The sequence below is a fragment of the Brevibacillus parabrevis genome, assembly GCF_022701015.1.
GTDB classification, from domain to species: Bacteria; Bacillota; Bacilli; order Brevibacillales; family Brevibacillaceae; genus Brevibacillus; species Brevibacillus parabrevis.
The window spans coordinates 5,832,791-5,889,262 of the sequence record NZ_CP064090.1 but is presented as its reverse complement, the minus strand read 5'-3'; the positions used below and the strand labels follow the sequence as shown (position 1 = coordinate 5,889,262).

Genomic DNA, 56,472 nt, shown 5'->3' with positions numbered 1-56,472 from the left:
ATGGAGGTCCAAACGCTCTCCTTGATTTGGTGAAAACTCGCCAAAGACTCTACTGAATCAACCAGTTTGTACATAATACTCCACTCCATTTTTATCTCTCTTTTGATTTTTCATGTACAAGTTTACTGTTGATAGATGGACTGGCGCCTCCTTTCTATGAGATTGCACACAAAACGGCCATGACCGTTTTGTTGACCGCAAGCGGCCACATCCAATTTCCTGAAAAACGTCGAGACGTTTTTCACACAAAAAAGGCCATTCCACACACGGGAACAGCCTTCAGTCACCATCATCGCACAATTACGCACATGATGTATGGCAACCCGGCTGTCATGGTCGAAGACTTTAGACCCGTGGTTTTGCGTCGCCACCTTTCGATGACTTTGCCTTTGTCATTCAGTTTGCGAAAAATGTATAGTCATGTCGAATCATGCAAAATATAATCCAAAAGAAACAGTCTTGTCAAGTTTTGGTAGGGTAAAAATAACCAATTCTTTATAAAAATAGTCAGAATTAAGGTAACGGTAAGAGTAGCGTAACAAAATTTTACCATCCATCCGATAAAGATAGAGAGAAGAGGAGGGATGAGAGGATGGCAGAGACGAAAACAATCGAATTTCACTTTTCAGGGGGAGAAGTGATCCGCATTGAGACGACAGAACCGGAAGAGATCATCCAGATGGTCGCCAACCAGAAAGATGGATGGCTCCAGTACGACGATATCGTCATCAATGTGCGAAACGTTTCTTATATTAAAGTGAAAGAAATCGCTTAACAGCATGTGTGAAAAAAGCTCTCGAATGCCGAGGGCTTTTTTTGTTGCATGTTTGGCGGGAGAGGCATTATAGTGAGTATAAGACTAACGACTAAAGAGGACGATATGGACGACATTTACAAAGAGTTGCAAAAGCTCGGTTTTTCCCAATACGAGTGCAAGGCTTACATTGGCTTGTTGAAGCATTCCCCGATTACCGGATACGAAATCAGCAAGCGCTCCGGCGTACCGCGCTCGATGATTTACGAGGTCATAGGCAAGCTGCTGGAAAAAGGGGCGGTCTATACGGTGCCTTCAGAGCCTGTGACTTACGCGCCGCTTGCGGCCAGAGAGTTGATTCGCAGATTGCGTGGACAGTTCGAGCAGTCCTTCGACTATTTGGAAAAAAGCTTGTCCGCTTTGGAGTCTGAACAAGAAGTCGATGTGATTCGCCGGATCAGCGGCGACGAACTGGTGCTGACGGAGATGCGGCAAATGATCAAGCAGGCGACAGGAGAAGTATGGCTGTCGATCTGGGAGCCGCAGGTGCCGGCTATCCAGGAAAGTGTAGATGCGTGCACAGAGGCAGGCATTTCTGTTTTTACCGTGCTGTTTGGGCAAGCACAGACGCGGGTGGGAACGACGTATCACCATGACTACATGGCGCCAGATGTCGCAGAAGAGCGCATGGGCGGGCATCTCACGATCGTGGCGCGAGATTTGGAGGAAGTCCTGATCGCCAATTTTGCGCCAAATACGGCTGCCTGGGCCGTCAAAACGAAGGACCCGGCTCTCGTTTTGGTGGCTGTCGAGTACATTCGCCACGACATTATGTTTGCAGAAGTGACAAAGGTGCTGGGACCGGAAAAAGTCGAGACGCTTTGGCGAAACAAACCGGATCTTTACCAGGTGGTTACGGGAAAAAGCTTTCTTAACCAGCAGTGAAAAAGAGAGAGAGGGAGAACAGTGGGGCGAGAGCAACTGCACGTAGAAACGTTGTCGAACGCAAGAGATCAGGGAAGCTTCATGCAGGGGGTCAAAGATTGCATTCCGACCTTGCTCGGTTATTTGAGCATCGGATTTGCGGCAGGTGTCCTGGAAAAGACGGCTGGGCTGAGCATCATGGAAATTGCTTTGATGAGCATTTTGCTGTACGCAGGCTCTGCACAGTTCATCGCGGCAGGCATGATCGCGGCGGGCAGCTCGGCTACAGGAATTATCATTACGATTTTGTTTGTGAATTTGCGCCATATTTTGCTGAGTGCGGCTCTCTCTCCTTATTTTCGCCATCTGTCAGCGTTCAAGAACATGCTGGTAGGCTCGCTGTTGACGGACGAAACTTTCGGGGTTGCCATTAACGAAGCGGCGAAGAAAAAACAGATCGACGAAAAATGGATGCACGGTTTGAATGTGACGGCTTATTTGAACTGGATCGTCGCCAACCTGGCAGGCGCCTATTTTGGGCAATGGATTGCCAATCCGGAAGGGCTGGGGCTTGATTTCGCCTTGCCAGCCATGTTCATCGGGCTTTTGGTTCTGGCGATGATGAGCCGCTTGCAGATCAGGCGGGACGTTCTCGTGGCTGTGTGCGCCGTCGTGATCGCAGTCGGGGTATCAGTCGTGTATCCGGGCAACCTTGGCGTCATCGTTGCCACGCTTTGCGCATCGACAATCGGGATGGTGATCGAACGATGGAAGTGAGATGGGACGTCTTTCTCATTATTGCTGGCTGTGCTTTGGTCACGTTTTTGCCGCGGGTACTGCCGTTGATGGTGCTGTCTCGCATGCAGCTTCCCGAATGGGGTGTCCGCTGGCTGCATTATGTGCCGATTTCCGTCATGGCCGCGCTGGTCGGACAGGAGCTGTTTTTGCACGAAGGCAAGCTGGCTCCGCTGTTGACCAATGTCGAGCTGATGGCAGCAATCCCGACTTTTCTCGTGGCGATCTGGACGCGCAGCTTGCTGGGAACGGTGGTCGTGGGGATGGCTTCGATCATGGTCCTGCGCTACCTTTTTTCTATTCTATAAGGGCAAAAGCAATGCAGAAGTGGTTATGCTAGAGAAAAAGGGAGGGCGAAAGACATGACTGTGGAAGAAGTCTTGCAAAAGCTTGAAGCGCTGGGGAGCGAGCAGACAAAAAAGACTTTTTTGCGCCATGGCGCCAGAGAGCCGTTCTTCGGCGTACGCATTGGCGATATGAAAAAGCTGGTGAAAGAGGTCAAGCGCGATCAAAAGCTGGTGCAGGCTCTGTACGAGACGGGCAATCATGATGCGATGTATTTGGCAGGGCTGGCCATCAATCCAAAAACGGTGACGAAGGAGCAACTGCAAGGCTGGGTCAGACAGGCGTACTGGTATATGCTCGCGGAGTATACGGTAGCGGGAGTGGCGGCAGAAAGCCCTTTCGCACTGGAATTGGCCCGCGAGTGGATAGAAGCGGAAGAAGAAATGATCGCCGCATGCGGCTGGAGCACGTACGCGAACTACTTGTCAATCGCTCCTGACGAGCAGTTGGACTTGCCGGAGATCAGGGCATTGCTTGCGCGAGTCCAACAGACCGTGCACGAGGAGCGAAACCGGGTGCGGTACACGATGAATCATTTTGTCATCGCGGCAGGCGCCTATGTTCCTGCTCTGCATGCCGAAGCGGTGGAAGTTGCCGAGGCTATCGGGAAAGTACATGTCGACGTCGGCAATACGGCGTGCAAGGTGCCGCTTGCGACTGCGTATATCGAAAAAATCGTAGCGCGCGGAGCCATCGGCAAGAAGCGCAAGACGTGCATCTGCTAATTCGCATCCCGTGATTGAGCGGGAGAATCCGCATACAAACAAGCGCACGCTGGGAGAAATCCCGGCGTTATTTATTTGGAATCTTTTTCATATTCGCTTTTCTTTGCTAAAGTATCGACTCTTTTCTGATGATGTGCTATCATGATACCTTGTTAACGTATTACCACTTTATCATAGTAAAATATAGAGATAGTCGGACTAGGGGGAATCATCATGAAAAAATTTGCTTTGCTATCCTTGCTGGTAGGAGCCGTATTTTCATTGGTAGTCGGCTGCGGCAGTCAAAAAACAGGCGCTGACGCGAACAAGCTGATCATCGGGATCGACGACAAATTCGCGCCAATGGGTTTTCGCGATGAAAAAAATGAGCTGGTCGGTTTCGATATCGATTACGCCCGGGCTGCTGGCGAAAAAATGGGCAAGCAGGTGGAGTTTCAGCCAATCGACTGGGGTTCCAAAGAATCCGAATTGAACAGCGGCCGCATCGATTTGATCTGGAACGGATATACCATTACGGATGAGCGAAAAGAAAAAGTGCTGTTCACCAAGCCGTATTTGCAGAACGCACAAGTCGTCGTAACGCTGGCGAACTCGGACATGAAAAAGCTGGCGGATCTGAACGGCAAAGTGGTAGGGCTGCAAAAGATGTCGTCGGCAGCTGACGCGCTGAATGCAAGCGAATGGAAAGATCAAATCAAAACGATCACCGAGTTTCCTGACAACGTGCTGGCTCTCAGTGACTTGAAAATCGGCCGCATCGATGCCGTCGTGATTGACCAGGTGGTAGCGGACTATTACATGACCAAGGATCAAGGAACCTTCAAGTTCCTGGAGGAATCGCTGTCTCCCGAAGAGTACGGCGTCGGAGTCAAAAAAGGCAACGAAGCACTGCTGAACGAGCTGCAAAAGGCGCTTGACGCCATGAATCAGGATGGATCTGCCGCGAAAATCTCGGAAAAATGGTTTGGTGAGAATCGCGTCTTGAAATAGGAAAGAAACGTGGCTTCGCCAGGCAGATGGGCGAAGCCACGCTTTTGTCGCGATGAACAAGAGCAAACGCCTACCTTTTTCAAAATAGGAGCATGCACTATGAGTCTAGAATATATCGTTTCGATTACAAAGCCGATGCTGGAAGGGGCGCAAATGACGATCCTGCTGTTTTTGATCGCGATTGTGCTGTCTATTCCGCTCGGTTTTCTCCTAACGTTGCTGGCCAAAAGCAACGTCAGACCGCTGGCTTGGCTGGCACACACGTACATTTACGTCATGCGCGGGACGCCTTTGCTGTTGCAGTTGTTGTTCATCTGCTTTGGGCTGCCGCTTTTGCCCGGGATTGGCGAATATTTGGTAATGGATCGCTTTGTCGCTGCCTGCTTGGGTTTTGTCCTGAATTACGCGGCTTACTTTGCGGAAATTTTCCGCGGCGGGCTGCTGTCCATCGATCGCGGACAGTATGAAGCGGCGCAAGTTCTCGGCTTCAGCAAATGGCAGACGACAGTCAAAATCATTTTGCCGCAAATGTTTCGCGTGGCGCTTCCGGCTGTCTCCAACGAGTCGATTACGCTGGTAAAAGATACGGCTTTGCTCTACGCTGTCGCTGTACCTGAGCTGCTGCATTTTGCCCAAACTGCCGTAAACAGGGATTTTACGATCGTTCCCTTTTTCATCGCAGGCATCATCTATTTGTTGATGACGCTCCTGTTGACGCTGTTTTTTAAATGGCTGGAGAGAAGATTCAAATTCGAATAAAGGACTGGCGTGAAATGGCAATCATTCAAGTAACCAATCTGAAAAAATCGTTTGGCGAGCTGGCCGTCTTGAAGGATGTCTCGTTTGAGATCAACAAGAATGATGTTGTCGCCGTGATCGGCCCGTCCGGTTCTGGAAAAAGCACGATGCTGCGCAGTCTGGTCTATCTGGAGCAAGTGAACGGCGGGAGCATCCGTGTGACGGACGACTTTTTGGTGCAGGACGGCGTCTATAGCACCCAGCAGCAAATCAAGCGCATCACGGCGAAAATGGGGATGGTCTTCCAGCATTTCAATCTGTTTCCGCATCTGACTGTGCAAGAAAACTTGGAGATCGCCCCGAAGGTGGTCAAGGGAGAGGCAGACAGCGCCATTCGCGCACGCAGCGCGGAGCTGCTGGAGAAGGTCGGACTGGCGGACAAGGCGAAGGTGTACCCCGCCAAGCTGTCAGGCGGACAAAAGCAGCGTGTCGCCATCGCCAGGGCGCTGATGATGAACCCGGATATTTTGCTGTTCGACGAACCGACGTCAGCGCTCGATCCCGAGCTGACTGGCGAGGTACTTCAAGTCATCAAGCAGCTCGCTTCCGAGCATATGACGATGATGGTCGTCACGCACGAGATGGGGTTTGCCAGAGAAGTGGCGAATCGGATCATGTTTATGGACAACGGGGAAGTCGTAGAGTCGGGAACGCCGGAAGAGCTGTTCACGAATGCGCAATACGAGCGCACACGCGCCTTTTTGCAGCGTGCGCTAAAATAATAGCCTATGAAGATGATGACGCATAAAGCCCTCTGGAATGTATCCGGAGGGCTTTTTACAGTCCAGTTATCGCGCTTCTACATAACCTGGTAGTGCAAATAACGATGACTGATGAAGGCATGAAAATGATCAGTGAACGAATCAGCACTACATTTCGCTTAGATGTAACCCTTTTTTGTAGCAGATATTTTATATGCAAAATTTTCCTTATATGATTTAATTATCCTTGTAAAGGAGGGTGTATTATGAATAAAAGGAAAAATATAACTGCGTTGATGATTGCATTATCTATATCGCTGTGTTCTGTTGTCTCTGCATCGGGTACGCTCACTGGAGCAAAAGCATTCTACTCTGGCGGGGGATTTAAGAATTTGTCAGTTACTCAAAATTTAAGATATATGATAGCCCCTAGCGCTAAAAGTTTGTTTTCAGAGGAGATCGATTGGGCGATTTCCGAATATTCCTCTATAGACAATGTTAATTTTGGCTTTGAAAAGGTGTCCTGGATCAGTGACCGTCCAGACTTGATGATTTTTAATTCAGATGACAATCCTCATCTAGGAGATTTGCCTGGGATTATGTTACCTTGCAACTACAATAGTAACGGTGCTTGCAAAGACACAAGCTACAACAGTCGGTGGGACGCATCGGTGGTGCTTTTATCCTATGAAAATATGAGAAAACATAAATTTGACAATACGAACCGAAAAAAGACAGTAGTACATGAATTTGGGCACGTATACGCATTGGAGCATCAGCCAACGAATACTGACTCAGTTATGGTTAGCGGAAAAGGGACTCTTACTAGCCCCACAGATTTGGATGTCAGCAATCTACAATGGAAATATTAAGGGGTGTAAATCGAATATCATGAAAAAATGGATAATGACAGGATCGGTTGCTTTAGCCGCTGGGTTAGTACTATGGACATCGAATTATTTGACTGTCGATGCGAGAAAAAGCGAAAAAATCATTTCTTATCATGGGCAAGTTATGCCGTTCAGTAATTTGAGTGAGCTGGAAGAAGATGCACCGATAATCGTTCACGCCACGTTTACTGGAGAGCGAGAAACGATACCTTCTAACTTAGTCGAAGGCAAAGTATTCCGTTCAGATTCCGTTGTAGAAATTAAAAAGGTATTCGAAGGAGATCTCCAGAAAAACGACAATATTATCGTATACGAACCTGCTATCGTGGATGAAAACGGCGCCTATTTTACTATTAATGGGTATAGTCTTATGGTCGAAAACGAAACATACACCTTGTTTTTAAAACCGGTAAAAAATAAAAAAGGCTATGCAATTGCTGGTTTGTATCAAGGTAAATATAATAACAGAATCCATGAGAATGGAAAAAACATACGAAAAAACTTTGAATATAATGATTTGAGCGAAGTTGATTATTTTGGAGATCAGATTGAACATTATAACCAGTTAAAAGAACAGGTAGTCAAAAAATACAAGTTAGTTGAGTAATAACATTAGATCCGATTGGAGAACATCCATTCGGATTTTTAATACATCGCGGAAATACGTAACAAATTGGTAATGGATGCGTCTTGGAATTTAGATCAAGGTAATGGAGGGCGTGCAATGAATCTTGCGTTAATCCCCCTGACGATAATGCTATTGTTGAATGACACGACACATCTTTCCAGTAATCTCATGTCCACGCAAAAAAACATGAGCAATAGCGGTCAGCCGACTACGCAAAAATGCAAGATCATAGTAGATGAGTATGATGCCATTTTGATGTGGAACGACGTAAAGTATCTCCGCAATTACGAATCTGATACAAAAGGTTTGGAACGCGGCAAGAAAATAGGCGAAGTCTCTTTTAAGGTAAATGGAAACGTTTGTTTGGGCTATCGCATAAAAAATGGGGACGCAACCTGGGCCGAAATTGGAACGCCGATTTATCAAGTCAAAGGATATTCGGAGAAATTCCGGGTGTTCGTTGGAAATGTACTCTATGAAGCAAATGAAAATCCGGATGCGAAAAAAATAGAGGATTTTTTCGATATCTCAGGAAAAGTGAAGAAAGTCACCTTGGAATATACTGATAAAAACGATAAGGTGTATTCAGTTGATTTATCAGATGAGGATACTTCCCAATTTGCCGCCGAATTTTTATCACTGGACCATGTCCCATTCAAAAAAATTTACAAGAGTCTGCCACCCAGGTCCCAAGAATATATGGTAATCATCTATCTCCATGATGGCTCCAGTTCTCGCACTTTGTACTGGTCCAAAGAAAATGCGTTCATACATGGTTATGGAAATGACAAGATCAAAAAAATCATTGTGGATTATGTGGATCAATTAGCGAAAAAAGCACAAAGTCATAAATGAACAGTCCAGATATTGCGCTCCGTTAAAGAACGGTGAGTTGCAAGCAGCACTCTGGACATCCTCTCTCTGCGTTGTTCTTTCGGAACTATCATCTGGTTGTAGAGCACAGAGAAATTTTGCAAATGAATTTGTAGGCTATGCAAACCGCTGTACAAAATAGTCTATAGATGACGCGCGCAAAGCCCTCTGGAATGTATCCGGAGGGCTTTTTACAGTCCAGTTATCGCGCTTCTACATAACCTGGTAGTGCAAATAACGATGACTGATGAAGGCATGAAAATGATCAGTGAACGAATCAGCATTCAGGAAGGCATTATAGGCATACGGGGAGACCTTGCAGTAGACAAATTCGCGGCCATCGTGAAACTGGATATAGAGGTGATTGGCTTCCAGATCGTAGCGGGCTGCTTTGATCAAGTCAGAATCCAGTTGCTTGTACTTGGGCTCTTCTTCGGTCTTTGTTTGTCGGGAAAACATTTGGCGAAAAAATGATTTCACTGCGGTGCAAACTCCTTTTGCTTTTGCTTCTCTTGCTTCACATGCTTCTCATGTTGCATCTATGGCTTCTATTCCTTAGAGGCTTTTATTTTACTCAAAAACTTGTATTCGGCATATAGAAATAGCACACCGATAATAAAATGAGCCAAGAGAACCGTGTTAAGAGCGATGTTTGGAAGGGTAGCAAGCATGTTAATTCCTCCAGTTTGAGAGAATGAAGTCACAAAATGAACGTTGATCTGCAAGCAGTGCTCAGGACATCTTCCCTCCGCCCTGTTCTTTGGACCTATCATCTGGTTGTAGAGCAAGGAGGAATTTTCTGAATAAATCTGTCGACCTATGAAAAGCGTTGTCGAAAATAGTCTATATTACCTATTTTATTTTTGTCAATAATTACATAGAATCAAAAGTATTTTGTTTGGATTTTCCTTTTTCAAGTACCTTGTATTGCGATGTATATTGTGCTACTCTCTATTCATGCTCGCGAAGGAGTTGTTACTGTGAACAAGGAGTTGTTAAAAGGGAGCATCGATCTGTTGCTGCTCTCGCTGATTGCCCAGAAGGATCAGTATGGCTACGAGTTGGCCAAAAAAATCCGGGAGAAAAGTGACGAGATGTACGAGATTGGCGAAGGGACGCTTTATCCGGCCTTGAAGCGGCTGGAGACGCAAAAAGCGGTGGAGTCGTACTGGGGAGAATCCAAGGAAGGCGGCCGCCGCAAGTATTACCGGATCACCCGGGAAGGGCAGAAGCTGCTTGCTGCCAAAATGAAAGATTGGCAGAGTCTGACGAGACTGGTTGCACTCTGCAACGAGGGAAGTGAGTAAAAACGTGAAACTGGAAGAATACGTCGACCAGGTCGTTCGGGATTTGCCGTGCTCGCGCAAAGAAAAGCAAGATATGAAAGACGAGCTGTTGGACCATCTGACGAGCATGCAGCAGGAGCTGATCGAAGAGGCGGGACATACGGAGCGGGACGCTGCTTCCTTGACGATCCAGCGCTTCGGGCCTGTGGACATCCTGAAAAGGCAGCTTGCGATGTCTATGCCGCTCATCGACAAGTACGTGAGGAAGTGGGTTCTTGGCTTGTTTGGACTGTATGTGGCGGTGAGCTGCTATTTGCTGCTGCTCTCCCCGGACAGATGGCACCGCAGGGCGTTTACACTGGACTGGAAAGCGCGGATGCTGCAATACGGTGCGGCTGAATATACGCATATTTTTCAGAACACGCTGCCAATGCGGACGCTTTTTGATTATGTGCTCCACTTTGAACATTACAGCGTGTATACGATCGCTTACAATCTGCTGGGGAACATCGCGCTGTTTGTGCCGCTCGGATTGCTGTTGCCGCTGTTGTTTTTATCGTTCCAAAGCATTCATCGCGTGTTTTTTACCGCTTTGTTTGCCAGCTTGGGCGTCGAGTTTTTGCAGTTTTTGCTTGCTTTGGGCAGCTTTGATGTGGACGATCTGCTGCTGAATGTGCTTGGCGGGCTGTGCGGCTACGGATTGTTTCGCGCAGGCGCGGCTTTTGTGTACAAACAACGGGGCAAAGCAGGGACGGACAAGCCGTTTTCCACATTTTCCTGATGAAAAAGCAGGTGCGTCAGCGCAGGAAATAGCAGGGGGAAAGGTCGTTCTTTTTCTCCACGCTTCCTGCGGCCATAAACATCGCAATACGATGTATGTAGTCATTCGATAATGGAGAGAACCATGAAAAGACATATTCCGCGACTAATCGTTCTCGCCTTGCTGCTGCAAATGGCAAGCGGGTGTGAGAGTACCGCGCAAGTTCAGCAAACATCCGAGCAGACAGGCGCTGCAACAGCGGGGCAACCCGGAGGACAAAAACAGCTTGCCAAACAGCCGGAGCAAGCGCTGCCGTTTTCTTTTGAGGTGAAGCCGGAGACGTTTGAGCTTTTTGTCGAAAGCGGCGGTAGCCGGGAGCGGGCGTCAGAGCCTTTGCCAGCGCGCCGGGTCGAGAATTTGCACAAGAGTGAACAGGAAGTGAGCTGGAACTACCCGGACGACAAGCTGCAAGTCAAGATCGCGAAAGAGGCAGACCATCTGCAAATTTCCTTGACTTCGACGGGAGCGGAGAGCTTTTCCTGGCCGCAAGTAAAGGCTCAGAGCTATATGCTGCCGCTCGGGGAAGGCAAATGGATTCCGGCGGCAGACAAAGCCTGGCAGTCGTTTTTGCGGGAGGAGAGCCTGTCGTTTAGCGAGTCGTTTTCCATGCGCTTTTTCGCCTTGAACCAGGAAAAGTTCGCCATCTTTTACATGGTGGACAACATGTTCAACAACACGCTCGATTTTGCCGCCGACCCGGCTATCTCGATGCAGTTCACGCATGAGTTTCCTTCGATAAATCCTGACAAGTCGTACAGCTTCCGCCTGTACGTGACCGACAATGACCCGGTGCAGATTGCCGGACTGTACAAGCAAATCATCCAAAATCAGGGCGAGTTCACGACTCTCGCACAAAAGGCGGCCGCCAATCCGAACGTGGAAAAGCTGTACGGAGCACCGCATTTCTACATATGGAACAAAACGTTTTTGGCGGAGGACGACGTCAAGTGGGCGATGCTCGCTAAAAAGCTGGGCAAAGACTTCACGAACTGGCTCGTCAAGCTTTTGGCCGACAACAAGGAGGACGGGCAGGAGAGCATTGCGCAGCTAAGCGAGATCATGAAGCAAGATTACGTCGCTGCCTATCAAAGGAAGGCGATTTTGAACGGCTTCAACTACGCGCTGCGCTCCCGCGACTTTTACAATCCGCAGCTGTTTGCAGGTATCGCGGACAGCAAGGCAAAAGCGCTGATCGCAAAAGGCGTGGAGCAACTCGATGAAGTCGAGTTGTACGAACTGAACAAGCGATTGCTGAAAAGCGTCTTGCAGGATGCCGTTCCCGCTGTGGAGCAATGGGGGGATACCGATTCCCTCAAGCTGCTGCAAAAAATGCAACAGGCAGGCATTGCGCGCGCCTGGATCGGTCTGCCAGACTGGACGGCTGCCTACATGAAGCCTGCGTTCATCGGGCAAGCGAACGATGCCGGCTATTTGATCGCGACCTACGACTCCTACCATTCGATTCATAAAGAAGAGAATCCGGATTGGAACACAGCGATTTTCGCGGACAAAAGCTTGTATGAGAAGGCGACGATTGCGAAGAAAAACGGGGAGAAAAAAGGCGGGTTTTTGCAGCGGGGCAGATTGTTGAATCCGACTTTGTCGTTGCCCAGCGTGAAGCAGAGAATGAGTGAGATCATGGGGACTGGCGTGCGGTTTAACTCGTGGTTTATCGACGTGGACGCCGCCGGGGAGTTCCACGACGATTATTCCAAGGAGCATACGACTACACAGCAGCAGGATATGCAGGCGAAGCTTGCGCGGATGAACTACATCCGCGACGAATGGGACATGGTGATCGGATCGGAGACGGGCAATGACTTTGCCAGCGGCAGCATCGCTTACGCCCACGGGATTGAGACTCCGGTCATTCGCTGGTCAGACCCGGATATGCGCCAAAACAAGACCAGTCCGTACTATGTAGGCGGCTACTGGTCGCCAGCGGGCGAAATCCCTGAACGTTATGCCAAACAGGTTCCGCTCAAGGACGAATACCGGCATGTCTACCTTGATCCTGCGTACTCGCTGCCTTTGTTCAAACTCGTGTACAACGAGTCGGTCATTACCAGCCATCATTGGGAATGGGACAGCTTGAAAATCAAAGGCGAGGTCGGCACACGCATGCTTGGCGAGCTTTTGTACAACGTGCCGCCGCTCTACCATCTGGACAACCGCGTCTGGGAGTCCAACAAAGAGACGATCATGCGGCATTTGCAAGTCTGGACGCCGTTCCATCAAAAAGCCGTGCAACGCCCGATGACTGATTTTGCTGTATTGACCAAGGACCGACTGGTGCAAACGGCCGTCTACGGACAAGACCTGCAAGTCATCGCCAACTATTCCAGCAAGGATTTTACGTATGAGAACAAGCTGGTCAAGGCGAAATCTGCGCTGATCATCGACGGTTCCGTTACCCGGACTTTTCAGGCGGGAGTGGAATAGGAAGACGAGATGAAAGCAGGCGAAAAGGCTGTCCGTCCGTGTACGGCGGCCTTTTTCGCGCTGGACGGCACAGGCTGTCGTCTGTCTTCAGGACAGCGGCCCGAATTTTTTCTTTTTCAAATCTGCCAGAAGACGGTCTGTGAAGCCTTTTGCCAGGCGGGAAAAATGCCGTTCCGAGGATCGGACCCAGCTGAGGTGAACGGGTTGCTGCTCGGGAATGTCGAGATCGAGAGTGCGCATGTCCAGCGTTTGCAAATGCGGGTCGTGCATGAAGGAATAGTCCAGTCCGATCGTGACGGCGAGATTTTCCCGCACGGCATTGCGGATGGCATCCGTGTTGTTTGTCGTGAACAAAATATCGACAGGGCCGTATTTGGCGGCAAAGTCTGCGACAAACCATTTGACGTAGTCGTCGTTGTAGAGCACGAAAGCATGCCGCCGCAGCTCTTCGGGGCTGACAGACTCCTGGAAGGCGAGCGGCGAGCCTTTGCTGATGCCTACGACCATTTTGCCTTCCAGCACAGGCTCGAAGCTCAGCCTTTGCCCGGCGCTTTTTTTCAGCAAACCTTCGTACATAATAATCAGGCCGATATCGAGCTTGTCCTGCCCGATGTCCTCCAAAATTTCCTGCGAACCTTTTTCGGCGATCTCGATGCGGATTTGCGGGTAGTCCTTTTTAAAGCTGGACACGGCGTTCACCAACAAGTCCATCGGGCCGGGAATGGTCGCCAATCTCAGTTCGCCGCTGAGCGTATTGGCACTGCTTTGCGCTTCCTCCTGAATCTCCTCGATCTTGCTCAGCACCTCGAAAGCCTTTTTGATAATGACTCGACCTTCGGATGTAGGAACAGCTCCGAGACGGGAACGAGTGAACAGGGCGATGCCCAGCTCCGCTTCCAGACTGGAGAGGGATTGGCTGATGGCGGACAGCGTGACATGCTTGTTTTGCGCTGCTTTGGTCAAAGAGCCTGCCTTGGCGATTTCCACGATGTATTCAAGCTGTTCCAGATGCATGGGATTCCTCCATCCTTTAGCTATACTTAATCTGCACTAAGTATGTTTGCATATGATTGAATATAAAGCAGGTCTATAATAGAAGCAAGGCAAGCCAATATGGTGCTTTTCCTCGCTTCTGACGAGTCTGCCCACGTAACCGGGGCGGGATTCGTCAGCGATGGCGGAGGAACAGCGCGTTCATCTCCTGTGCGTTAGCATCCATTTGAAAACGGAGGGAAACAATCATGAAACTGGCAAATAAAGTGGCAATCGTGACAGGCGGAGCAAGCGGGATCGGGGAAACGACGGTGCGTCTTTTCGCGCAGGAAGGGGCAAAGGTCGTCATTGCCGACTTTTCCCCGCGTGGCGACGAGCTGGCGAAAGAGTTGAATGAAGCTGGCTTCGAAGCGTTGTTTGTGAAGACAGACGTGACGAAAGAAGCGGAAGTGAAGCACATGGTGGACGCTACCGTGGAGCGGTTCGGCCAGGTAGACATTTTGTTCGCCAACGCCGGGATCGCCAAGGACGCTCCTGCGCATCTGCTCAGCACCGACGATTGGCAAAGAACGATCGACATCAATCTGACGGGTGTGTTTCTGTGCGATAAATACGTCATCGAGCAAATGCTGGCGCAAGGAACGGGCGGAGCGATTGTCAACTGCGGCTCGATCCACAGCCATGCCGGAAAAGCGGGAGTTACCGCTTACTCTTCGGCAAAAGGCGGCGTGAAGCTGCTCAGCCAGACGTTGGGCATTACGTATGCGAAACAAGGCATCCGCGTGAATGCCGTGTGCCCAGGCTATATCGATACGCCGCTCATTGCCGGACGCAATGAAGCAATGAACGAGCATCTGGTTTCCTTGCATCCGATGGGACGGCTCGGCAAGCCGGAGGAAGTCGCGAAGGCAGTCTTGTTCCTCGCCAGTGACGATGCATCTTTTGTGACAGGGACAAGCCTTTTGGTAGACGGCGGATACACCGCGCAATAAAAGCAGAGCGAATAAAAGGGGAAAATTCGAGTCTTCCGTGTGGCAGTTGTCATGCGGGAGACTTTTTTTGTGGAACCTATCAACCATCGTCCAATCAGGCGAGTTTTGCCGAACATACTGTATAAGTAGTCCAAAAGCACAAGGGCAGGAGGGAGAGGAGTGCCGACATATGTGGGAAATGTACAGATTACCAACAATTCCGGTTCTGTCAATTTTGGCGATACGGCGAACAACTCTCCTAAAAGCGTCAGCAAATCCTTTTCCGGTTCAGGCGGCGGAAACAGCGGGAATGTTGTGAATGTCATCAACAAGCAGAGCGAGACGAATACATGGGGCGTGGGGGAGAGTCGGGGGAGTTTGCGGCTCAAGAGACGGAATAGACGGACGAGACAGGCGGGACGGGTTAGACCGACAAGACGGGCCAGGCGGGCGAAACGGCGGAAACGGAGCTAACGTTTTTGCAAGTTGCCTGCGGCTTTAAACCGGACAAGCTGCAAAACGTCAGTCTGGTTACGGAAGTTTGCAAAACTGTCGCTTCTAACGCATGCGTGGATGTTGATCTTTAAGCAATACATGGTAAAATGAAGCAAACTTGTCGCCAACATATTCAGATCCTTTGAAAGAGGGTCATTTTTTTTGAGAATCTAGGAATTTGTCAGTGCGAAAGTTACTCCTTTTGTTTTTGCTTTGACGGCAAACAAAATTTGGTAAAATTATCGGCGTCGTGCACGGTGCATGAGCGCAAGCAGGTGATAGGATGAGAAGCAAATTGATGGAAGCCTTGACCCCACAAGAATGGGAAGAATTGCTACAGGAAAAGGACGGGGAATTGAAAGTGGTCTTGCGAGAGCTTGCTGACGTAAAGTATGCACTAGATCAGTCGACGATCCTGGCGATCACAGACCATCGCGGGATTATTCTCCGGGCAAACGAGCAATTTTGCCGGATATCCAAATACAGTCGCAGTGAGCTGATCGGGCAAGATCATCGCCTGCTCAACTCCGGGCACCATCCCAAGTCATTTTTCAAGCAAATGTGGAAGTGCATTGGCTCGGGGCAAGTGTGGCGGGGAGAAATATGCAATCGGGCGAAAGACGGCAGTCTGTATTGGGTTGATACTACCATTGTGCCTTTTGTGGATACAAAGGGGAAAATCTATCAATACGTTTCCATTCGCAACGACATCACGGCGCGCAAACATATGGAAGAGGAAGTCAGAAAAAGCGAGGAATTGTACCGACTCATCGCTGAAAATACATCCGACATCATCAGTATCGTCAATGCCGAAGGAGATTTTTTGTACTTGTCTCCGGCTCACAAGGCCGTTTTTGACCACGATGTTCCGGACGAGCGTTTTCACAATCTGTTCGAGTGGATTGTCGAGGATGACCGGGATATTATGGCTTTTGCGATTCAACATACGTATTCCACGCGAAAAGAGTACACGGTGGAATGCCGCATTCAGACGAGCAGAAAAGAAACGATCTGGACCGAAAGCAAGATCAATCCGATTGTGGACGAGCTGGGCAATGTGAGCAAGCTGCTGTTTGTCACTCGCGATATTACAGACCGCAAACAGTCGGAGGAACTGATTCATCATCTGGCCTATCACGATGCCTTGACCGATCTCCCGAACAGGCGCATGTACACCCAGCACCTGAGCAGGGAAATCATGCAAGCCAAACGTTTTCAGTCCAATCTGGCCGTCTTGTTCCTCGATCTGGACCGCTTCAAGGACGTCAACGATTCGTTCGGTCACGATGTAGGGGATTTGTTGCTGGTGGAAGCAGCCAATCGCCTGAAGGCGTGTCTGCGGCCCACCGATGTGGTCGCGAGGCTGGGCGGAGATGAATTTACCGTATTGCTCAGCCAATTGGCGGATCGCGAAGAAGCGGCCGCGCTGGCCAATCAGATCATGGAAGCTTTGCAACGACCGTTTATCCTTCAAGACCACTCGTTCAACGTGTCGTGCAGCATCGGCATTGCGCTGTACCCGCAGGATGGAGATAACGCCGACGATTTGCTCAAACGGGCGGACACCGCACTGTACACCGTCAAATCGCGCGGGAAAAACGGATACGACTTTTTCGATCCGACGATGGAAGCCAAGTCGCTGGAGCGCATCCTGATGGAAAACGAGCTGCGCAAAGCGATCGAGCAAGAGCAGTTCCAAATTTACTACCAACCGAAAATAGACATCGCGACAGATACGCTGACGGGGATGGAAGCGCTCGTGCGCTGGGTTCATCCGGAGCTTGGGGTCATACCGCCGAATCGGTTTATCCCGATTGCCGAAGAGACGGGGATGATTATTGCTCTCGGGGAATGGATTTTGCGGCAAGCATGTCGCCAAAACAAAATTTGGCACGATCAAGGCTACTTGCTGAAAGTGTCGGTGAATTTGTCGGCGAGGCAAATTTATCAAAAAGACCTTGTCGAGATGATCAAGCAGATTTTAGCGGAGACAGAGCTGGCTGCGGAGTGGCTGGAGCTGGAAATTACAGAAAGCATCTTTGTGAAGATGGAGGAAGCTACGGCCGTTTTGCAGCAAATTCGCGATATCGGCATCCACATTTCCATCGATGACTTCGGGACAGGCTACAGCTCGTTTAGCTATATTAAAAGCTTGCCGGTGGACACGATCAAAATCGATGCCTCGTTCATCCGCGATATTCACCATAACCAGGAAAGCCAAGCGATCGTAAAAGCCATCGTGACCATAGCGCAAAGCTTGAACATGAACGTAATTGCCGAAGGCATCGAACTGAACGACCAGGCGGCCGCCCTGCAGCAAAACGGCTGTGATCACGGCCAAGGCTACTTGTTCAGCCGACCGTTGGCAACCGATGATTTCGAGCGTTATTTGCGCAAAGATCAAGTGTCGTGATGGTAGTTTGAAGAATACGAGATGAAGCAAAAGCAAGGGAAGTCCGGCGATTTAACGAATCGGGCTTCTCTTTTTTCTTTTTTGCCAAACGGCTGTTCAACCTGCTTCGGGAGTGCTTTATGCAAGAGAGTAATGGTGATAAGTAAAGTAAGAATGTTCATATTGAGTCTCGGAAATGGTAATATTTTACTTGTAAAACAGGAAGAGTGATTCTCGGGTTAGGTAAGTTTTTTCTAAAGACTTTTACTTTAAGAAATAGGAGAGATTGAATGAACAGAGTAAATATCGCTTCCAAAAGCTTGCTTGTTATTGCTTGCCTTGTTTTGGGTGTAACAGGTTGTGCTTCTAATAACACAATTGCCGATAATCAAGGCGTGGAAAAAAAGGAGTTTACTGCTAGTGCCAATGTCAACACGACTACACAAGAAAGCACGAAAGATATATTGACACAAGCAAACGCTGAGTTGCTTGTTTCTCTCCTGGAAGACTACGCTCCTTCTGAGTTGGATGACAGTGTATTAGCCTCAAAAGAACCAGTTTATATTTGGGACTGGTTTAGGAAACTGCAAGTCTGGACAGACGATTTGACTCGTCTAGCAAATGGAAAGCCGAAAGCAGAAGGCGCTGTAAAAGATGTTATTTCTTCAAGACTAAATAAATATTTTACACCAGAAGCATCTGAAAAAATATTTGACTCCTTCTTTAGAGCGGCTACTGATGGTTCGTATGAGACCTTTGAAAGAGAGCGATTTGAAAAAGGCCTGGAAGCGATTGACGAAAATTTAAAAGTGGACATTCAGAAAAACGATCAGAGCGTAATCGTCAAGTTTACCGGAATCGAGTATGACTATTTTCAGGCAGATGTTAAACAAAAGTATGACGTGAATGTACAATTCAAATTAGTGCAAAATGGAAACAAGTATTTGATTGACGATATTAAACATGACTAGGCTTTTAGAGGGCTGACAGGTGCTTTTGCTGTAATGAGCGTGACAGTATTCGCAGACGACAAAAAACGGAAATAGCTGACGTCAGGTGGATACCGACGTCAGCTTGTCGTTTGGCGTTTTCATTGTCTGTAAAATGAAAGATTTACCTTTCTTGCTCGCCCTGTCTTACACCCGCTGCTCACGGTAAATGCCTTGCTCGTAAATGTACGCGAGGCACGCATCTGGCAGCAGGAAGCTCGGGTCGCCGCCTTTGCGGATTTCATCGCGGATGTAAGTCGAGCTGATGCCCATGTTGATGCCTTTGCTCATGATCAGAAAATGCTCGTCGTGGTTGCGCAGAAGCGCGTCTTCGGCAATCAGGTCGGCGGTCGGGTACCCTTCCCGCGACATGACGATGAACTGAAACTGCGAGACCAGCTTTTCGGCATTGCCCCAGTTCGACAGCCCTACCAGCAGGTCCGAGCCCATGATGAAAAACAGCTCGTCGTTCGGATATTTCTTTTGCAGATGGACCATCGTGTCGTACGTGTATGTTTCGCCAGGCAGGGCATCCATCTCCACCGTGGAAATTTCAAACAGCGGCTGCCCGAATTGGTTCGTCTTATGCTCGCAGGTGGCCAGCGCCAACTTCAACATGTGCAGGCGATGGACATCCTCCGTCTGCATTTTTTTGTCATGGCGTTTGGAGGAGCAAGGGACAAAAATGACTTTGTCCAGACGTCTTCTGTGCGCGACAGTAGCTGCCGTAAACAGATGGCTGTAAGTAATCGGATCAAAGCTGCTTCCGTATATGCCGATTCGCATGATCGTAACCTCCCGTGTGCATCTGGGTGTCCATGCCTGCCAGATGTTATTTTTTCACAACGGCCATGCCCAGTTGATGTTGAAAATGTCCCAAAGCCCACTCGTGTCCTACCGGATTGAAGCTGGCGACGGCGTCCTCGTGAATGACGACGCGAAAACCGTGGTAGAAACCTTCGATTGCCGTGTGCAAGACACAAATGTCGGTACAGACGCCAACCAGATGAATTTCGCTAATGCCCCGCGCCCGCAGCTGCAAGGCCAGATCAGTGCCCTGGAAGGCGCTGTAGCGCGTTTTGTCCATCCAGTAGATGGTGTCCTCAAATTCCTCGTAGATGCCTTGAATGCTCCCGTACAAGTTCCTGCCGGACGTGCCGATGATGTTGTGCGGCGGATACAGCCCGGTTTCCGGATGGTACGGGTCCTGCTCCTTGTGAGCGTCCACCGCCATCACGACAAAATCACCTTCTGCGAGAAAATCGCGGATCAATTCGCCGATGCGTCCTTCAATAGCTTGCCCTGGTTCTTTGCAGGTCAGGGCACCGTCTGGCGCGACAAAGTCGTTGGTATAGTCGATCACAATCAAGGATTTCATGGCAAAAACCTCCTGAAGTGAATGTGGGTAAGCCTGTCAGTAAATCATGGCAGTCGGGATGAAGTCGGAAAAGCGGTACAGCTTGGCGGGAGAGTTGGAATACTCGGTCGAGTAAACAGGCTGGCCCGAATCATCTACTGCTGCTTCCAGAATGCCTTGCCTTCTCGTAGTGGCGAGCAGGCGGCGTTCAAAATTGCCCCGATCGTTCACTTTGAAGCTGGGCACGACTGTTTCGATGACCTGCAACAGCTCGCTCAGCGTAAACCGCTCAGGCAGGAACGCTTTGGCGATGTTCGTTTGCAGCATTTTTTCCCGCACGCGCTGCAAAGCGTCCGTCAAAATCTCGCGGTGATCGAATGCCAGGTTGAGAGCGAAAGCTTCTTCGATGGGAAATAATTGCGCATCGGAAGCGTCGTCGGCAGCCTGCGCATGTTTGAGCAAATCTTCGTGAACGAGGGAAACGTACGCGACGCTCGGAATCCAGCCGCGCGGGTCGCGACCTGGCTTGTAGTATGTTTTCAACTGCTCAATGTGGACGTCGCGGTCGATGTTCGTCTCTTCCTTCAACTCGCGGTAGGCGCATTCATCCAGCGTCTCGCTTTCCTTGGAAAAGCCGCCGGGCAAAGCCCACTGCTCCCCGTAGGTGTCGCTTTTGCGCTTGATCAAAAGAACAGCCAGCTGCTTGTGCGGCAACGATTTGGTTTTGGTTGCACGCGGAACGGACAGGATGGTAAAGAGACAAATATCGGTCGGAAGCCCGTCTGGCGAGCGATGCTTCTTGGTGCGAAAAAAGAGGCGTTTGGCTGACAGGCGATGCATGCTCACGATCGCATCCTTTCTGTAATGTGCTGGTCGATCCTGTTATGTTTATATTATAATGTCTTTTTAACAATGTCAATATGACAATATAATATTTTTCCAATAACTGACGCTGGAACGAACGCAAAAAACGCCTGAGCTGCTCATGCTCAGGCGCTTCGTTTATGAAAAAGGCGAGACGGTTTCCAACGGGGCGGTAATCGGTTTGAATCGCTGTTGAAGCGACGGAGCGGACTGGCACGGCTGGCTGGACTGAACAGCTTCTTCCCAGAAAAATAGCTGGCTGTTCAGAGGCGAGAGGTTTTTTGGCTGCACGCGCACATACGTGCCGTCTGGCATGAGCACGTTGGCCTTGGCGTCATCCTGCAACATCGTAGCCAGGACGTGCATGATCCGCTCCTTCAGATCACGCTGCACCACGGGAAACAAAATCTCGACGCGGGCGATCATATTGCGAGTCATCCAGTCCGCGCTGGACAGGAACACTTTTGGATCGCCGCCATTGCAAAAGGCGTAAATGCGACTATGCTCCAAATATCTGCCGACGATGCTCGTGACCCGGATGTTTTCGCTGACGCCGGGAATGCCTGGACGCAGGCAGCAAATGCCGCGGACGATCAGATTGATTTTCACCCCGGCGCACGAGGCGCGGTACAGCGCTTCGATGATTTCCTTGTCGGTCAAAGCATTCATCTTGGCGGTGATGTAAGCAGGCTTGTCCGCCAGGCAATTTTGAATTTCGCCTTCGATCAGATCGAGGAACGCTTCGCGCAATCCGACAGGAGCGGTGGCGATTTCCTCCCATTTTGGCGGGTGGGAATAGCCGGACAGATGGTTGAAAAAGTGGGTGGCATCTGCCCCGACCTGTTCACGCGAAGTAAACATGCCCATGTCCGTGTACACGCCTGCGGTTTTGTCGTTGTAATTGCCCGTGCCAAGGTGCACATATCGGCGCAGGCTATCGCCCTCGGAGCGGACGACCAGCGTGATTTTGCTGTGAGTCTTTAGCCCTGCCAAGCCGTAGATGACGTGGCATCCGGCGTTCTCCAGTTTTTTGGCCCAGACGATGTTGTTCTCCTCGTCAAAACGCGCTTTCAGCTCCAGCAGGACAGTGACTTGCTTGCCGTTGTCCGCAGCTTGGAGGAGAGCATTGACGATCGGGGAATCGCCGCTGACCCGGTACAGCGTCTGCTTGATTGCGAGCACCTTGGGGTCGTTCGCGGCCTGTTGGACAAATCGGATGACCGGCTCAAAAGATTCGTAAGGATGGTGCAGCAGCACGTCCCTTTTTTGGATGACCGCAAATAAATCCTCGTCCTGCTTCGCCAAATCAAGCGGCTGCTGCGGATCGAGCGGTTCAAAGCGCAAATGGTCGTAGCCTGCCAGCGCATGGAAGCGGAAGAAAAACGCAGGATCGAGCGGACCATCGAGGCAGTACACTTCTTTGTCAGTGAGATCGAGCCAGTCTTGCAGAGTGGCTTGCAAGTATGCGCTCATGGACGAAGAGACGGCCAGGCAGGAAGGCTCGCCCATCTTGCGTTTTTTTAGCGTTTGTTCGATCGCTTCCAGCAAGTCATCGGCTTCGTCCTCGTCAAAAGTCAAGTCGGCGTTGCGCGTGATGCGAAACGGACTGACCTCGACGATGTTGTAGCCGTGGAACAGGCTGTCCATATGCTCCGCGATGACGTCTTCCAACAAGATAAAATGATCCTCGCCATCGAGGGAAGGCAGCTCCAGAAAACGCGGCAAGACAGACGGCACCTGCACAACAGCAAACAGCGGGCCTTCGCTTTCTTCCTCTGTGTCTTCCAGCAAGACAGCCAGATTCAAACTTTTGTTCAACAGCATGGGAAACGGATGGCTGGCATCTACGGCCATCGGAGTCAGCACCGGATACAGGTGATGATGGAAAAAGGCGCGCACGAATACGGCTTGCTCTTCGCTCAGCTGATTTGCCTGCAAAAAGCGGATTCCCGCCTTGTTCAGCTCCGGCGTAATCTGGTGTTTGAGGATCGAGTACATCCGTTCCATCACCAGATGAGTGCGATCCCACACAGCGAACAGCTGCTCGTTTGCCGTCATCCCGGATTTGTTGTCCGGCTTGGTGAAGCCGGCTTTGACCTGGTCCTTTAGACCTGCCACCCTGACCATGAAAAATTCGTCAAAATTGCTGCTGGCAATCGCGATGAACTTGAGCCGCTCCAAAAGCGGATTGTCTGGATTGGAAGCTTCAAAAAGCACGCGCTCGTTGAAAGCGATCCAGCTTAATTCCCGGTTGATATAATAATCTGGAATACTAAAATCCTTCATCATGAACCAACCTTTTTCGCATAGTAAAAGATAGATCATAACTGGCAAGGAATAGTATAGCAGTCTACTGTTAAGCGATTGTTAAGTTTTGTCGGGGCTACGCGTCCACGACGACTTTCAGCGGGATTTTCCAAGCTTTCGAGAGCTTGGACAGCGGCTCATCGAGCAAGGAATACTCGAGCAAATCCGGCTGTTTTCCCGTGCAGGACAAAACGAACTCGCCGCCTGTTGAAGCAAGGCGGACGGCGCTGATCGCCTGGGTCATCGAGCGATCCAGCACTCTGGAAAAAAGCAGCAAATGGCCCAGCTTCTCTACGAGACTTTTGTCCTGCTTGCCGAGCAAATCCGGGTGACGGGCAATCTGGCTCTGCGCCAGCTTGTTTGTTTTATAGGACGCAATCATGGCGAGCAGCAGCCGTTCCCGATGGGTATAGCCTGCCATCAGCACGTTGGACAGCAGGTAGAAAGTATGCTCGGAAGCTTCGTAGACGTTGATCGTGCGTCCGGTGTCATGCAGGAGGGCGGCGTTTTCCAAAAGCTGCCGCTCGAATCCGCCGAACGAATGGAGCGCATGCTGTTGCAACTGGTCAAACAGCGACAAGGCCAGGTCGCGCACATGGCGCGAATGCGGCTGGTCAACCTGGTAGCGGTTCATGAACTGCAAGGCGCTGCGCTCCCGGACGATGGCGGTCGAGGCAGGCGGCTGTTCACCCCAGACGGTTTCGTACAACACCCCGTCACGCAGCCCTTTGTTGCTTACGAGCAGGCAATCACTTTGCGCGTAGTGAAGCAAGCTTTCAAAAGCCGCCATGCCCGCGAGAATGACATCGGCGCGGTCTTTGGATACGCCAGGGATTTGTCGGCGTTCTTCCAGCGGCAGCCTGCGCAGGGCGTTCAAAATGTTCGTTACCGCATCTGCCTGGATGGGGTAATGGTGCAGGCTGTCCATGCTGTAGTGAACCTGGCGCTGGTGAATTTTGCCCAGATTGCGCGCTGTGCCGCCGATGGCGATGACGGGACATTGGCGGTTGGCAAGCCAGGGACAAGTGGCAAGCGAATCGGCCAAAAAGGTGCGCAGCTGCGCAAATTCTTCCTCACTCGGAACCTCTTCGCGGAAAAATTGACTGGTCAATGTCACGATGCCGAATGGAAAGCTGTGGCTTTCGATCAGCTGGCGGTCGCGGAAGTAAGTAACCTCTGTGCTGCCGCCGCCGATGTCGATGGTGATTCCTTCGTCCACAGGCATGCTGTTCAAGACGGCGAGATAGCCGTATCGCGCCTCTTCCTTGCCGCTTAATACACGCATGGAAATGCCGCTTTCCCGCTCGATTGCCGCTGTCAGCTCCCGGCCGTTTTCCGCCTGGCGAACTGCTGCGGTGGCAACTCCGATGGCTTGGGTGACTTTTCGCGCGTCCAGCAGTTTCTTGAACTGGCGCATCGTTGTCAACGTTTTGGCAACGCCTTCCTCGTCCAGTCTGCCCGCACGCAGGTGGTTGCTCAATCGCAAGCTGTATTTGATATTGTCTATCTCTGCTACCATTCCCGAATCGTCTTGCTCGTAAATGACCAATCTGGCTGTATTGGAGCCGAGATCGATGACGCCGATGCTTTTTTTCATGTGATTCCCCACTTACAATAGGCTTGGATTCTCGCCAAAATTTTCATGTTTGTTCTCATTATGCCATAGAAATCGGACTTTCCACCCATGAAGTTGTCAGTTGACAATAACGAAAAACCTTTTTATAATCTGAGACATTCAAGCAAACAACAATACGCACACAAATACATGGCTGTGAAAAGGAAAGTAAAAAAGGGATTTGACGACCAGAGAGCTGCCTGATTGCTGGGAGGGCGGCCGCGAACTCTTTTTGAAAGCCACCTTGGAGCCCTGCTTTTGAACGGTTCAGTAGAAAGCAGCGTTTTCCCCGCGTTACGGGGCGCATGTCTTTTTGACAAGACTGCACGAGTTTGCCTTTTGCGAGAGAGGCAAAAAAGCTGAGTGGTACCGCGATACCTTCGCCTCAGCAACCCGATTCATGAAAGCATGGATCAGGTTGCTGGGGCTTTTTGATTTTGGCCAAAAAGAGATAGGAGTGGTGGGGAATGGATCGCTTGAAGCAAAGGGAGCTGTTGCACCTTTTGGAAGAAGATAGCCGCATGAGCGCCGAGCAAATCGGCAAAATGCTGGCAGAGCCTACGGAGGTAATCGAACAGGCGATTGCCGAGCTGGAGGCAGAAAAGGTGATCGTGAAATATCCGGCGCTGGTCAACTGGGAGCGCGTGGAGGATCATCCTTACGTCAACGCCATGATCGACGTCAAAGTGACGCCCAAGCGCGATGTCGGATTTGACGAGGTAGCCGAACGCATTTGCCGCTTCCCTGAAGTGAAGGCCGTCTACTTGATGTCTGGCGCCAGCTACGATTTGTCGATCATTTTGGAAGGCAAGACGATGAAAGAGGTCGCTACCTTCGTATCGCAAAAGCTGTCAACGCTCGATTCTGTCGTATCGACAGCGACGCACTTTATTTTGAAACGCTACAAGCACGATGGCATTGAGCTGGAAGATCGTGACGAAGATCGCAGGATGGTGGTTACGCCGTGAGTACACAATTGACAGTCAAAAAAAATCGCTTGTCGTCTACAGTCGCATCTTTGAAGCCATCGGGCATCCGCCGCTTTTTCGATCTGGCGGCATCGATGGAAGGGGTCATCTCGCTCGGGGTTGGGGAGCCGGATTTCGTCACGCCTTGGCGCATGCGCGAAGCTTCTATCTCCTCGCTGGAGCGCGGACACACTGCCTATACTTCCAATGCGGGCATGCTCCCGCTGCGCGTCGAGATTCAAAAGTATTTGGAGGAGCGCTTCTCGGTCAGCTATCATCCGGAGACGGAGATTCTCGTAACCGTAGGAGCGAGCGAAGCGATTGATATCGCCTTGCGTGCCATTCTCGATCCAGGTGATGAAGTGCTGGTAGTAGAACCGTGCTACGTCTCCTACGAGCCTGTCATTCGGCTGGCTGGCGGCGTGCCGAAGTTTTTGAAAACGACGATGGAAAACCAATTCAAGCTGACGCCGCAAGAGCTGGAAGCGAATATTTCAGAGCGCACGAAAGCGATCATCTTCTGCTACCCGAACAACCCGACAGGGGGCACGATGACAGCAGAGGAGTGGAAGACGCTTCTGCCGATTATTGAAAAGCACGACCTGCTGGTGATTTCCGACGAGATTTATGCAGAGCTGACGTACGGACGCATGCATGACAGCATCGCGGCTCTGCCGGGAATGAAAGAGCGGACGATCCTGATTTCCGGCTTTTCCAAAGCGTTTGCCATGACAGGCTGGCGGCTCGGCTACGTGTGTGCCACACCTGATCTGCTCGCGGGCATGCTGAAAATTCACCAGTACACGATGCTGTGTGCGCCGACGATGGCCCAGATGGCTGCACTCGAAGCGTTGCGCCATGGCCGCGCGGATATGGAGCGAATGATCGAGAGTTACCGTCAGCGCCGTAATTACGTAGTCGATGGCTTCCGCCAGATCGGACTTACGTGCCATGAACCGGATGGAGCGTTTTACGCCTTCCCGTCTGTGGCGGCAACAGGACTTAGTTCCGCCGAGTTTGCCGAAAAGCTGCTCATGGAGGAGAAAGTGGCAGTCGTGCCGGGAGACGTGTTTGGCGAGAGCGGACAAGGCCACATTCGCTGCTCGTATGCGACGTCCATGGAGCAGTTGAAAAAGGCGCTGGATCGGATGGAGCGCCTGATGGGACGATTGCAGTAGGGCAGGCGAGGAAAACAGCAAAGAGGACAGTGCCAGTAGCGCTGTCCTCTTTTTTATGCAGCAGCATTGCTTTTTCGGATAAATTTATGACGACATGACGATCGTGGCGACGAGCTGTGTGACAAGCGCAGCTACGATCATGGAAATACTGGAGACAGTGCCTGAGATCGGACTGATTTCAAACGCCTTGGACGTCCCTGCGCCGTGCGCACTTGTGCCCAGCAGGACACCGCGCGCGATATCATCGGAAATCCGCAAGTAAGCAATAATGTACGGCCCGATGATGGAACCGAGCACTCCGGTCATCAAGACGAGCACGGCGGTAATCGAAGGAACGCCCCCGATCATTTGCGATACGTTCATGGCGATTGGCGTCGTGATGGAACGCGGCAAAAGGCTGTAGAGCACTTGCTGATCGGTATGCAAAAGCAAAGCGAGCACAGCGGAGGAGATGACGGCCACCGCCGAGCCGGACACGACACTGATCATGATTTGTGCCGCGTGTTTCTTCAATAAAGGATAGTGCTTGTAGAGTGGCACAGCAAAGGCGATAGTCGCAGGCTGGAGCATGTACGCCAGCCATTTTCCCCCTTCGTTGTAATCAGCGTAAGGGATTTGGGCGCACAGCAGCAGGACAACCAGCAGAAGCGGTGTGAACAAGATAGGCGAAAAGAGCATAATCGGTCTATAGCGATAAAGCCGTTTGGCCGTCAAATAAATGACGATAGTCAGCAAAAAGCCAATCAGTCCGGTCATCATGAGCGTGTATGCCCCTTCCGCTTCGAGATGCTTTGGGCGATCAAGCCGCTGCAGACCATGACGAACGCAGTGCCGATCACGATAATCAGAACAATTTGCAGCCCTTCATGCAGCATCAGGCTTTGGTACGAGACAATGCCGACAGACGGCGGAATAAAAAACAACAGCAGCTCTGCCAAAAGCCATGCGGCTCCGGTTTCAATCCATTCCAGCCGCAAAATTTTGGCCTGGAGCAAGAAAAACACAACAAACATCCCCAGGATGCTGCCGGGGATTTTCCAGCCGAGCGCAGAAACAAGCAGGTTCATCAAAACAGACATGAGAATGAAAAATGCTACTTGCCCCGCAATGATAATCAGTCTTTTCATGATGGTCCTCTCCCTTTGGGAAAAGTGTACATCAGCTTTTTTCATAGGTAAAATGCATATATAGAATGAGTAACATTCATCTTATCTATAGAAGAAACGGAGCGAAGAGCGGATGGACATTCGCCATTTGCAATACTTTTTGGAGGTAGCGCGGCATAGCAGCTTCACCAAGGCGGCAGAGTCGCTGTATATTACCCAGCCGACGATCAGCAAGATGGTGCGCAATCTGGAGGAGGAAATTGGCGTAGAGCTGTTTGAGCGGGTCGGAAAGCGCATCACGTTGACCGATGCGGGATGGGTTTTGTTCTCCCAGGCGGAAGTCATGGTGAAATCGTTCGAGAATATGAAAATCAGGTTGGCAGATTTGATGGAGCTAAAGCGCGGAAAAATTCGCATCGGGCTGCCGCCGATGGTAGGAGCGAGCTTTTTTCCAAAAGTCATCGGGAAGTTTTGCGAGCAGTATCCGGGGATCGAGTTGGAGCTGCTGGAAGTCGGTTCGAAAAAAGTGGAGGCAGATGTCGCATCGGGGATGCTGGACAGCGGTGTCGTTTTGCTGCCGACAGATGAAGCGCTTTTTGAGTCGTACTCGTTCGTCAACGAGCAGATTCGCGTCGTGGTTCACCCGACTCATCCATTGGCCGAGCAGCAGGAGGTATCGCTGATCGAGCTTGCGCAGGAGCGCTTTTTGCTGTTTCACGAAGACTTTTCCTTGCACAACCGGATTATTGACGAGTGCGTGCGAGTCGGCTTTCACCCTGCGGTCATGTACAAAAGCTCTCAGTGGGACTTTCTCTCGGAAATGGTGGCAGCCAATGTCGGGATTACCTTGCTGCCCCAAACGATCTGCCGGGAGCTGGACCCGCGCCGTTTTCACAGTCTTGCGCTGGTCAATCCGACGATCCGATGGCACCTCGGGATGATTTGGCGCAAAAACGCCTATCTCTCGTATGCGACGCGCGAATGGATTCGCTTCACGAAAGAAAGCTTGCCCCATATGAAAAGCAAGGCTTCATCTTCTGAATGAAGCCTTGCTCGTATGGGAGTGGCCGCAGTTGGCTGCGACCGAAAATGGTATGCATGTATATGGTAGAAAAGGCGGCTGGTTGATAGGAGCAGCCTGTTACAACAATGGGAATGGTCGTATAGGAAAAAATGAAATTATTATTTCGTATTGCGAAGTTTTAGAAACCAACAGATTGATTCAAGGCGCTTACAGCCAGATTGTATTGATAAAGAGCGTCGGCAGCTTTGGTTTCGGATTCGAATAATTCTGCTTCTTTGTCGATCAGGTCATTCAAAGAGCCTTTTTTATTGTTGGCGTAATCGTAAAGAGTTTGTTCGTATTGTTTGGCAGCTTCTTCTTTGGCAGCGTTGCTTGCTGTCAGTGCAGCTTTGGCAGCTGCCGCTTTTTCGTAGGAATCGCTGACTTCCAGACTCACTTTTTGTTTGAGGCTTTGCAGCAGCAGCTCTTCTTTGCGCAGGTCGTTGCGCGCGATTCTTCCTTTATATGTGCTTCCCGCGGAGTATTCTGCCGTAAAATCGGCTTTGATTTGGGCGTACTCTCTTTTCGCTTCGGCTTCGATCATGTCAGGGCGTTTTTGGTAGGCCAGAGCAAGAGCTTCTTCCACTGTATTCAGCGGGGCAGAGGTCAGTGCGCTCGTTTGCAGCAACCACTCTTTGTCCTGTTTTTCATTCAGCAAGCCGTTGAGCTTGGCCAATGCTTCCTTGTAGCTGCTTTCCAGAGCGGACAGCTTGTCTTTGGCGTCATTGTCATCGGCCCAGTATTGGCGCTGGATGCTTTTCTTTTGCACCTTGATTTTTTCTTCCAGGGCGCGAACTTCAAAATATGCTTTTTGGACATCGAGGCGCAGAGCGTTTTGCTTGGTGGCAAAGGAAGCTTCACCGACGAGCAAATCTTTTTTCGCTTCAGCTTCATCTCCGTACTTGTCAGAAGCTTCACTCAGCGAATTGACGTCATCCTTTTTGATTGCCGCTGTGTCTCGAAGGGTCAGGAGAGACTCATAGCGAGTGGTTTCGTAATCGAGTCTCGCCAGTTCCAGGTCAACACTGTTTTTCAATGCTTGCTCAACAGCGTGATCGAGAGAGAGGGGAGCTACTGCTGTTTGTTCCACCGCCGCTGCGAGAGGGGCTGCCAGAGCCAGGTGCGAGCTGCCGACAAAAAGAGCAGTGACCAGTGTGGTGCTGTAAAGATGTTTGGACAACCGGGACTTCATTTACAAAGCCTCCTTCATTTCACGAGTAATGAAAACGATAATCATTATCAATTTTCATGAACAGTATATATTTCCAACCTGATGTTCGTCAATACGAAATCGAGAGTTGGAATGATAGAAAACATCATTTATCAATCAAAGAGTTTAAATAATTTACAAATTTTGTGTAAAGGCAGCGTGCAGCAAGAAAGGCATCCAGATAGCGGACGCCTTTCTTGCTATGAGCTTGGTCAAAAGTAAAGAGGAGAGAGCCGCTGATCTATATAAAAGGCAGTCTGGAGCTTGCTGCCTAATTCATCAGATAAAAAGGAGGGAAAATGACGAAAAAATATTACGTGAAGCGAAATATTAGAAACCGATCGATTGATCCAATGTGCTGACAGCAAGGTTGTATTGATAGAGCGATTCAGATGCTTTGGTTTCTGCTGCAAACAGGCTTGCTTCTTTTTCGATCAAGTCTTTCAAGGCTGCTTTTTGACTGGTGTAATCCGACAAAGCTTGCTGGTATTGCTTGGCTGCTTCGTTTTTGGCAAGGACGCTCTCAGCCAATGCTTTTTTCGCCGCGGCGACCTTTTCGAAAGAGTCGGCTACTTCCTGATCGACTTTTTGCTTCAGTCGTTCCAGCACCAGGTCGGACTTGCGCAATTGCTTGACGGCTACTTTGCCTTTATAGGTGCTGATGGGCGTGTAGTCTTTCGTGTAGTTAACTTTGACTTCGGCAAAATCTTTCTCGGCGACAGCTTTCATCATGTCAGGCCGCTTTTTGTAGGCTTGCGCTTTGGCTTCTTCCAGAGTGGCAACAAGCGGTGCGGACAGCTCGCGGGTTTCCAAGCGCCAGGACTTGTCCTTTTTTTCGTTCAGCAGATCGTTGAGTTTGGCCAATGCCTGCTTGTAGCTGGTTTCCAGAGCGGACAGCTTTTCTTTCGCTTCGTCGTTCTCCGACCAGTATTGGCGTTGGATGCTTTGCTTTTGCAGCTTGATCTTTTCTTCCAGAGAAGAGACTTCAAAATACGCTTTTTGCACTTGCAACTGCAAATTGTTTTTTGAGGTTTTCAAAGTGACTTCGCTAAGCGCCAGGTCTTTTCTCGCTTTGGCAGCGTCTTCGTATTTTTTCTTGGCATCATCGAGCGTATTGACGTTTTCGAGCTGGATGGCCGCTTTTTCTCGCAGCGTATAGAGCGTTTCATATTCCGTAACATCGTAATCTATTTGCAGCAGCTCAAGATCGATGCTGGTTTTCAATGCCTGTTCGATCGCACCGTGAAGAGACAGAGGAGCGGTCTGGGTTTGTTCTGCGGCTGCAACAACTGCAGGAGCGGCCATAGCCAAATGAGTATTGCCTGCAAGAAGCGCGGCAACCAGTGTAGTGCTGTAGAGATGCTTCGATAACCTGGACTTCATTATGGGGCCTCCTTGGGAATAGGAAAAGAGTTTGTCGATAACGATTCTCATTATCAAATTTTCATGAACAGTATATATTTCCAGTCTACATTCGTCAATATGTAATCATAAGAAAGTTGATCGGAAAAATAAAATGAAACAATAAAAAAGCTCCCTCGACGTGAGGGAGCCTGCAATGACTTGTTTGGCAAAGCTATTTATTTTTCGTCCATGCTGAAATCTACTTTATGGAGCGGAACAAGCTTGCTCTTTTTCGTATACTTGTAGACAAGCCAGACGATCAAAAACAGCGGCAAGCCAACATAGGAGACGAACACGCCGTTCCAGTCAATCTCGCCGCCGATAAACGCCGAGTAGTTTTGGCCGACAATGACGACGCAGCAAATGATAAAGGCGAAAATCGGGCCAAACGGGAACAGCTTCGCCCGGTATGGCAGCTCACGCAGGTCGCGGCCTTGTGCCAGGTACGCTTTGCGGAAGCGGTAATGGCTGATGGCAATGCCGAGCCAAGCGATAAACCCGGACATGCCGGATGCGTTCAGAAGCCATACGTACACCTCGCCATCTCCAAACAGGGAAGACAGAAACGCCAGCGCACCGATGGCAGCCGTCATGATCAAGGAATTGATCGGGACGCCGTTGCGAGTGACTTTGGCAAACCATTTTGGCGCTTTTCCTTCCTTCGCCAGCACCCACAGCATGCGGGTGGATGCGTACATGCCGGAGTTGCCGGCAGACAGCACGGAGGTGAGGATGACCGCATTCATCACAGAGGCGGCGAAGGCAAAGCCGGCTTTTTCAAAGACGATCGTAAACGGGCTGATGGCAATATCGGTAATATCACCGCTGATCAGATTCGGATTGTCGTAAGGAACGAGCAACCCGATAATCAGGATTGCGAAAATGTAGAAGAGCAAGATGCGCCAAAAAATCTGGCGGATCGCTTTCGGGATATTGCGCGCAGGGTCTTCGCTCTCACCAGCGGCCACCCCTACAAGCTCGGTTCCCTGGAACGAGAACCCGGCAATCATGAAGACGCCGAGAAGCGCCATGAAGCCGCCATTGAACGGTGCATCGCCTTTGGTGAAGTTTTGGAAGCCGACTGCTTCGCCACCCATAATGCCGAAGATCATCAAAATACCAATGATGATAAAGACGACGACGGTGACTACTTTAATCAAGGCAAACCAGTATTCGGATTCGCCGTAGCCTTTGACAGACAACAAATTAAGAGCAAACATAAGGACGAGGAACAAGGCACTCCACAAAATGGCGGGAGTATCCGGGAACCAGTATTTCATAATGAGAGCTGCGGCTGACAGTTCGACCGCAATCGTAATTGCCCAGTTGTACCAGTAATTCCAGCCAAGCGCGAAGCCGAGTGACGGGTCGACGAATCTGGTGGCGTAGGTGGAAAAGGAGCCGGATACAGGCATGAAGGCGGCCATTTCCCCAAGACTGGTCATCAAAAAGTAAACCATGATACTGATAGCGATGTAGGCGACCAAAGCTCCCCCTGGTCCGGCTTCGTGAATCGAGCCTCCACTCGCCAGGAACAAGCCCGTACCGATGGAGCCGCCGATGGCGATCATCGTCAGGTGGCGGGCTTTCAAACCACGTTGCAGTTGATTCTGTGACATAAGATGCTTGCACGACCTTTCGAAGATTTTGAGAAGGTCGGTCGGAAACGAAAAAACCGCCAATAGCCAAAAAACGGCATAGGGCGGTATCATCCAATCCCCACCAAGCCTTCACTGAAGATAGCACACCACGTTTGCCCGGCAAGCAAACGTGACAGTTCTGTCCCTTTCGGGTACAGCCCCAGCCCACGCGCACAGAGATGCGATATGAGCTTCGGCGGCTTTTCCCTTTCCTGGAGTCATAGATTTCTTCTGAATCTCGTACAGGATGACATAAAAGCCGCGACCTCTACCCTCACCGTGAAAGATGAGGATAACATGTATGAAGTTGATTTATTTATCAACTATATAAGATTGATCGTTATTAATCAATGAAAAAAGTTATGCTGCAAAATATTGCTAGAGTGGGAGCAAGGGCTATAAAAACGACCTGCGCGCAGGCCAAGAGCCTTGCAGCTTGCGGATTTGCACGATTTGTCCCGTATGAAAAGCGTCGTGCAAAATGATGCTCATCACGCTTTGCCCGATGGAGATGGTGGGCAGCGGCTGATCGAATGCATCGTCAGAAAGGGAGCGGAGCTTTTCATGAATGCCGCGATGTACTTCTTCCATGCGCTGTATCGCCGCTTGCCAAGCTGCTTCGTCGTCTGGCGCTCCGGATGGTTGGAAGGTGTCATCGTTCGTCTCAGCCGTACCAGGAAAATCCGTACCGGATAGACGGTGCAGCAAACGCTCTTTGAAATAGAGCAGATGACTGAGATTTTCCCAGATCGTGTTCGCTGCCTCTCCTTCGGGACGCCAGCTGGCTTGGGCCACGGTCACGCCATCCAGGGCGTGCTTGAGCGGTGGATACCAATCTTCTTTGTCATACGTGCACTCCCATTCATGAACAAGCAATTCCATCCGATTCATGTGTTTCCTCCTCGTCTGTCAAACAGATTGGTGAAGCGCTATAATGGCAATAAGAAGAAGTTTGTAACGCTCAAAATGAATTTTGTCGGTTACAAGATGATCTTACCATATGTTGGTGTTACCTACAAGAAGCGAAAATAGATGGGGGAAGAGAAGTGTGCAATGGCTATGCATCGATTTTTTAAACAGCGATTGGCGTGACTGGCGCGGGACAGGCCGCAAGGAAAATCGCCTGGCAAAGTGGGAATGGCAGGAATGGTTTTTGCAAGAGCACCAATTGCAGGCACCGCTGCCGCTTGACGAGGAAATCGTCGCTGTTCTTGTGCAATTTCGCGAGTATATGCGAATGCTTTTGGAAAAGGTGGTCAGCGGGGAGGCATTGCTGCAAGAGGAGTTGGAGCAACTGAACGAGACGCTGGCAAAAGCTCCGTTTTACGTTCGCGTCGTGCCTAGTGAAGAGGAAGCAACTTATGCGCAGGAATGGCATAGCGCGATTGAAGGATGGCCACTGGTCATGGCGCGGATCGCCGGGTCTTTTGCCACGCTGTTGCTTCCGTCCCATCTGGAGCGGATCAAGATTTGCGACAACGAGGACTGCCGCTGGGTGTTCTACGATGAAAGCCGGAACCGGGTGCGGCGCTGGTGCGACGATAAAATGTGCGGCAATCTGATGAAGGTACGCCGTTTTCGGGAGCGGCAAAAGGAGAAAAAATGAGCGAAGGAAAAGGGGCAGAGAAACAGACTGCGCCTTTTTTCATGTCTGGGCAAAAGAGCAGGGAGAAGCCCACGATCTGCTGTCGCTGCCATCGCTGTAGCAAACGTTTCGCGGCATGGGAAGCGTCATGCTTTCAGTATGTGTAGCCCGCGAATCCGCAAATGCAAATGACGTACATGGAAAGGAAAATGGAGGCATAATAAGAAGCAGGTAACAAGGGACCGGAAGCGAGGTGGCGGGATGAGTCGCAAACGGAAAATATGGCGCAGGGCACTGGTTTTGCTTTTGCTTGTAGGAGCGTGTACGGCGATCTGGTATTTGCGTCCTTACCAGCACGATCAGGCTGCCAAAGATGCGATGCAGGGAGGGGAAGGCATCACCGTTATCGATACGGGCGACTGGATTGCTTTTGAAGGCGGAGAAGCCCGGGAGCCAGGGTTGATCTTATATCCAGGCGCTTTGGTCAAATCGGAGAGCTATGCACCGCTGGCACGAGCTTTGGCTGGTTCCGGATATCGGGTATTCGTAGCGAGAATGCCGCTGAATTTGGCTATCAGCGATGTCGAGCGAGCCAATCAAGTGTTGAAAGCATATCCCAAGCAATCGTTTGTGATCGGCGGGCACTCTTTGGGCGGAGCCATGGCAGCCCGGTTTGCGGTCCAACACCTCGATCGGATCGATGGCGTCTTCTTTTTGGGAGCCTATCCGGACAAACGGGGAGATTTGCAAAAAGCGGAAATACCCGTCTTGTCCTTGCTCGGATCGCGGGATGGCGTGGTGAATCGGGAAAAGTTTGCGGCCAGCAAGGCATTTTTGCCGGAGAATGCGGTATTCATGACAATCGAGGGCGGCAATCACGCGCAGTTCGGCAGCTATGGCGCTCAGGAAGGCGACCAGCCTGCTGCCATCACTCCGCAGGAGCAGTGGCAGCAAACGGTAGCGGCGATCAAGGATTGGCTCCTGTCAGACGTCATTCCCCGAAAGAGAGATAATGCCGGAAACGACTCCGGTAATCCGGATGTTTTCCGAAGGTAACAGGAGCGGTTCGTCTGTCGGACGCGTGGTCGTAAACAAGCATTCTACCGGATTGACATCTGTTGCGATGCGGACGAGAAACTGGCCTTCCTGCCTGATCAGGACGGGCCTGTCTTTGATCGGTTCCATGGAGAAGTCGGAAATAAGCAAAGCGTCTCCGGGAAAAATGCCGAGGCCGGAAAGACCGTCATCTTGCATGATCAAAGCGAATCGCGCCACGTGATAGCTCGCCACTTCAATGGACGGACGCAGCGACAATTCCTCATCCTGGTCGAGTGGCAGCTCGAAAAAACGGCTGCTGTAAGCGTCTCCCGCTATAAAGATTCGTTTCACGAAAAATCGCCTCCGAAAAGATGGTCAAAAATGCCTGGACGGTCTATCAATCAATCGTAGACGGGAAAGCCTTTGGCGTACAGGCGGCTGAGAATCCGGTCAAAGCGGGTGCGCGCGAGAGCAAGCGGGACCTGAAAGCGGCTGGCCAACAGCACAGGTGCCTGGTAGCGGGAGCAATCCGCAAGCACAGAGCCCATCATGAAGAGCGGGAGCAAAAGGTGCTCGGCAAAATGATTCGCCTGCGATTCCTGCCAATCGATCATCCATTCGCTGGACTGCGGCTGTACTCCTTCATGCAGGAGCAGGTGCCCAAGCTCATGCGCGATTTTTACCCGCTGGGTCGCAGGGTCGAGACGTTCATCTACCGCGATGATGTAGCGATTCGGCAAGCTGGGATGGGCGTGGGCGCGGCTGCGGCCGTTGATGAAATGGATTTCGATGCCGTATGTTTCGCACAGTTGCGCGAGATTGATTTGTTCGGGCAGCTCCATGCCATGGTGGCGCAGCAAAAGATAGACGCGGCTTTCCAGCCAGGTTTGCGGTTTGCCGATTTCTTGTAAAAGGGAAAAGTGCATCAGGAACCTCCTGAAAAATTGGAACGTACGTTCTGTTTTGTCTCGAAAAGAAAACCCCTCTGTGGGGTTATTTTTTTTTCAGCTCTTCCGTGATGTCAAACAGGGAAGGCGGGCGTGATTCGCGTACCTGGCGAGCTTTCCACTGCTTTTTCAGGTCGTACCAGTAGCGGCGGATTTCTTTCTTTTCTTCTTCAGAAGCTTCCAGATACCCATCGAGAAAATAGTAGTCGTCCGGGTCGTCGATTCTCTCCTGCAACAGCTCGTCCAGTGAACGCTGGCCTGTCTGCGCAGACGAAGAAGCCACATAAACAGCGCCGTATTCGGTTCGTCCCAGAAGCCAGTCGGTCGTAACCTCCAAAATATCTGCCAGCTGCATCAGCATGTCATTGGGAGGGGTGCTGTGGTTATTTTCGTAGTTGCTGATCGTGCCCTTGGTCGTGCTGACACGTTCGGCCAGCTCTTCCTGAGTCAGACCTTTCGCTTTGCGAGCTGTGCGTAAGCGCTGAGATAGCATGAGCGCCAGTCCTTCCGTTACAGATGTACAACTATATTGTACTAAAAGACAAGAAAGAAAAAAAGTATGTATGAAAATATTGTATTTTTCATTTGACATACAAGTATTTTGTACATTAAGATGCTTATATAACGAAGATGAGAACGTGTGTTCTGTTTGTGAAAGGAGGTGGACACGTTGAACGAAAAAGTGTCTGCGCCAGCGTACGAGCGCAGAGACGCAGCGCAGTGGGGGCAGAGAAACCACGAAAGCAAAACAAAAGCCAAAAGGAAGAGGTGAGGACACATGAAACAAAAATCGTTTGTGCTGCTGTTACTGCTGGCTGTAATCACAGTCGTTTGCCTTCCGGGAAGGGCGGTTACGGCAGCAGCAGATCCACTGGCTGACATCTACCAGCTGGATCAGGAGTTGTTGAAGCTTTCGCAGACGCTCGACTTTTTTCAGGAGGTCGCTACCAAGAAGAACAACGAGCCGCTTGCCAAGCAAATTGGCGAGGAAGCGTCCGTGTTGTTCGAGCAGGCCAAAGCGCTTCATCAAATTAAGGAAGCGCCTGGTCAAACGGAACGGGCTGCAAAGCAAGCGGCTGTAGAAAATCAGCTGTCGGTTCAAAAAACACCGCTTGCCGAATTGGTTGAGACGTACAACGAAAAGGCAGATGCCTACTGGGAGCAGCTCATGCCAGAGTTATCCGCTGCCAGGATGGGAAAAAACAGTGCGAAGCAGGCGAAATTGCATGCTGCTGCTGTCAATGCTACTGCTACTGCCGCCGCCGTCTTGGACCCGTTTGAGCCGAACGACGATGTTGGCAGTGCTTACCCGATTACGCGAGGAAATATGTACAATTCCAAGCTGTCGTGGAAGCAAGACACCGATATTTATCGCTACGATTCGGGAGCGCAAAGCGGACAGGCAACGGTTACCTTGTATGTTCCTGACGACGTGAACTACGACCTGGTTGTGATTGAAGCGCCAAACAAGGCGATCGGCACCAGCATGAAGCCGACACTGGGACAAGACGAGATCATCACATTCCAGATCGAGCCGAACAAGACGTATTATTTTTCCGTGTTCAGCATGGACCGTCACTTTAGCGAAACTGCGGAATACACGCTTTTGCTCAGCGATGTGAAGGCGGTGCTTGCGCTCAATCAGCCTGTCGATATCAGTTTGCCCGCCGGAGAAGTGCCGGCTTACCGCTTCACGGCTCCTGTAACAGGCAACTATCGGCTGTACACAAGTCCGTACGGCGGATTTGGGCCGCTGTTCGATACCGTTCTGCTCGTGTCTCGCGACGAAAAGCTGCAGCAAGTGGTGAGAATCAATGACGAAGCGACTCCGGGCGCGCTTTTTTCGGAAATCAACACACCGCTGGAAGCGGGAGTGACGTATTTTGTGTGGGTCTCTTCTTACGACAAGCAAAAAGGCGTTCACGCCCGATTGACAGCGGCGTTGGATACGAAGGCAACGGTGGCTTCGCCTGTGCTGCATGAAGCGGCTGCAAACGACGGCAGCCTCGCGGAACAACAGGTCGTCACGATTAGCAACGGAATTTTGACTTCGGACGCAGCGAGTGCCGTGTCTGTCAGCAACGTTCCGGCTGGACTTACGCCTGTTGTCACAAGGAACAGCAACTCGATGCTGACGATTCAGTTTGCGGGGAAAGCAGCCACGCACGAGAGCAAGCACAGCGTCCAGAACTTGTTCGTCACCATCCCGAAAGCCAAGGTAGCGGGGATGGATGCGGACGTGGTAGTAGGCCCGTTTGCCATTGAGTTTTCCGACACGGAACCGTTTTTCATGAATGCTCCCAAAGATGTCAATCTTGGGGCGGGCGCGAAAAAAATCGTGAAGTTTACACCGCCGTCCTCAGGCAGCTTCGAGCTGTATACGAGCTTTTACGGCGACAATCCGGCGGAAGGGACAAGCAATACGCAGCTTGCCATCTATGAGGATTACGCGGGCACGCGCCTGATTGCCGCCAATGACGACGGAGATCAGCCGCCATTTTCCAAGGTGCGATTGTCCATGCAAAAGGGACAAGATTATTACGTCGTCCTGTCAGCGGCAGGAAACGGCGCGGTGCATGCGCGACTCGCAGCCCGTTATTTGGGAGTGGAATACATCTACAACGCCAAAGGGCAGCTTGTACAGATCAAGCAAAACGGCAAGGTTTTGGCCGAGTATACGTATGACGGAAACGGAAATCTCACACGCAAACTCATTCATCAATAAGAGGAGGGATATGATGCGACATAATCGTTGGATCAAAAAGATAGCAAGCGTCGTGCTGACCAGTTCGCTGCTCATGCCGAACATCGCTGTTGCCGAGGCGAATCTTTTGCCGAAGCAGGCAGCTTCCCGCGCTGCGGATGAAAGCGCCACGACGAAGAAATGGCTTTCCGCTTATCAGGCAGCTTTGCAGGCCGGAGCGGGAGCAAAGGAAAAGCAGCCGGATGAGCAGCCGACCTACACAAAGGCAGAGGTCATGAAGTTGGAGTGGGGGCCGCTTTCAGCCGAAAGTGTCTGGCAGTTGTACCAGACTGGTGACAGAAAATTGTTGCAACTTGCGGCGTATGTGTACCCGCAGCTCGACCAGTTTTTGTCGCATAACGAACAGGTCGACAAGTATCAATGGCTGGACGAGGCGTTCCAGAAGAAGATGGACGGCCTAACGGCAGCCGAGAAAAAGCAGTTGGCGGCGTATGCGCCACAGGTTGTCGCTTTGCACGAAAAAGGCAAGGAGGTGGCTGCGGCGAAAAAAGCGCTCTCGCCAGCAGGCAAGGCGCAAGCGACTGAAAGCGCAGCGCCTGCCACACAAACCGCGTCTGCACTGGCAAGCATCCCCGATGCCATGTTTGAAACGGAAGGCTTGACCTACAAATACCAGCGCACCAATACGGACAATCCGGTGGATGAGCTGTACCGGGCGGCAAACGTGCAGGAAGTGGATGTGCAACTGGAAGGCAAGCACGGCATGGACTTGACGGTCGAGCGCCGCTACTCGTCGCTGGATGCGATGACGGAAAGGATTTACTTTTCCACATCAGGCAAAAACAAAACAGCTCCGCTGCAAGGAAACAACGATGGTTTGCCGGAAGGCTGGAGCTTTAATTTTCCGCAGTTTCAGGAAGTGTCCAAAGAAAACGCGAAGTGCACGTTCCGGTCGGATGATTCCAAATATACATGCGGTTCGGTCAGTGAGGGAAAGCGCTACATTTTTACGTTGGAAGACGGGACGATTCTTGAGTCTTCTTCCATCAAAGGGGAATGGGTGAATACGCCGTACAAGCCAAATGCCGGCATGGGGTCCTACCGCCAGCCTTCCGGGGAGTTTGGCGAGAAGCATATTGTGACGCTGTCCGTGGATGGCAACACGTATGAATTTGGCGAAGATGAAAACTATCGCGGTGATGTCATGTACCGGATTTTCCTGGTCAAAAAGACGAATGCCTACGGAGATACCATCCGCTACCGCATTCCCGAAGACTACCGATTGCCGATTGAAATAACAGACAGTGTCGGCCGCCTGATCGTCATGGAACGAGGCGGGGGTGTCGTTCTCAAAGTTTACCAGGATGCCAGCGAGACAAAGCTGCTGAAACATCTCGAATACGATGCGGATTACGCTACCAACACAGATCGGGTTGTCGAGCATAGCGTCACGGGGGGAGAGAGCAAGGTCGTCGCCGAGTACAGCTATCTCGATCCGAAAACATACGGGAACGCCGAGTTCGATCTGCATGCCGGATATAGCTTCCCTGCGCCGAATGGCGTGATTGACTTCAACGACGGCGGCCTGGAATCTACCGCGTATACGAATCTCGACAAGGAGAGAAGAAACACCGTCGAATACAAGCTGCTCAAGCAAGTCAACTATCCGGTCGAAGGTTTGTCCATGACGTATACGTACAGTCTGTACCAGCCGGATGCTCCAGGGTTCCTCGACCGGGGCGTGACGCGGATTTATCACGACAAGGAAGCGCTGACGTACACCAGCTATTTGCCTGTCACAGCGGTCAACTTCCGTTTTGCGAAAACGCCACACCCCGATCAGCCTGGGACAGAATGGTATTCGTATACGAAGTATTATCCGCACATTACAAAAGAAATCTGGAAGTCGCCCAAGTCGCAATCGGTTCGGTTTGCCAAGCAGTCGCTTGCCAGAGACGGGGCATTGGTCGTGTCCAGAACGTTGCAGGACGGACTGCCAAGTGAAGATAAAAGCTACACCCCTAACCAGGATCGCAATTTCGTGCTGCAATCGGTCAAAAATTACGTGGGCAGCGGAGCAGATAACGAGACGATTCAGGGAGAGCTTGCCCTGACGGAAGACGGCAAAACGTACCGCTACGCGCCGGCGAGCTACACCAGCTATTTGTACAAGGGACGGGATATAAAACCGGCTTATGTGTACAGCTTCATGGGCCGCCCTGCTTCCATGACTGCGGATGCGGACATCTACGCGTTTCTGCTCGCTCCCAATCCCGATCGGCTGGACAAAGTCCAGGCAAGGCTTGGCCGCTACGCGTTAGTTAGCGAATACAGCTACAACTCGCACGGGGAAGTGACCAGAGAGGTCGATCCGAAAGGCAACGTGACGTTGCGGGAGTACGTCCAGCCGATTTGGCAATCCGGGCTGCGGATGCCAGCGAGCATAAAGAAAACGGCTGCGGACAACCCGAGTCATTTTCACGAGGAAACGTATACGTATACCGATAAAGGACTTTTGGCAACGGAAAAAATCGTCGACTCTTACCCGGACGGGGCGGGAGCCAAGGTGGTGCAAACAGACCGCACCTACACATACAACGACAAAAAACAGCTCACCTCTGTCACGGAAGCGAGCACAGGACCAGATGCGAAAACCGTGACGCAAAAAATCACTGCCTACGAGCCGATGGGCCTGTACCCTGCGGATATGAGCCTGGAGGTGGAAGTGGCGACGGGGCAGAAGCAAAGCCTGTACCACGTCTTTGGTTATGATGGACTCGGCCGCCTGACCGCTCGTGCCTACCCGGACAACACTGTTGTTCAGTACGAGTACGACTTGCTCGGCCGCCGAACAAAAGAAAGCGTGACCAGCAAGCAACAGACGCGGACGACGACGTATGCCTACGACGACTCTGCGCGCAAGGTGACGATGACGTTGCCAGACAGCACGAAGCTGGTGACACAGTTCACGCCTTACGGGGAAGTGGAGTACAAGGCGCAGTTGGGCACGGACGGCACTGTGCGCCCGCTACTTTACAACACCTATTCGCTGGACGGCAACCATCTTTTGTCCAGCGCTCCGTACGCTGACAACAATCGGGCGACTACGTACGTCTATAATGCTGACGGCAGCGTCTGGCAGAAAAAAGACCCGGTCGGCACCACCGTGTACTTGACCGCCAACACGGTCAACGACGGAACCAGCTATGCGCCGGCGCTCACCCGCCTGACCTTGGCGCCAAACGGCTTGCAAGCTGTGCAGTACCACGACCGCTACGGGCAACTGGAAAAAGAAGTCCAGCGGGCTGGGGATGGCGTGCAAAGCATGACGACCAAGCTCGTCCGCAACGCTTTTGACCAGGTAACGAAAAAGACGGAAACAGACCAGACAGGCAAAAGCCGCACATGGGAGTATCGCTACACCAATGACGGCAACATCACCAACCTGCTCGATCCCGAACAAAACCGTTACCAGTACGAGTACGATGCCCTCGGCAATCTGGTGACTGTGACGGAAAATCAGGTACTGACGACAAGAAATCATTACAATGCCCTGTCGTGGAAGCTGAGCGAGCAGGACGTGCCATCTGGCGCGACCGAATCTTATTATTTTAATCAGAATGGTACGCTGAACACATTTACCGACAAGACAGGAAATCGCCACTCTTATCGATATACGCCGTTTAACGAGTTGGCAAGCCTGATGACCCGCAACGCTTCCGGTACCGTGACCAATTTGGAAACCAAAGACTACGTTCCGAATACGTCACTGGTCCAGAAAGAAACAAACAGCAATGGGGCGGACATCACCCCGACGGCCAGCAACTACCGCGAGATCACGTACAGCTACGATGCCTTCCAGCGCTTGAAAAGCCAGACCGTTTTTGGACGCACCTACCAAATGGGCTACACGGATCGAGACGATCTCATGGATTCGTTGACGTACCCGGATGGCACAGCAATCGCTTATCGATATGATCATGCCGGTCGTCTCATCGAGGCCAACAGCGGACTGACGGGAAAAATCGAGTACGCTTATGTCGTGGACAATACCGGAGAGCAAATCAAGGCGGCATATCCGAATGGTCGCAGCAACAAGCGCAAAATCGATTCTTTCGGGCAAGTTCAAACTGTTGTGCACGAGAAAAATCAAGCTGCGGTCTGGAATGAAGCGAGCCAGTATTCTTTTGGCAACGTGGTGTCCATCCAGCGCAACGGCACCACTCTTCAGTATGAATACGACAAAATCGACCGCTTGACCAAGGAAGTTGCTCCCGGCACGACGAATCAATACTCATACGACGGCCGCGGCAACCGCTCCGCTTTTGCAGGCACTTTGCCAACCGAATCCGGCAGCTTCACCTACACCTTCGATGAGCGCAACCGCCTGCGCGGCGTCTTGAACGAAACGACAGGCGAGACATCTGCCTACACGTATTACAGCGACGGCCTGCGCGCCACGAAAACGGAGAACGGTGCGCAAACCAAGTACGTCTACCTGAGCGGCAAAGTCATCGAAGAACTGGACGCAACCAACGCGCTCAAGGCGCGCAACGTCTGGGGCAACGAATTGCTATTCCGTCAGGACGCTGCGGCTGGCAAAAAGGGCTACTACCACTACAACAGCCACGGAGATGTCGTGGCAATCTCGGACGCAACTGGCCAGGAGCTGAACACGTACACATACGACACGTGGGGAAATCTCACCGCCAAAACGGAGGCGATGTCCAATCCGTATCAGTACAGCGGCGAGATGTACGAGGAGAAGACCGGGTTCTACTATTTGCGGGCGCGGTATTACGATCCGAAGGTAGGACGGTTTGTTTCGGAGGATGCGTATAAGGGGCAAGTGGAGAATCCGTTGTCGCTGAATCGGTATACGTATGTTTCAAATAACCCTCTTCGATATATTGATCCGTCTGGGCATAAACAACTCGAATTTGCAGATGGTGCATCAGAACGGGTTAATTCCGCTGGTTTAAATTTTGAAGATGCAGCTTTGTACTGGGCGAAAAAGACGGTAGAATGGGCAGACGCTACAGGTGCGGTTCCTTATGATGTCGTAGAGGAAGTTGTACCAGCGGAATATGTTGAGGAAGTAAAAACGATAGTAGGTTGGGTTGGGGCTGCAAAATGGGGCCGTGAATCCGGAGATATGCCAGGGCTAGGAACGGGAGTTGCTGGGGCAGGTGCGGCTGCTGCGACTATCAAAAATACTGGTAAAACTGCTGCTAACAAGGCAACTCAAGCAACAAAGAACACTACTACCTTGTGGGATATTAAGACTACAGCCGATAAAAAGATATCTTATAGATTTGGTGGACAAAACGTCGATGCGTACCGAGACTCAAAAACTGGTTACTGGTGGGCTAAAGACACAACGGGACATGGAAACTCTGCTTATAAAGTATTTAAAGAAGCGAAGGGAGGAAAAGAGCTACATTGGATAGCTGATGCTGATGAATATGGTAACTTTATTTTAGACAAACATAAAAGCTCCACCGGAACCATAATAAAGATTAAATGATTGGAGGAAACTATGTCATTATCTAAAGCGGAAGCTGAAAGATTATTTAATTTAGGGTTTAAAAGACCGGAATTTACCGATGAAGTTTATCCGCAGGATATTTTTGATTATCAAAATTCGACTTGGATAGTCGGAGGGCGCTTATTACCATCGGGTACCCCATTATGTGACGAGAAGATTTACAAAGAAGGAACCTGGATACCCTCTCTTGCAGACTTGATTAGTTGGTTGGAGGAGAGTGATTGCACATTTACTATGTCGTATGGTGGTCTAGGTTACAAGATTGAAGTGACCGATGGTAATAAAAAGAAGTACAAAGGAAAAGGTGGAACTTTAGAGTTCGCTCTTCTCAAGGTGATTTTGCAAGTACTAGAACAGTATGGAGGGAGTCCAGTTGCCAAAAATTATCAAGTAATTGAGGCTGAATTTATAGAAAAGAAAGATCTTTAAAGATAGTAAGTTTTTACCCCAAGCGAGTAACCAACAACTCGTTTGGGGCTTCTTTTTGTTTAGCGACAGGCGGCACAAGAAAAATTATTGAGGCCACTTTAACTCATCAAAGAAAGGTCGTACAATAAAACCAATAACTTACAAACTTGACGAATTGAGAAAGCTTGTTCCACCGAATAGGGGGGAGTGAGCTTTTTTTCATCTCTTAAAACGAAAGGGGAAGGAAAGACAATGGCAAAACGTGGACAGATAGTAGAGGAACAAGCAGTAGAGGAAACGGCGCGTTCGATTGCTCAGGCGCAGGCGGTGTATGAAAAACTGATGAACGAAATTCGTGAACACTGTCAGCAGGTTAGGGATTTGAGGGAGCAGGCGGCAGAGATGCAGCGGTCTGGACGAACAGATTTTCAAGTAGGGGTTGAAGTAAAGCAGTTGTTAGCTCAGGCGGAACACTTTCAAATGCTGGCCGATCAGAAGGACGGAATTCCACGCATGGAATCCATTCGTCACCTTGAAGATTTACAGCGTGAAGCATCTGACTATAGGCAGCTTATACAGCACAATCAAAGCGTGTTAGACCGTCAGCAGAAGGAACTTGAAGAGGCAAAGGAAGAAGCGGCGACGAGGATTCGCCAAGCGGAAGAGCGAGTACAGGAGACAGAAAGGTTGCTGGCTTCTGAGATAGCTAAACTTGAGGAACTGGAGGGGAACATAGTTGAGTGACCGCATACCGAAGAAATGGGCGCGTGTATTGAGAGACCTACATGCGCGATTCCCTGGAAAGATGGCTCATGAAATTGTTACGGAGGATGGCGTGTTTCGATTCAATGATCGTACCGATGATAAATGGATTGAGATTGTAGAAGAGGATGACGGACTTATTGAAATCGTTGAAGATAGCGACTTTATTGAGATCGTGGAGGGCTAGACATGACACAACTCAGCTCCGAAGCACAGGAAGCCCGCCGTCAATATAGGCGGAACTACCAACGAGAGTATCAACGGAAGTGGCGCCAGAAGCCTGAAAACAAAGAGAAACAAAAACAGTACGAGCGCAGATACTGGGAACACAAGGCAAAGCAGTCGAAGGAATAACATATACAGCCCAACGCTCTCGTAGCGCAAGAGGTATCAACAAACAGAGCAAGGACAATTTACCCGACAAGGAACGAAACCACGATACAAACCAAATACGACATTCACAGGAGGATTCAACAAAATGACCGAGATGACCGAGTATGAGAAATTCCTATGGGAAGAACTAAGCATGGCAAACGACTCGAATCTACGACTGGCTTTTCTGTTAGATGACTATATAGACTACATCAATGCAGCAGGATTGCATGAAGAGTTTGAAGCATTCAGGAAAGTAAAGGCACAGCAAGAAGCAGCTACGAGTAACTGAACTGCGGTTAGTTGAAAATAACTGATAAGCATTGATGGATTGAACGGCTGGGAGCGTGCAGTCCCTCCCCCCGGTCGGGGAAACGAAACCCCATGAGTTGAGGTAAGGCGGTGAAAGGATGGAGAAAAAGCAGTGCGGCGCAAAGACAAGAAGCAGCAAGCCTTGTCAGAAAGCGGCTTTGGCAAATGGGCGCTGCCGATTACACGGCGGGAAAAGTACCGGTCCGAAGGACAGGAAAATGCATAGCGAGAGCCTAAAGGGCAACAAAAACGCGCTGAAGCATGGGCTGTACGAAACGATCTGGCTGGATACGCTAACCGAGGAAGAACGGGAACTGTATCAGCAGGTTTCAAACGACCCGACTGTACAGGTGGACAATGAATATCGGCTTTCTGAGTTACGTATCCGGCGTATGCTGCTACGCATCCAGCAGGAGGAACAAAAGGACAAGCCTAACCCTGCTGAAATCAGAGCGATTGAAGATGCCATTACCAAAGTACAGATGAATGTTGCGGCACTCATTCGGGAGAACGGCAAGCTCATCGACATGCAGAAACAGAAGAGTGACGGAGCATTAGACCAGTTGGTTGAGGTGCTGGAACGAGCCAGAACCAAGTTTCAAGGATGAAGACAGGAGCAGACAGAGCATTCGCTTTGTTCGCTCCTTTTTTTACGGTTGAGGTAGGGGCTTGACAAAAATCAAAGTGATGCTGGCTTACCATGAGCATGGTAGGCGACTGGCAGGAAGGAAAAAAGGACTTTTAATTTCCTTAATCTGGGTCGTATAGTGTTTACAAAAAGGGAGGCACTAGACTATGGGTTACGTAAATATCAAGAAGGTAGTTGGGTACGCCCGCATTTCCTCAGATAGCCAGATAGAGAATACCTCTATAGCGGAACAGGTGAAGAAGATCGAAGCGTATTGCATCAGCCAAGGCTGGGAACTGGTGAAAATGTTTATCGACGAAGGAGAAAGTGGAAGTACGACAGAGCGTAACGGATACATAGACATGGTGCAGACCATTCAACAAACAGAAAACGAAATCAGCGGTATCGTTGTCCTAAAGGTAGATCGTATCCATAGACGCCTGAAAAATCTGCTGGAACTAATTGAGGATGAACTGGAACCGAAAGGCATTGCCTTCATTAGCGTGTCGGAAAACTTTGATACCTCTACACCACAGGGGATGCTGTTCTTACAAATGATTGGCTCCTTTGCAGAATTTGAACGAAAGATGATCAACGAACGGACGAAAAGCGGACGGATTGCCACCGCTAGAGAGAATAAATACGCGGGTGGCGGTGTTCCATACGGCTATCAGGCAGTGAATGGAAATATCTTGTTGGACGAACAGCAAGCACAGACGGTAAAGAGCATCTTTCAACTCTATATAGAGGGGAATAATCCATATAAAATTGCCAGCAAGTTGAACCGAGCAGGCATACCCACCAAGACAGGCAAGCAATGGACGGTTGTGCAAGTGATGAACATTCTTAGAAATGAGACGTACACAGGGTTCAACATGTACAACGGACAGAAGGAGCAGAATGGTATCCGGCAGAAAGACGTATTTCCTCGCATCATCAGCCGCCAGTTATGGAACAAGGCAAGGCAGATTGTCTGATGGTCAATAAACGGATAGGAAGTCATCATATGAGCGAATCGAAGCAACCCGTTCAGATGCATTCGGAGGATTATGACGCACTCATTGATCTGGCATTAGCCAAGAAGGACAAGGCATGGTTTGAGGAATTGGTCAGACAGCAGAAGCGATTGCGGGAAATGGAGATCGAAATGCGCCGCGAGTTAGGTGTACTTGACTAGGGGACCGAAAGGTATATACGGCAAACCAACGAGAACCGGGCGAGATGACGTTCTCTTGTAGGTGCACCATAAAGAACACCGGGCCGGAGGAAAACAAACGGGAGCGAACCCGCTCACAGGGTCATACGTTATTCTTGACTCCAGGCAAAGCATGTGTCATACTCTCCGTACAGTATCCCATTGTGTTTCAGTGGATATTGCTACCTTGACCAAACTTTTACTCTTAGAGCACTTGATTGCCTGTAATGGGCGACAAGTGCTTTTTTGCGTTTTACGGGCTGAAACGGACCGCGTCCGATAATTACGTAATTAGTCGAGTAAGTCTTACATTTTACAATCGCATGCAGCAAAAAAGCGTATGAGAACGGGAGGGTAGCGTGTGATGAAAGCGAGTGTATCCATCGACAAATTTGTCATGGAGTACAAGGAGGTGCCGCTTGCCGCTTATTACGGATTGATGAGAGAGGCGGCGATGAACGGGTTTCCAATGAAAGAAACGGTGTATTGGGGCGACTATTGCTATGAGTTACATATACGGAAAGGGAATGAAGCCTACCTGCATGTATTTTACAAGAATTTTAGGGAGACGGAGAGACACTTGCATACCTTGTGGCTAGAGACTCGCCCCGAACATTATTTGCATTTCAGTCAACTATTGGAACCGATACGCAGAGTGGCGAGCGGGATATATTTTGTGGGCTGTGACGTGGCGTATGATGTCCCCACCTCACTGGAAAATGTGGTGGTCATCCCGGCTGACATGCGGCGGAAGATGACTCATTGCGGGACGACAAGGTATTTCGGTTTGCCTCATCAGCGCAAGACAAATGGATACTGCCGCATTTATGACAAGAGGCTGGAATTATGGGAGGAGCAAGGCATCGCCATTGGCCATGGGTGGAGCCGCATGGAGATGGTATATAAACCAGACCAGAAAGTGTTGCTGTCGGATGTGGGGAGGCATCCTCCCAAGCAGAACGAGAAATATTTTGCGGCGGTGGTAACAGATTGGGATGTACTCCCTAGAAAAAGAGCAGAACAGATTCGCAACATGCGGGATGGAGTAAACATGTATACGCAACGGATACGAAAGGCGGTAAAAGAAACCCTTGCGAACCCGTATCACGTGGATTTCAATGGGCTCGCAAGGGAACAGTGGGAATCGCTAGTTGAAGTACCTTGTGCAGCATTGCTTGGGGCAGCGTAAACCGCAGATTCAACAGCGTTTGGTGTAAAGAGTACGCATATCCAGTATACGACCCTCCCATGAAGGAAAACGACAATAAAAAATGCGGGTTGTGCAGATTTTGGAAGAAATCGTATACTACGCATCGACATGTAGCCATTACGTTGCCAAAGGGAGGGAGCGGGCAAAGATGAACGAGATTGCCGCACAATACGAGCAAAAGGTGGAGGAGGAAGATCGGCTGATCGACAGCATTCAAACGTGTGAAGCATACATGCTGGTACTGCTGGAGCATACGTACCAGAAGGGAATGCAGTACCACAAGGAAGCGATGGAAAAAATTCTGATGGCGTTGCATACCGTCTGTAATGACTGGCGTACCGACCTGCTGCATGCACAACTAGCCAAAGCGCTGTTATCCTGCCAAATGAAGCAAGGCGAGACGAAGTAGAAAAATATTTTTCGAGACCGTTTAAAAAACGCCTCTGTTTTAATATATGTTATCCAGAAGCCATTTTTGAAAATCAATGACTAGGAAAAGGTAATGCTTATGTATCTATGCGGGTCAACCAAGACCAACGCTCGAACGGAGGATGCAGCCTTTTCTTCTCCTACTGGGAGCAAATTCATCATAGACAGGAGTGATAGTTGATGGAAGAAGCACTCGCCTACGCAGAAATGGGAATGGACGCTCAGATGCTGGAGCAATTGAAGCTGGTGTATGTGGGCATCGACTTGCACAAAGCGGAACACACCGCTGTTCTCATGAACTATGGCACCAAGAAGCTGGATGTGATCACCTTTGAAAACAAACCTGCTGCCTTTCCAGCATTTCTAGCGAAGGTAAACAAACGGGTTCCAAAAGGCATGACTCCTGTCTATGGGCTAGAGGACACAGGCGGTTATGGCAGGGCGTTAGCGGTCTTTTTGGTTGAGCAGCAGCAGATGGTAAAAGAAGTAAACCCCGCGCTTGCTTTTGAGAAACGGAGAAAACGCGCCCAACGGAAAAAAAGTGATGCGGTGGATGCCGAGAGCATTGCAAAGGTATTGCGAGACGAGTATTACAGCTTGCCAGATGCCAAACCGATTGACCAGTACTGGGCGATTGGGCAACTGGCGACGAGAACAAAAGCACTCGTCAAGAACTTACAGGTATTGAATAATCAACTACACACCCAGATAAGCCATCATTACCCCAGCTACAAGAAGTTTTTCTCGCAGATTGACGGCAAAACAGCGTTGGCGTTCTGGGAAAAGTACCCCTCCCCGCATCATTTGGGGGAAGTGACGCTGGATGCATTGGCTGAATTTTTACGCAAACATAGCAACAGAGCCTTGTCTACCAAAAAAGCTGAACAAATCCTTTCGCTGGTAGTGGAAGACGGTGAGACAAAGCGGGATTATCAGCGAATCGAGATTTTATTATCCAAAGCCATATGAGAAATATTCGCTATTGCATCGAAGAGATCGCAAAAGTGGACGGGCAACTGCATGGACTGGTGAAGGAACTAGGTTGCACACTAGACACGATGCATGGCATTGACACAGTGACGACTGCCTACTTCATTGCAGAAATTGGGGATATTCACCGTTTTAGAAGCGCAAACCAGTTGGCAAGCCACGCTGGGGTTGCTCCTGTACCGGACTATTCAGGCGGGGAAGAGAATCTAAAGTACCGGAAAAACAAACTGGGCAACCGTGCGTTACATGACCTGTTTTATGACCTAGCCATCCGGCAAATCGGGGTAGCTAGAGGTACGAAAAAACCGAACAATCCCGTATTTTTTCAGTATTACGAAAGAAAAATGAAGGAAGATCGAAAAACACAAAAGCAAGCCCTCATTTGCATCATGCGAAGGCTGGTAAACATCATCTATCGGATGCTGAAACATAACGAGCCGTATGTAAAGCCCGACATATCGGTAGAGAAAACAGGATGATATAATGTAAAAAGGTGGTAACTGTGCTAGTCAAATGGTTACCACTTTTACTGGAGATAACAAGCTTTATTAACTAGGATACGTATAAGGGGCAAGTGGAGAATCCGTTGAGCTTGAATAGGTATGCGTATGGGCATAACAATCCGCTGAGGTTTGTTGATCCTAGTGGGCATGTTGCTGCTACTGGCTCAGGTTCATTCTTTAGTGGTTCACATGATGATCTTGTCCTTTATTGGGGAGAGAAGGCAGCAGCATATGCAGATGCTAATCATTTACTTGATGCAGGTGATGCCGTACCAATAATTGTACCAGAAGAGTTAAGGGCTGAAGTTTCTCAGATAGTTCGACTCTATGCTTCAAGAGACGCGCAACGAACAGCTGGAGATATGCCAAATTTGGGACTGGAAGTGCCTATTGCGGTAGCGGGTGTTGTAAAAAACACAACAAAAAATATCGTAGGGAATGCTACAGAATCTCCAGCATTGAAAGGCAGTCCGTATCATCCTAGTACGGTGGCGGAGAGGATAAAGCCGAAGTATCAACCTAATCCTGCACATGATAATTATGAAAGTGCAGTTCGTGGGGACATGAAGACATGGTATGGCGTGGGAGGAGAAGGGAAGATTTACAGATATTTTGACGATAATGCAGGAAGTGTTCATTTTAGCGGTATAGTTTCGAAAGAATCAATACCTAATGAAGTTTTGAAACAATTAGGAATAAAATATAAATAAATTAGGAGGACAGAAATGCTAGTAGGAGAGCCAGCAAAGTTCGCTATTGAGTTTGAACTCGATCAGAATTACGGTGGGGTATGGCTATTCGGACGTATCTGCTATTGGATCGCAAATGAGCAGATTGGCGAGTATGAAATGGGCACTTCTTTACGTGATGTTTTATTTGCCCTCGATTCAATAAAAAATGATACTGGTAATCGTGTTAGCAATGCCTTGTTCAGCTTAGATGCTACTATACTTTATAATTCTCTTAACAAAGCATTATATGAATCAAGTGAACCCAGTGCTATTAATACCATGGTAAAAGAAGAGGCTTGTGCACGTTTTAATATAACTTTGCCAGTGGATGTTTTTGACCCTTGGAAAATTTTCTTGGTGGAGAATCAAGAGGAATCCAGATTGCTTTTAAAAAAAAATGACAGTGGGCCTCAACAACAGATTTGTGAGATATTTCTTCGAAAAGGAGAATTTGATGATGTTGTTATTAGGGCTCATAAGGAGTTAGACAATTTATATAATACTGGGTTAAAAAATAATTGAAATAGTGTAATTAGATTAATTCCCAGCCGAGTCTATTTGCTCGTCTGGGGTTTTTTTCGTGTTGTGGAACTTTTGCTACTCGTTATGGTGCAGCACGCACCACAGCGATTTGCGTGACACAAAGTTCGAACCATTTCGCCAGAACAGTTTGATCCCATCTCCAAAGCTGCCCGACTCGTGAAAGAGAGCGCACTGTCCGATACAAATAAATAATGATGATTCTTTATGAATGAATGGCACTGTTTGATCCCCTAAACCACACCCCAAAAAAGGAGGCCCCACATGGACCTGGACAAACTCAGCAAAGAACTCTCATACGCCCTCAGGCACGCCCCGCACGAATATGAGCTGGAGCTGGATGAGAACGGCTGGGTAGACGTGCAGCAGCTATTGGAAGCATTGAGGGAAGCAAAGCGGTGGAGGGAAGTTAAGGAAGAGCATTTGTTTCAAATGATCGAAGCCTCCGCGAAAAAACGTCATGAAATATCGGGCGGAAAAATCCGGGCCTTGTATGGTCACTCCGTACCGCAGAAAATCTCGAAGGAGAAAAAACAACCGCCGGAAGTGCTGTACCACGGGACGGCGACACGGTTTGTAAGTTCCATCATGGAAAGCGGCCTCTTGCCAAAAGGCAGGCAATACGTACATTTGTCAGAGGATACAGAAACCGCGCTGCAAGTCGGGAAAAGAAGAGATGAAAAGCCTGTCTTGCTGAAAATTCACGCGAAAAAGGCATGGGAAGAGGGAACTGCCTTTTATTTTGGCAATGAAAAAGTATGGCTGGCGGACGAGATTAGCGCAAAATACATCACGATTTGCTAGGATGCTCCTGCTGATGCGCGAAAAATCCATCCAGAAGTTCCGACACGAAAAGCTTATTCCCACTCAAGCAACGAAGGGAATAAGCTTTTTGCATGCTCATAATCAATAGCGAAAAGGGACAATCCACCATACCTGCAAGCCCTCAAGCAAGGCGAAAAAGAACGGAGCTTCATTACCAGCAAGCAGTCTAAAAGGCAGAGGATAACTGCCGAGACATGTTCCTGCTGCCAAACCAATGTAATGTGTGGCATTTTTTCTATTCATACGTCTTCTAGAATAGTTCGATTTAGCTTCCGGAACACCAGCCAGCAAGGCCCTTTTCAGCAAACAAGGAGCTATCATGCCAAAAAAATCCGAGGTTGATTAGCAGCACGAACGGGACGGGATAATGAATGGAACTTCCATTTCGCAAGTGAAAGTAAATAAAAATAGAAGACACAGCAAGGAGAGAAACAAACTCATGCATATCCAGCAACTGCAAGCAGATCAGCCATACCTGTCCCAAATCGTGCGTTTATGGAATGACAACGCCCAAGAAACAGCAGATTGCTCGCTGAGCGAAGAAGAGATGGAGGCAATCGGGCAGCAGTTGGCTGATTACGTACAGTCTCCGTATGGAATGGTACACATCGCTGTTGACGACGAGCAAAAACTGATTGGCTACGGCCTTGCTTCCCTCAAAAAAGACATGCTCACAGAGGAGTACATAGGCCAAGTAGATGAGCTTTACGTAGTTCCTGCTTACCGAAAGCAAAAAGCGGGGCAAGCCATTTTTCATAGCCTGAAAAGTTGGTTGGAAAACCAAAACGTTGTGGCGATCCAGGTGTTTGTCGACGTGGATAACGCATCGGCGCAAGCGTTTTGGGAGTGCACAGGATTCAGCAAGGAATTTTATGTGATGTCGGAAGAGGAGTAAAAATGAAGGAACGAAACTCGCATAGCAGCATCGTAAAAAGGGACTTCTCCAGCAGGATTTGCAAAGACTGGGGAAGTCCTTTTTTTGACAGCAAGCTTTCCCCAAAGTGCCTAATGTGAGGTGCTTTCTGTTCCCTCTAGGTCGATCGTTCCAATCCCGCCATTTCCCTATAGTTCGAACTAACGATTCTTGCTGGAAAGCACTCTATCAATTTGGAAAATCAAACCACAATTTAGTAGAATAGCTGTATAGAACATATGTATCCATAATTGGACCGAAAGGAGAACACCGCGTATGCGTCTGGCTGTCACAGTCAAAAGCATTGGCAAGCGCAAAAATGCCCTTAGCCGCATCCCGGTCGAGTTGCTGCCATCTCCCCGGACATTGCGGGAGCTGATTGCCGGATTGGTAGAGTGGAATATTCGGGGGCTGCTCGAAAAACAGCAGCAGGTAGCGCTTGTTCCTTACTTGACCGCCGAAGAAGTACAGGAGCAGGCGGAGATTGGCAAAGTGGGCTTTGGCGCTGTCTACAATGACGGGGTTCCAGATGTGCAGCAAGCTGTCGACACAGCGATTCTCGCTTTTGAAGACGGCTTGTACCGCGTGTTTGTTTGCGAGCGGGAAATCGAGGCATTGGATGAGCCGCTTGCTTTAAAAGAGGACGATGAGATCGTGCTGATCCGGTTCACGATGTTGGCCGGGAGATTATGGTGAGAGGGGAGCACCCAATGAGTCATGAGGAAAAAGAGCAAGCATACGAAGAATTGATCCAGGCTCGAATCCAGGCAATTGCGAAAGAAGATCGGGATTTCGCCCAGTTGCTTGTTGAGCTGAGCAAACAGAGATATATCGATGAAGACAACATGAACGAGTGCAGAAGTTTTCTGCTGGAGCGGGCAGCGGGGGAGGAGAGCCGTCTGTTCGAGCCGCTCGTCCAAATCGTGGGACAGTTGCTGGAAAGCGAGCAGGCTGAGGTGTTGCGCCATATTGTAGCGCATGCTGCGGAATATCCGTTCGCCCAAGGCTATGCGCGCCGGCCGTTCCGTACAGCTAAGGCAGCACCGAAAATGGGACTCATCGTTCAAAAGGCAATCGCGCTGATGGTCATGGACAGGGAGCAGTTCAAAATGTCGGATTATTTGACCACGACAGACTACTCTCCGGCGAGAAACTACCAGATTCGCCATGTTATTGGCGACGTGATCGGCTTCGAGCTGGACCGGGGCAACCAGCAAGTGCGCGAGGCACTCAAAGAGATCATTTACGGGGAAAACCAGACAGCGCTGCTCACTCACGAAATGATCAAAGGGATTGTCATGAGTCACCA

Annotated in this window: 57 protein-coding genes, 1 pseudogene, 2 riboswitches and 1 other annotated feature (1 of these 61 running past the window's edge); of the genes and pseudogenes, 42 read left to right on the top strand and 16 right to left on the bottom strand. The window is 50.0% G+C overall.

Annotated features, from left to right (window positions below):
* Positions 1–314: 314 nt before the first annotated feature.
* A riboswitch (cyclic di-GMP riboswitch) is annotated at positions 315–398 on the bottom strand.
* Positions 399–592: 194 nt separating this feature from the next.
* From IRJ17_RS27025 to IRJ17_RS26975, 11 genes are all read left to right on the top strand, one after another.
* Positions 593–775, top strand: a complete 183-nt coding sequence (locus tag IRJ17_RS27025; RefSeq protein ID WP_122962691.1) for a hypothetical protein — start codon at positions 593–595, stop codon at positions 773–775.
* A 105-nt stretch (positions 776–880) separates the two neighbouring features.
* Positions 881–1,699, top strand: coding sequence for a TrmB family transcriptional regulator (locus IRJ17_RS27020; protein WP_122962692.1), 819 nt, complete (start codon positions 881–883; stop codon positions 1,697–1,699).
* A gap of 81 nt (positions 1,700–1,780) precedes the next feature.
* Positions 1,781–2,455: an AzlC family ABC transporter permease gene (locus IRJ17_RS27015; protein ID WP_173600158.1), complete on the top strand. Its 675-nt coding sequence runs from the start codon at positions 1,781–1,783 to the stop codon at positions 2,453–2,455.
* Positions 2,446–2,781: an AzlD domain-containing protein gene (locus IRJ17_RS27010; RefSeq protein WP_122962693.1), complete on the top strand. Its 336-nt coding sequence runs from the start codon at positions 2,446–2,448 to the stop codon at positions 2,779–2,781. Before IRJ17_RS27015 ends, IRJ17_RS27010 begins: the two co-directional genes overlap by 10 nt.
* A 54-nt stretch (positions 2,782–2,835) precedes the next feature.
* Positions 2,836–3,543, top strand: a complete 708-nt coding sequence (locus IRJ17_RS27005) for a DNA alkylation repair protein (protein ID WP_122962694.1) — start codon at positions 2,836–2,838, stop codon at positions 3,541–3,543.
* A gap of 213 nt (positions 3,544–3,756) precedes the next feature.
* Entirely contained in the window at positions 3,757–4,533 is a 777-nt protein-coding gene (locus IRJ17_RS27000; protein ID WP_122962695.1) for an amino acid ABC transporter substrate-binding protein, read from the top strand.
* Between the two features lie 99 nt (positions 4,534–4,632).
* Positions 4,633–5,292: an amino acid ABC transporter permease gene (locus IRJ17_RS26995; RefSeq protein ID WP_122962696.1), complete on the top strand. Its 660-nt coding sequence runs from the start codon at positions 4,633–4,635 to the stop codon at positions 5,290–5,292.
* 14 nt (positions 5,293–5,306) lie between these two features.
* Entirely contained in the window at positions 5,307–6,053 is a 747-nt protein-coding gene (locus tag IRJ17_RS26990; RefSeq protein ID WP_217365384.1) for an amino acid ABC transporter ATP-binding protein, read from the top strand.
* A 245-nt stretch (positions 6,054–6,298) separates the two neighbouring features.
* Positions 6,299–6,904 carry a hypothetical protein gene (locus IRJ17_RS26985; RefSeq protein WP_242772499.1) on the top strand — a complete coding sequence of 202 codons (606 nt, stop codon included), beginning with the start codon at positions 6,299–6,301 and terminating at the stop codon, positions 6,902–6,904.
* A gap of 19 nt (positions 6,905–6,923) precedes the next feature.
* Positions 6,924–7,529: a hypothetical protein gene (locus IRJ17_RS26980; RefSeq protein ID WP_122962699.1), complete on the top strand. Its 606-nt coding sequence runs from the start codon at positions 6,924–6,926 to the stop codon at positions 7,527–7,529.
* A 117-nt stretch (positions 7,530–7,646) separates the two neighbouring features.
* Positions 7,647–8,405 (top strand): hypothetical protein, encoded by a 759-nt coding sequence (locus IRJ17_RS26975; protein ID WP_242772496.1) that lies wholly within the window; start codon positions 7,647–7,649, stop codon positions 8,403–8,405.
* A gap of 231 nt (positions 8,406–8,636) precedes the next feature.
* On the opposite strand, the gene IRJ17_RS26970 is transcribed toward IRJ17_RS26975, so the two are convergent.
* Positions 8,637–8,903 (bottom strand): KTSC domain-containing protein, encoded by a 267-nt coding sequence (locus tag IRJ17_RS26970; protein WP_063229664.1) that lies wholly within the window; start codon positions 8,901–8,903, stop codon positions 8,637–8,639.
* 500 nt (positions 8,904–9,403) lie between these two features.
* On the opposite strand from IRJ17_RS26970, the gene IRJ17_RS26965 reads away from it, so the two are divergent.
* The 3 genes from IRJ17_RS26965 (at position 9,404) to IRJ17_RS26955 (ending at position 12,971) form a co-directional block, all read left to right on the top strand.
* Complete coding sequence (locus IRJ17_RS26965) at positions 9,404–9,730, top strand: PadR family transcriptional regulator (protein ID WP_122962701.1); 327 nt, start codon at positions 9,404–9,406, stop codon at positions 9,728–9,730.
* Positions 9,731–9,734: 4 nt separating this feature from the next.
* Positions 9,735–10,490 (top strand): VanZ family protein, encoded by a 756-nt coding sequence (locus IRJ17_RS26960; protein ID WP_217021841.1) that lies wholly within the window; start codon positions 9,735–9,737, stop codon positions 10,488–10,490.
* A 123-nt stretch (positions 10,491–10,613) separates the two neighbouring features.
* Positions 10,614–12,971, top strand: a complete 2,358-nt coding sequence (locus tag IRJ17_RS26955; RefSeq protein WP_242772493.1) for a glycoside hydrolase — start codon at positions 10,614–10,616, stop codon at positions 12,969–12,971.
* Positions 12,972–13,058: 87 nt separating this feature from the next.
* Here the strand turns inward: IRJ17_RS26955 and IRJ17_RS26950 are convergent, their stop codons facing one another.
* Positions 13,059–13,985, bottom strand: coding sequence for a LysR family transcriptional regulator (locus tag IRJ17_RS26950; protein WP_242772490.1), 927 nt, complete (start codon positions 13,983–13,985; stop codon positions 13,059–13,061).
* A 227-nt stretch (positions 13,986–14,212) separates the two neighbouring features.
* Between IRJ17_RS26950 and IRJ17_RS26945 the strand changes: the two genes are divergently transcribed.
* From IRJ17_RS26945 to IRJ17_RS26930, 4 genes are all read left to right on the top strand, one after another.
* Positions 14,213–14,956 (top strand): SDR family NAD(P)-dependent oxidoreductase, encoded by a 744-nt coding sequence (locus tag IRJ17_RS26945; protein ID WP_122962705.1) that lies wholly within the window; start codon positions 14,213–14,215, stop codon positions 14,954–14,956.
* Between the two features lie 159 nt (positions 14,957–15,115).
* Positions 15,116–15,409, top strand: a complete 294-nt coding sequence (locus IRJ17_RS26940) for a spore germination protein (RefSeq protein WP_242772488.1) — start codon at positions 15,116–15,118, stop codon at positions 15,407–15,409.
* 319 nt (positions 15,410–15,728) lie between these two features.
* On the top strand, positions 15,729–17,843 hold the full coding sequence (locus IRJ17_RS26935; protein WP_371736969.1) for an EAL domain-containing protein: 2,115 nt from the start codon (positions 15,729–15,731) through the stop codon (positions 17,841–17,843).
* A 269-nt stretch (positions 17,844–18,112) separates the two neighbouring features.
* A complete protein-coding gene (locus tag IRJ17_RS26930; RefSeq protein ID WP_242772487.1) occupies positions 18,113–18,793 on the top strand; it encodes a hypothetical protein in 681 nt (226 codons plus the stop codon).
* Between the two features lie 165 nt (positions 18,794–18,958).
* Here the strand turns inward: IRJ17_RS26930 and nadD are convergent, their stop codons facing one another.
* The 5 genes from nadD to ppx form a co-directional block, all read right to left on the bottom strand.
* A complete protein-coding gene (nadD, locus tag IRJ17_RS26925; protein ID WP_063229672.1) occupies positions 18,959–19,597 on the bottom strand; it encodes a nicotinate-nucleotide adenylyltransferase in 639 nt (212 codons plus the stop codon).
* Between the two features lie 46 nt (positions 19,598–19,643).
* Positions 19,644–20,189: a cysteine hydrolase family protein gene (locus tag IRJ17_RS26920; RefSeq protein ID WP_122962709.1), complete on the bottom strand. Its 546-nt coding sequence runs from the start codon at positions 20,187–20,189 to the stop codon at positions 19,644–19,646.
* Between the two features lie 36 nt (positions 20,190–20,225).
* Positions 20,226–21,008, bottom strand: coding sequence for an NUDIX hydrolase (locus IRJ17_RS26915; RefSeq protein WP_122962710.1), 783 nt, complete (start codon positions 21,006–21,008; stop codon positions 20,226–20,228).
* 162 nt (positions 21,009–21,170) lie between these two features.
* Positions 21,171–23,321 carry an RNA degradosome polyphosphate kinase gene (locus IRJ17_RS26910; protein ID WP_281869411.1) on the bottom strand — a complete coding sequence of 717 codons (2,151 nt, stop codon included), beginning with the start codon at positions 23,319–23,321 and terminating at the stop codon, positions 21,171–21,173.
* A 94-nt stretch (positions 23,322–23,415) separates the two neighbouring features.
* On the bottom strand, positions 23,416–24,936 hold the full coding sequence (gene ppx, locus IRJ17_RS26905) for an exopolyphosphatase (protein ID WP_217021846.1): 1,521 nt from the start codon (positions 24,934–24,936) through the stop codon (positions 23,416–23,418).
* 165 nt (positions 24,937–25,101) lie between these two features.
* Positions 25,102–25,345 (top strand) — a binding site (T-box leader).
* A gap of 76 nt (positions 25,346–25,421) precedes the next feature.
* On the opposite strand from ppx, the gene IRJ17_RS26900 reads away from it, so the two are divergent.
* Together IRJ17_RS26900 and IRJ17_RS26895 are read left to right on the top strand one after the other, a co-directional pair.
* The gene (locus IRJ17_RS26900) at positions 25,422–25,922 is read left to right on the top strand and encodes an Lrp/AsnC family transcriptional regulator (RefSeq protein WP_122962713.1); all 501 of its coding nucleotides are present in this window, start codon (positions 25,422–25,424) and stop codon (positions 25,920–25,922) included.
* Entirely contained in the window at positions 25,919–27,100 is a 1,182-nt protein-coding gene (locus IRJ17_RS26895) for an aminotransferase (protein WP_063229678.1), read from the top strand. Before IRJ17_RS26900 ends, IRJ17_RS26895 begins: the two co-directional genes overlap by 4 nt.
* An 84-nt stretch (positions 27,101–27,184) precedes the next feature.
* Here the strand turns inward: IRJ17_RS26895 and IRJ17_RS26890 are convergent, their stop codons facing one another.
* Entirely contained in the window at positions 27,185–27,859 is a 675-nt protein-coding gene (locus IRJ17_RS26890) for an LrgB family protein (protein WP_122962715.1), read from the bottom strand.
* Positions 27,856–28,227 (bottom strand): CidA/LrgA family protein, encoded by a 372-nt coding sequence (locus IRJ17_RS26885; protein WP_122962716.1) that lies wholly within the window; start codon positions 28,225–28,227, stop codon positions 27,856–27,858. Before IRJ17_RS26885 ends, IRJ17_RS26890 begins: the two co-directional genes overlap by 4 nt.
* A gap of 112 nt (positions 28,228–28,339) precedes the next feature.
* Here IRJ17_RS26885 and cidR point away from each other — a divergent pair, with 112 nt between their 5' ends.
* Positions 28,340–29,251 carry a cidABC operon transcriptional activator CidR gene (cidR, locus tag IRJ17_RS26880; protein WP_122962717.1) on the top strand — a complete coding sequence of 304 codons (912 nt, stop codon included), beginning with the start codon at positions 28,340–28,342 and terminating at the stop codon, positions 29,249–29,251.
* Positions 29,252–29,408: 157 nt separating this feature from the next.
* Here cidR and IRJ17_RS26875 read toward each other — a convergent pair whose 3' ends face one another.
* From IRJ17_RS26875 to IRJ17_RS26860, 4 genes are all read right to left on the bottom strand, one after another.
* Positions 29,409–30,461, bottom strand: coding sequence for a TolC family protein (locus IRJ17_RS26875; protein ID WP_173600021.1), 1,053 nt, complete (start codon positions 30,459–30,461; stop codon positions 29,409–29,411).
* A 348-nt stretch (positions 30,462–30,809) separates the two neighbouring features.
* Positions 30,810–31,862, bottom strand: coding sequence for a TolC family protein (locus tag IRJ17_RS26870; protein ID WP_242772485.1), 1,053 nt, complete (start codon positions 31,860–31,862; stop codon positions 30,810–30,812).
* 197 nt (positions 31,863–32,059) lie between these two features.
* Positions 32,060–33,502, bottom strand: a complete 1,443-nt coding sequence (locus IRJ17_RS26865) for an amino acid permease (RefSeq protein ID WP_122963244.1) — start codon at positions 33,500–33,502, stop codon at positions 32,060–32,062.
* A 113-nt stretch (positions 33,503–33,615) separates the two neighbouring features.
* A riboswitch (Lysine riboswitch) is annotated at positions 33,616–33,802 on the bottom strand.
* Between the two features lie 117 nt (positions 33,803–33,919).
* On the bottom strand, positions 33,920–34,414 hold the full coding sequence (locus IRJ17_RS26860; RefSeq protein ID WP_242772484.1) for a DinB family protein: 495 nt from the start codon (positions 34,412–34,414) through the stop codon (positions 33,920–33,922).
* Positions 34,415–34,571: 157 nt separating this feature from the next.
* Here IRJ17_RS26860 and IRJ17_RS26855 point away from each other — a divergent pair, with 157 nt between their 5' ends.
* Both IRJ17_RS26855 and IRJ17_RS26850 read left to right on the top strand, forming a co-directional pair.
* The gene (locus tag IRJ17_RS26855; RefSeq protein WP_242772483.1) at positions 34,572–35,129 is read left to right on the top strand and encodes a CGNR zinc finger domain-containing protein; all 558 of its coding nucleotides are present in this window, start codon (positions 34,572–34,574) and stop codon (positions 35,127–35,129) included.
* A 240-nt stretch (positions 35,130–35,369) separates the two neighbouring features.
* Positions 35,370–36,164, top strand: coding sequence for an alpha/beta fold hydrolase (locus IRJ17_RS26850; RefSeq protein ID WP_173598114.1), 795 nt, complete (start codon positions 35,370–35,372; stop codon positions 36,162–36,164).
* Here the strand turns inward: IRJ17_RS26850 and IRJ17_RS26845 are convergent.
* From IRJ17_RS26845 to IRJ17_RS26835, 3 genes are all read right to left on the bottom strand, one after another.
* Positions 36,093–36,497 carry a hypothetical protein gene (locus tag IRJ17_RS26845; protein ID WP_122962723.1) on the bottom strand — a complete coding sequence of 135 codons (405 nt, stop codon included), beginning with the start codon at positions 36,495–36,497 and terminating at the stop codon, positions 36,093–36,095. The genes IRJ17_RS26850 and IRJ17_RS26845 overlap by 72 nt on opposite strands.
* 50 nt (positions 36,498–36,547) lie before the next feature.
* Positions 36,548–37,072: an ImmA/IrrE family metallo-endopeptidase gene (locus IRJ17_RS26840; protein ID WP_063231495.1), complete on the bottom strand. Its 525-nt coding sequence runs from the start codon at positions 37,070–37,072 to the stop codon at positions 36,548–36,550.
* Positions 37,073–37,139: 67 nt separating this feature from the next.
* Positions 37,140–37,586, bottom strand: a complete 447-nt coding sequence (locus tag IRJ17_RS26835) for a helix-turn-helix domain-containing protein (protein ID WP_242772482.1) — start codon at positions 37,584–37,586, stop codon at positions 37,140–37,142.
* Positions 37,587–37,871: 285 nt separating this feature from the next.
* Here IRJ17_RS26835 and IRJ17_RS26830 point away from each other — a divergent pair, with 285 nt between their 5' ends.
* The 19 genes and pseudogenes from IRJ17_RS26830 to IRJ17_RS26740 form a co-directional block, all read left to right on the top strand.
* On the top strand, positions 37,872–39,818 hold the full coding sequence (locus tag IRJ17_RS26830; RefSeq protein ID WP_242772481.1) for an RHS repeat protein: 1,947 nt from the start codon (positions 37,872–37,874) through the stop codon (positions 39,816–39,818).
* A 13-nt stretch (positions 39,819–39,831) separates the two neighbouring features.
* Positions 39,832–45,324, top strand: a complete 5,493-nt coding sequence (locus IRJ17_RS26825; RefSeq protein ID WP_242772479.1) for an RHS repeat domain-containing protein — start codon at positions 39,832–39,834, stop codon at positions 45,322–45,324.
* A 12-nt stretch (positions 45,325–45,336) separates the two neighbouring features.
* On the top strand, positions 45,337–45,774 hold the full coding sequence (locus tag IRJ17_RS26820; RefSeq protein WP_173600219.1) for a hypothetical protein: 438 nt from the start codon (positions 45,337–45,339) through the stop codon (positions 45,772–45,774).
* A gap of 231 nt (positions 45,775–46,005) precedes the next feature.
* A complete protein-coding gene (locus IRJ17_RS26815; RefSeq protein WP_242772477.1) occupies positions 46,006–46,497 on the top strand; it encodes a hypothetical protein in 492 nt (163 codons plus the stop codon).
* On the top strand, positions 46,490–46,702 hold the full coding sequence (locus IRJ17_RS26810) for a hypothetical protein (RefSeq protein WP_242772475.1): 213 nt from the start codon (positions 46,490–46,492) through the stop codon (positions 46,700–46,702). The genes IRJ17_RS26815 and IRJ17_RS26810 overlap by 8 nt, the downstream gene beginning before the upstream one ends.
* A 2-nt stretch (positions 46,703–46,704) precedes the next feature.
* The gene (locus tag IRJ17_RS26805) at positions 46,705–46,869 is read left to right on the top strand and encodes a hypothetical protein (protein WP_242772470.1); all 165 of its coding nucleotides are present in this window, start codon (positions 46,705–46,707) and stop codon (positions 46,867–46,869) included.
* 124 nt (positions 46,870–46,993) lie between these two features.
* A complete protein-coding gene (locus IRJ17_RS26800) occupies positions 46,994–47,179 on the top strand; it encodes a hypothetical protein (RefSeq protein ID WP_242772468.1) in 186 nt (61 codons plus the stop codon).
* 118 nt (positions 47,180–47,297) lie between these two features.
* Positions 47,298–47,807: an HGGxSTG domain-containing protein gene (locus IRJ17_RS26795; protein WP_242772466.1), complete on the top strand. Its 510-nt coding sequence runs from the start codon at positions 47,298–47,300 to the stop codon at positions 47,805–47,807.
* Positions 47,808–47,994: 187 nt separating this feature from the next.
* The gene (locus IRJ17_RS26790; protein WP_242772464.1) at positions 47,995–48,804 is read left to right on the top strand and encodes a recombinase family protein; all 810 of its coding nucleotides are present in this window, start codon (positions 47,995–47,997) and stop codon (positions 48,802–48,804) included.
* 29 nt (positions 48,805–48,833) lie between these two features.
* Positions 48,834–49,004, top strand: a complete 171-nt coding sequence (locus IRJ17_RS26785; protein WP_242772462.1) for an IDEAL domain-containing protein — start codon at positions 48,834–48,836, stop codon at positions 49,002–49,004.
* A 382-nt stretch (positions 49,005–49,386) separates the two neighbouring features.
* Complete coding sequence (locus tag IRJ17_RS26780) at positions 49,387–50,211, top strand: replication initiation factor domain-containing protein (RefSeq protein ID WP_242772460.1); 825 nt, start codon at positions 49,387–49,389, stop codon at positions 50,209–50,211.
* Between the two features lie 100 nt (positions 50,212–50,311).
* Positions 50,312–50,641, top strand: coding sequence for a hypothetical protein (locus IRJ17_RS26775; protein WP_242772459.1), 330 nt, complete (start codon positions 50,312–50,314; stop codon positions 50,639–50,641).
* A gap of 245 nt (positions 50,642–50,886) precedes the next feature.
* A pseudogene (locus tag IRJ17_RS26770) lies at positions 50,887–52,130 on the top strand (IS110 family RNA-guided transposase).
* 113 nt (positions 52,131–52,243) lie between these two features.
* Positions 52,244–52,864, top strand: a complete 621-nt coding sequence (locus tag IRJ17_RS26765) for an RHS repeat-associated core domain-containing protein (RefSeq protein ID WP_242772458.1) — start codon at positions 52,244–52,246, stop codon at positions 52,862–52,864.
* Between the two features lie 15 nt (positions 52,865–52,879).
* A complete protein-coding gene (locus IRJ17_RS26760; RefSeq protein ID WP_242772456.1) occupies positions 52,880–53,407 on the top strand; it encodes an Imm42 family immunity protein in 528 nt (175 codons plus the stop codon).
* 282 nt (positions 53,408–53,689) lie between these two features.
* Positions 53,690–54,229, top strand: a complete 540-nt coding sequence (locus IRJ17_RS26755) for an RNA 2'-phosphotransferase (RefSeq protein WP_122962727.1) — start codon at positions 53,690–53,692, stop codon at positions 54,227–54,229.
* 460 nt (positions 54,230–54,689) lie between these two features.
* A complete protein-coding gene (locus IRJ17_RS26750; RefSeq protein WP_242772454.1) occupies positions 54,690–55,145 on the top strand; it encodes a GNAT family N-acetyltransferase in 456 nt (151 codons plus the stop codon).
* A gap of 294 nt (positions 55,146–55,439) precedes the next feature.
* On the top strand, positions 55,440–55,859 hold the full coding sequence (locus IRJ17_RS26745; RefSeq protein ID WP_122962729.1) for a hypothetical protein: 420 nt from the start codon (positions 55,440–55,442) through the stop codon (positions 55,857–55,859).
* A gap of 14 nt (positions 55,860–55,873) precedes the next feature.
* Positions 55,874–56,472: the start of a DUF4132 domain-containing protein gene (locus IRJ17_RS26740; protein ID WP_242772452.1), read on the top strand. It continues 4,372 nt past the right edge of the window; only the first 599 of its 4,971 coding nucleotides appear in the window; the start codon lies at positions 55,874–55,876; its stop codon lies off the right edge, out of view.

What these genes read in the sequence shown, in the direction of transcription:
- IRJ17_RS27025 (WP_122962691.1), top strand. Translation starts at nt 593, where the DNA reads ATGGCAGAGACGAAAACAATCGAATTTCACTTTTCAGGGGGAGAAGTG.
- IRJ17_RS27020 (WP_122962692.1), top strand. Translation starts at nt 881, where the DNA reads ATGGACGACATTTACAAAGAGTTGCAAAAGCTCGGTTTTTCCCAATAC.
- IRJ17_RS27015 (WP_173600158.1), top strand. Translation starts at nt 1,781, where the DNA reads ATGCAGGGGGTCAAAGATTGCATTCCGACCTTGCTCGGTTATTTGAGC.
- IRJ17_RS27010 (WP_122962693.1), top strand. Translation starts at nt 2,446, where the DNA reads ATGGAAGTGAGATGGGACGTCTTTCTCATTATTGCTGGCTGTGCTTTG.
- IRJ17_RS27005 (WP_122962694.1), top strand. Translation starts at nt 2,836, where the DNA reads ATGACTGTGGAAGAAGTCTTGCAAAAGCTTGAAGCGCTGGGGAGCGAG.
- IRJ17_RS27000 (WP_122962695.1), top strand. Translation starts at nt 3,757, where the DNA reads ATGAAAAAATTTGCTTTGCTATCCTTGCTGGTAGGAGCCGTATTTTCA.
- IRJ17_RS26995 (WP_122962696.1), top strand. Translation starts at nt 4,633, where the DNA reads ATGAGTCTAGAATATATCGTTTCGATTACAAAGCCGATGCTGGAAGGG.
- IRJ17_RS26990 (WP_217365384.1), top strand. Translation starts at nt 5,307, where the DNA reads ATGGCAATCATTCAAGTAACCAATCTGAAAAAATCGTTTGGCGAGCTG.
- IRJ17_RS26985 (WP_242772499.1), top strand. Translation starts at nt 6,299, where the DNA reads ATGAATAAAAGGAAAAATATAACTGCGTTGATGATTGCATTATCTATA.
- IRJ17_RS26980 (WP_122962699.1), top strand. Translation starts at nt 6,924, where the DNA reads ATGAAAAAATGGATAATGACAGGATCGGTTGCTTTAGCCGCTGGGTTA.
- IRJ17_RS26975 (WP_242772496.1), top strand. Translation starts at nt 7,647, where the DNA reads ATGAATCTTGCGTTAATCCCCCTGACGATAATGCTATTGTTGAATGAC.
- IRJ17_RS26955 (WP_242772493.1), top strand. Translation starts at nt 10,614, where the DNA reads ATGAAAAGACATATTCCGCGACTAATCGTTCTCGCCTTGCTGCTGCAA.
- IRJ17_RS26950 (WP_242772490.1), bottom strand. Translation starts at nt 13,985, where the DNA reads ATGCATCTGGAACAGCTTGAATACATCGTGGAAATCGCCAAGGCAGGC.
- IRJ17_RS26945 (WP_122962705.1), top strand. Translation starts at nt 14,213, where the DNA reads ATGAAACTGGCAAATAAAGTGGCAATCGTGACAGGCGGAGCAAGCGGG.
- IRJ17_RS26935 (WP_371736969.1), top strand. Translation starts at nt 15,729, where the DNA reads ATGGAAGCCTTGACCCCACAAGAATGGGAAGAATTGCTACAGGAAAAG.
- IRJ17_RS26930 (WP_242772487.1), top strand. Translation starts at nt 18,113, where the DNA reads ATGAACAGAGTAAATATCGCTTCCAAAAGCTTGCTTGTTATTGCTTGC.
- nadD (WP_063229672.1), bottom strand. Translation starts at nt 19,597, where the DNA reads ATGCGAATCGGCATATACGGAAGCAGCTTTGATCCGATTACTTACAGC.
- IRJ17_RS26920 (WP_122962709.1), bottom strand. Translation starts at nt 20,189, where the DNA reads ATGAAATCCTTGATTGTGATCGACTATACCAACGACTTTGTCGCGCCA.
- IRJ17_RS26915 (WP_122962710.1), bottom strand. Translation starts at nt 21,008, where the DNA reads ATGCATCGCCTGTCAGCCAAACGCCTCTTTTTTCGCACCAAGAAGCAT.
- IRJ17_RS26910 (WP_281869411.1), bottom strand. Translation starts at nt 23,321, where the DNA reads ATGATGAAGGATTTTAGTATTCCAGATTATTATATCAACCGGGAATTA.
- ppx (WP_217021846.1), bottom strand. Translation starts at nt 24,936, where the DNA reads ATGAAAAAAAGCATCGGCGTCATCGATCTCGGCTCCAATACAGCCAGA.
- IRJ17_RS26900 (WP_122962713.1), top strand. Translation starts at nt 25,422, where the DNA reads ATGGATCGCTTGAAGCAAAGGGAGCTGTTGCACCTTTTGGAAGAAGAT.
- IRJ17_RS26890 (WP_122962715.1), bottom strand. Translation starts at nt 27,859, where the DNA reads ATGATGACCGGACTGATTGGCTTTTTGCTGACTATCGTCATTTATTTG.
- IRJ17_RS26885 (WP_122962716.1), bottom strand. Translation starts at nt 28,227, where the DNA reads ATGAAAAGACTGATTATCATTGCGGGGCAAGTAGCATTTTTCATTCTC.
- cidR (WP_122962717.1), top strand. Translation starts at nt 28,340, where the DNA reads ATGGACATTCGCCATTTGCAATACTTTTTGGAGGTAGCGCGGCATAGC.
- IRJ17_RS26875 (WP_173600021.1), bottom strand. Translation starts at nt 30,461, where the DNA reads ATGAAGTCCCGGTTGTCCAAACATCTTTACAGCACCACACTGGTCACT.
- IRJ17_RS26870 (WP_242772485.1), bottom strand. Translation starts at nt 31,862, where the DNA reads ATGAAGTCCAGGTTATCGAAGCATCTCTACAGCACTACACTGGTTGCC.
- IRJ17_RS26865 (WP_122963244.1), bottom strand. Translation starts at nt 33,502, where the DNA reads ATGTCACAGAATCAACTGCAACGTGGTTTGAAAGCCCGCCACCTGACG.
- IRJ17_RS26860 (WP_242772484.1), bottom strand. Translation starts at nt 34,414, where the DNA reads ATGAATCGGATGGAATTGCTTGTTCATGAATGGGAGTGCACGTATGAC.
- IRJ17_RS26850 (WP_173598114.1), top strand. Translation starts at nt 35,370, where the DNA reads ATGAGTCGCAAACGGAAAATATGGCGCAGGGCACTGGTTTTGCTTTTG.
- IRJ17_RS26840 (WP_063231495.1), bottom strand. Translation starts at nt 37,072, where the DNA reads ATGCACTTTTCCCTTTTACAAGAAATCGGCAAACCGCAAACCTGGCTG.
- IRJ17_RS26835 (WP_242772482.1), bottom strand. Translation starts at nt 37,586, where the DNA reads ATGCTATCTCAGCGCTTACGCACAGCTCGCAAAGCGAAAGGTCTGACT.
- IRJ17_RS26830 (WP_242772481.1), top strand. Translation starts at nt 37,872, where the DNA reads ATGAAACAAAAATCGTTTGTGCTGCTGTTACTGCTGGCTGTAATCACA.
- IRJ17_RS26825 (WP_242772479.1), top strand. Translation starts at nt 39,832, where the DNA reads ATGCGACATAATCGTTGGATCAAAAAGATAGCAAGCGTCGTGCTGACC.
- IRJ17_RS26820 (WP_173600219.1), top strand. Translation starts at nt 45,337, where the DNA reads ATGTCATTATCTAAAGCGGAAGCTGAAAGATTATTTAATTTAGGGTTT.
- IRJ17_RS26815 (WP_242772477.1), top strand. Translation starts at nt 46,006, where the DNA reads ATGGCAAAACGTGGACAGATAGTAGAGGAACAAGCAGTAGAGGAAACG.
- IRJ17_RS26805 (WP_242772470.1), top strand. Translation starts at nt 46,705, where the DNA reads ATGACACAACTCAGCTCCGAAGCACAGGAAGCCCGCCGTCAATATAGG.
- IRJ17_RS26800 (WP_242772468.1), top strand. Translation starts at nt 46,994, where the DNA reads ATGACCGAGATGACCGAGTATGAGAAATTCCTATGGGAAGAACTAAGC.
- IRJ17_RS26795 (WP_242772466.1), top strand. Translation starts at nt 47,298, where the DNA reads ATGGAGAAAAAGCAGTGCGGCGCAAAGACAAGAAGCAGCAAGCCTTGT.
- IRJ17_RS26790 (WP_242772464.1), top strand. Translation starts at nt 47,995, where the DNA reads ATGGGTTACGTAAATATCAAGAAGGTAGTTGGGTACGCCCGCATTTCC.
- IRJ17_RS26785 (WP_242772462.1), top strand. Translation starts at nt 48,834, where the DNA reads ATGAGCGAATCGAAGCAACCCGTTCAGATGCATTCGGAGGATTATGAC.
- IRJ17_RS26780 (WP_242772460.1), top strand. Translation starts at nt 49,387, where the DNA reads ATGAAAGCGAGTGTATCCATCGACAAATTTGTCATGGAGTACAAGGAG.
- IRJ17_RS26760 (WP_242772456.1), top strand. Translation starts at nt 52,880, where the DNA reads ATGCTAGTAGGAGAGCCAGCAAAGTTCGCTATTGAGTTTGAACTCGAT.
- IRJ17_RS26755 (WP_122962727.1), top strand. Translation starts at nt 53,690, where the DNA reads ATGGACCTGGACAAACTCAGCAAAGAACTCTCATACGCCCTCAGGCAC.
- IRJ17_RS26750 (WP_242772454.1), top strand. Translation starts at nt 54,690, where the DNA reads ATGCATATCCAGCAACTGCAAGCAGATCAGCCATACCTGTCCCAAATC.
- IRJ17_RS26745 (WP_122962729.1), top strand. Translation starts at nt 55,440, where the DNA reads ATGCGTCTGGCTGTCACAGTCAAAAGCATTGGCAAGCGCAAAAATGCC.